The 56,143-nt window shown below is 61.9% G+C and carries 56 protein-coding genes and 1 tRNA gene (1 of these 57 cut by a window edge); 38 read left to right on the forward strand and 19 right to left on the reverse strand.

Annotated elements, in window-relative coordinates; translation table 11 throughout:
- The first annotated feature begins 131 nt into the window (after positions 1–131).
- Together BT179_RS21510 and BT179_RS21515 are read left to right on the forward strand one after the other, a co-directional pair.
- On the forward strand, positions 132–803 hold the full coding sequence (locus BT179_RS21510; protein WP_072398683.1) for a response regulator: 672 nt from the start codon (positions 132–134) through the stop codon (positions 801–803).
- Entirely contained in the window at positions 796–2,187 is a 1,392-nt protein-coding gene (locus BT179_RS21515; RefSeq protein ID WP_072398684.1) for a sensor histidine kinase, read from the forward strand. The genes BT179_RS21510 and BT179_RS21515 overlap by 8 nt, the downstream gene beginning before the upstream one ends.
- Before the next feature lie 85 nt (positions 2,188–2,272).
- Here the strand turns inward: BT179_RS21515 and BT179_RS21520 are convergent, their stop codons facing one another.
- Both BT179_RS21520 and BT179_RS21525 read right to left on the reverse strand, forming a co-directional pair.
- Positions 2,273–3,094 (reverse strand): HDOD domain-containing protein, encoded by an 822-nt coding sequence (locus BT179_RS21520; RefSeq protein WP_072398685.1) that lies wholly within the window; start codon positions 3,092–3,094, stop codon positions 2,273–2,275.
- 35 nt (positions 3,095–3,129) lie between these two features.
- Positions 3,130–4,071: a CAF17-like 4Fe-4S cluster assembly/insertion protein YgfZ gene (locus tag BT179_RS21525; RefSeq protein WP_072398686.1), complete on the reverse strand. Its 942-nt coding sequence runs from the start codon at positions 4,069–4,071 to the stop codon at positions 3,130–3,132.
- A gap of 150 nt (positions 4,072–4,221) precedes the next feature.
- Between BT179_RS21525 and BT179_RS21530 the strand changes: the two genes are divergently transcribed.
- Together BT179_RS21530 and BT179_RS21535 are read left to right on the forward strand one after the other, a co-directional pair.
- A complete protein-coding gene (locus tag BT179_RS21530) occupies positions 4,222–4,476 on the forward strand; it encodes an FAD assembly factor SdhE (protein ID WP_072398687.1) in 255 nt (84 codons plus the stop codon).
- Positions 4,460–4,912: a protein YgfX gene (locus BT179_RS21535; RefSeq protein ID WP_072431920.1), complete on the forward strand. Its 453-nt coding sequence runs from the start codon at positions 4,460–4,462 to the stop codon at positions 4,910–4,912. Before BT179_RS21530 ends, BT179_RS21535 begins: the two co-directional genes overlap by 17 nt.
- Here BT179_RS21535 and nadB read toward each other — a convergent pair.
- Positions 4,881–6,497 (reverse strand): L-aspartate oxidase, encoded by a 1,617-nt coding sequence (gene nadB, locus BT179_RS21540; RefSeq protein ID WP_072431921.1) that lies wholly within the window; start codon positions 6,495–6,497, stop codon positions 4,881–4,883. The two genes, BT179_RS21535 and nadB, sit on opposite strands and share 32 nt — an antisense overlap.
- Positions 6,498–7,059: 562 nt before the next feature.
- Between nadB and rpoE the strand changes: the two genes are divergently transcribed.
- The 4 genes from rpoE (at position 7,060) to BT179_RS21560 (ending at position 10,877) form a co-directional block, all read left to right on the forward strand.
- A complete protein-coding gene (rpoE, locus tag BT179_RS21545; RefSeq protein ID WP_003172477.1) occupies positions 7,060–7,641 on the forward strand; it encodes an RNA polymerase sigma factor RpoE/AlgU in 582 nt (193 codons plus the stop codon).
- Between the two features lie 30 nt (positions 7,642–7,671).
- Positions 7,672–8,259, forward strand: a complete 588-nt coding sequence (locus BT179_RS21550) for a sigma-E factor negative regulatory protein (RefSeq protein ID WP_072398690.1) — start codon at positions 7,672–7,674, stop codon at positions 8,257–8,259.
- 10 nt (positions 8,260–8,269) lie between these two features.
- Positions 8,270–9,214, forward strand: coding sequence for a MucB/RseB C-terminal domain-containing protein (locus BT179_RS21555; RefSeq protein WP_072398691.1), 945 nt, complete (start codon positions 8,270–8,272; stop codon positions 9,212–9,214).
- A 235-nt stretch (positions 9,215–9,449) separates the two neighbouring features.
- Positions 9,450–10,877: a DegQ family serine endoprotease gene (locus BT179_RS21560; protein WP_072398692.1), complete on the forward strand. Its 1,428-nt coding sequence runs from the start codon at positions 9,450–9,452 to the stop codon at positions 10,875–10,877.
- Between the two features lie 62 nt (positions 10,878–10,939).
- On the opposite strand, the gene BT179_RS21565 is transcribed toward BT179_RS21560, so the two are convergent.
- Entirely contained in the window at positions 10,940–12,373 is a 1,434-nt protein-coding gene (locus tag BT179_RS21565) for a M48 family metalloprotease (RefSeq protein WP_072398693.1), read from the reverse strand.
- A gap of 237 nt (positions 12,374–12,610) precedes the next feature.
- Here BT179_RS21565 and BT179_RS21570 point away from each other — a divergent pair, with 237 nt between their 5' ends.
- Together BT179_RS21570 and BT179_RS21575 are read left to right on the forward strand one after the other, a co-directional pair.
- Complete coding sequence (locus BT179_RS21570; protein ID WP_072398694.1) at positions 12,611–12,850, forward strand: sulfurtransferase TusA family protein; 240 nt, start codon at positions 12,611–12,613, stop codon at positions 12,848–12,850.
- A gap of 32 nt (positions 12,851–12,882) precedes the next feature.
- Positions 12,883–13,953, forward strand: a complete 1,071-nt coding sequence (locus BT179_RS21575) for an AI-2E family transporter (RefSeq protein WP_072398695.1) — start codon at positions 12,883–12,885, stop codon at positions 13,951–13,953.
- Positions 13,954–14,076: 123 nt separating this feature from the next.
- Here the strand turns inward: BT179_RS21575 and BT179_RS21580 are convergent, their stop codons facing one another.
- Complete coding sequence (locus BT179_RS21580) at positions 14,077–14,550, reverse strand: peroxiredoxin (RefSeq protein ID WP_072398696.1); 474 nt, start codon at positions 14,548–14,550, stop codon at positions 14,077–14,079.
- Positions 14,551–14,560: 10 nt separating this feature from the next.
- The gene (locus tag BT179_RS21585; RefSeq protein ID WP_003184325.1) at positions 14,561–15,121 is read right to left on the reverse strand and encodes a glycine cleavage system transcriptional repressor; all 561 of its coding nucleotides are present in this window, start codon (positions 15,119–15,121) and stop codon (positions 14,561–14,563) included.
- A 317-nt stretch (positions 15,122–15,438) separates the two neighbouring features.
- Here BT179_RS21585 and dapA point away from each other — a divergent pair, with 317 nt between their 5' ends.
- From dapA to BT179_RS21620, 7 genes are all read left to right on the forward strand, one after another.
- On the forward strand, positions 15,439–16,317 hold the full coding sequence (gene dapA, locus BT179_RS21590) for a 4-hydroxy-tetrahydrodipicolinate synthase (protein WP_072398697.1): 879 nt from the start codon (positions 15,439–15,441) through the stop codon (positions 16,315–16,317).
- A gap of 17 nt (positions 16,318–16,334) precedes the next feature.
- Positions 16,335–17,450: an outer membrane protein assembly factor BamC gene (gene bamC / locus BT179_RS21595; RefSeq protein ID WP_072398698.1), complete on the forward strand. Its 1,116-nt coding sequence runs from the start codon at positions 16,335–16,337 to the stop codon at positions 17,448–17,450.
- A gap of 4 nt (positions 17,451–17,454) precedes the next feature.
- On the forward strand, positions 17,455–18,213 hold the full coding sequence (locus BT179_RS21600) for an MBL fold metallo-hydrolase (RefSeq protein ID WP_072398699.1): 759 nt from the start codon (positions 17,455–17,457) through the stop codon (positions 18,211–18,213).
- A gap of 26 nt (positions 18,214–18,239) precedes the next feature.
- Positions 18,240–18,953 carry a phosphoribosylaminoimidazolesuccinocarboxamide synthase gene (gene purC / locus BT179_RS21605; protein ID WP_016963914.1) on the forward strand — a complete coding sequence of 238 codons (714 nt, stop codon included), beginning with the start codon at positions 18,240–18,242 and terminating at the stop codon, positions 18,951–18,953.
- 83 nt (positions 18,954–19,036) lie between these two features.
- Positions 19,037–19,126, forward strand: a tRNA-Ser gene (locus BT179_RS21610).
- Positions 19,127–19,356: 230 nt separating this feature from the next.
- Positions 19,357–20,991 (forward strand): methyl-accepting chemotaxis protein, encoded by a 1,635-nt coding sequence (locus tag BT179_RS21615; protein WP_072398700.1) that lies wholly within the window; start codon positions 19,357–19,359, stop codon positions 20,989–20,991.
- A gap of 13 nt (positions 20,992–21,004) precedes the next feature.
- Positions 21,005–21,775 (forward strand): phytanoyl-CoA dioxygenase family protein, encoded by a 771-nt coding sequence (locus BT179_RS21620; protein WP_072398701.1) that lies wholly within the window; start codon positions 21,005–21,007, stop codon positions 21,773–21,775.
- A gap of 18 nt (positions 21,776–21,793) precedes the next feature.
- On the opposite strand, the gene BT179_RS21625 is transcribed toward BT179_RS21620, so the two are convergent.
- Entirely contained in the window at positions 21,794–22,162 is a 369-nt protein-coding gene (locus BT179_RS21625; protein ID WP_072431922.1) for a cupin domain-containing protein, read from the reverse strand.
- A 100-nt stretch (positions 22,163–22,262) separates the two neighbouring features.
- Entirely contained in the window at positions 22,263–22,454 is a 192-nt protein-coding gene (locus BT179_RS21630) for a YegP family protein (protein WP_041023896.1), read from the reverse strand.
- Positions 22,455–22,601: 147 nt separating this feature from the next.
- On the opposite strand from BT179_RS21630, the gene BT179_RS21635 reads away from it, so the two are divergent.
- Both BT179_RS21635 and BT179_RS21640 read left to right on the forward strand, forming a co-directional pair.
- Positions 22,602–23,534 carry a LysR family transcriptional regulator gene (locus BT179_RS21635; RefSeq protein WP_072398703.1) on the forward strand — a complete coding sequence of 311 codons (933 nt, stop codon included), beginning with the start codon at positions 22,602–22,604 and terminating at the stop codon, positions 23,532–23,534.
- 98 nt (positions 23,535–23,632) lie between these two features.
- On the forward strand, positions 23,633–23,998 hold the full coding sequence (locus BT179_RS21640; protein ID WP_072398704.1) for a 5-carboxymethyl-2-hydroxymuconate Delta-isomerase: 366 nt from the start codon (positions 23,633–23,635) through the stop codon (positions 23,996–23,998).
- A gap of 3 nt (positions 23,999–24,001) precedes the next feature.
- Here BT179_RS21640 and BT179_RS21645 read toward each other — a convergent pair whose 3' ends face one another.
- Positions 24,002–24,934 carry a LysR family transcriptional regulator gene (locus BT179_RS21645; RefSeq protein ID WP_072398705.1) on the reverse strand — a complete coding sequence of 311 codons (933 nt, stop codon included), beginning with the start codon at positions 24,932–24,934 and terminating at the stop codon, positions 24,002–24,004.
- 341 nt (positions 24,935–25,275) lie between these two features.
- Between BT179_RS21645 and BT179_RS21650 the strand changes: the two genes are divergently transcribed.
- The 4 genes from BT179_RS21650 to BT179_RS21665 all read left to right on the forward strand — a co-directional run bounded on the left by BT179_RS21650 (position 25,276) and on the right by BT179_RS21665 (position 29,620).
- Positions 25,276–26,925: a phosphoethanolamine transferase gene (locus BT179_RS21650; protein WP_072398706.1), complete on the forward strand. Its 1,650-nt coding sequence runs from the start codon at positions 25,276–25,278 to the stop codon at positions 26,923–26,925.
- Between the two features lie 216 nt (positions 26,926–27,141).
- Positions 27,142–28,275 carry a ribonuclease D gene (rnd, locus tag BT179_RS21655; protein WP_072398707.1) on the forward strand — a complete coding sequence of 378 codons (1,134 nt, stop codon included), beginning with the start codon at positions 27,142–27,144 and terminating at the stop codon, positions 28,273–28,275.
- Positions 28,272–28,565, forward strand: a complete 294-nt coding sequence (locus tag BT179_RS21660) for a YcgL domain-containing protein (protein ID WP_053155846.1) — start codon at positions 28,272–28,274, stop codon at positions 28,563–28,565. Before rnd ends, BT179_RS21660 begins: the two co-directional genes overlap by 4 nt.
- Positions 28,566–28,687: 122 nt before the next feature.
- Positions 28,688–29,620: a D-2-hydroxyacid dehydrogenase gene (locus BT179_RS21665; protein ID WP_072431923.1), complete on the forward strand. Its 933-nt coding sequence runs from the start codon at positions 28,688–28,690 to the stop codon at positions 29,618–29,620.
- Positions 29,621–29,670: 50 nt separating this feature from the next.
- Here the strand turns inward: BT179_RS21665 and BT179_RS21670 are convergent, their stop codons facing one another.
- Entirely contained in the window at positions 29,671–30,264 is a 594-nt protein-coding gene (locus BT179_RS21670) for a nitroreductase family protein (RefSeq protein WP_072398710.1), read from the reverse strand.
- A 159-nt stretch (positions 30,265–30,423) separates the two neighbouring features.
- Between BT179_RS21670 and BT179_RS21675 the strand changes: the two genes are divergently transcribed.
- On the forward strand, positions 30,424–30,873 hold the full coding sequence (locus BT179_RS21675) for a YcgN family cysteine cluster protein (RefSeq protein WP_072398711.1): 450 nt from the start codon (positions 30,424–30,426) through the stop codon (positions 30,871–30,873).
- A 32-nt stretch (positions 30,874–30,905) separates the two neighbouring features.
- Positions 30,906–32,135, forward strand: a complete 1,230-nt coding sequence (locus BT179_RS21680) for a hypothetical protein (protein WP_072431924.1) — start codon at positions 30,906–30,908, stop codon at positions 32,133–32,135.
- A gap of 127 nt (positions 32,136–32,262) precedes the next feature.
- On the opposite strand, the gene BT179_RS21685 is transcribed toward BT179_RS21680, so the two are convergent.
- The 3 genes from BT179_RS21685 to BT179_RS21695 all read right to left on the reverse strand — a co-directional run bounded on the left by BT179_RS21685 (position 32,263) and on the right by BT179_RS21695 (position 33,777).
- A complete protein-coding gene (locus tag BT179_RS21685) occupies positions 32,263–32,640 on the reverse strand; it encodes a YgaP family membrane protein (protein ID WP_072398713.1) in 378 nt (125 codons plus the stop codon).
- A 77-nt stretch (positions 32,641–32,717) separates the two neighbouring features.
- Positions 32,718–33,188 (reverse strand): RNA methyltransferase, encoded by a 471-nt coding sequence (locus BT179_RS21690; protein WP_072398714.1) that lies wholly within the window; start codon positions 33,186–33,188, stop codon positions 32,718–32,720.
- A 214-nt stretch (positions 33,189–33,402) separates the two neighbouring features.
- Positions 33,403–33,777, reverse strand: a complete 375-nt coding sequence (locus BT179_RS21695; RefSeq protein WP_003184246.1) for a YajD family HNH nuclease — start codon at positions 33,775–33,777, stop codon at positions 33,403–33,405.
- A gap of 145 nt (positions 33,778–33,922) precedes the next feature.
- On the opposite strand from BT179_RS21695, the gene BT179_RS27030 reads away from it, so the two are divergent.
- Positions 33,923–34,210, forward strand: coding sequence for a hypothetical protein (locus tag BT179_RS27030; RefSeq protein WP_072431925.1), 288 nt, complete (start codon positions 33,923–33,925; stop codon positions 34,208–34,210).
- 110 nt (positions 34,211–34,320) lie between these two features.
- On the opposite strand, the gene BT179_RS21705 is transcribed toward BT179_RS27030, so the two are convergent.
- Together BT179_RS21705 and BT179_RS21710 are read right to left on the reverse strand one after the other, a co-directional pair.
- Entirely contained in the window at positions 34,321–34,794 is a 474-nt protein-coding gene (locus tag BT179_RS21705) for a cyclic nucleotide-binding domain-containing protein (RefSeq protein ID WP_072398716.1), read from the reverse strand.
- A 286-nt stretch (positions 34,795–35,080) separates the two neighbouring features.
- Positions 35,081–37,135: a S9 family peptidase gene (locus tag BT179_RS21710; protein ID WP_072431926.1), complete on the reverse strand. Its 2,055-nt coding sequence runs from the start codon at positions 37,133–37,135 to the stop codon at positions 35,081–35,083.
- Between the two features lie 155 nt (positions 37,136–37,290).
- Between BT179_RS21710 and BT179_RS21715 the strand changes: the two genes are divergently transcribed.
- The 7 genes from BT179_RS21715 to BT179_RS21745 all read left to right on the forward strand — a co-directional run bounded on the left by BT179_RS21715 (position 37,291) and on the right by BT179_RS21745 (position 43,201).
- The gene (locus tag BT179_RS21715; protein WP_072431927.1) at positions 37,291–37,788 is read left to right on the forward strand and encodes an MFS transporter; all 498 of its coding nucleotides are present in this window, start codon (positions 37,291–37,293) and stop codon (positions 37,786–37,788) included.
- A 33-nt stretch (positions 37,789–37,821) separates the two neighbouring features.
- A complete protein-coding gene (locus tag BT179_RS21720) occupies positions 37,822–38,598 on the forward strand; it encodes a class II glutamine amidotransferase (protein ID WP_072431928.1) in 777 nt (258 codons plus the stop codon).
- Positions 38,599–38,610: 12 nt separating this feature from the next.
- Positions 38,611–39,153 (forward strand): DUF2937 family protein, encoded by a 543-nt coding sequence (locus tag BT179_RS21725; RefSeq protein ID WP_072431929.1) that lies wholly within the window; start codon positions 38,611–38,613, stop codon positions 39,151–39,153.
- Between the two features lie 336 nt (positions 39,154–39,489).
- Positions 39,490–40,776, forward strand: a complete 1,287-nt coding sequence (locus BT179_RS21730) for an MFS transporter (protein ID WP_072398721.1) — start codon at positions 39,490–39,492, stop codon at positions 40,774–40,776.
- 54 nt (positions 40,777–40,830) lie between these two features.
- Positions 40,831–41,583, forward strand: a complete 753-nt coding sequence (locus BT179_RS21735; protein ID WP_072398722.1) for a 5-oxoprolinase subunit PxpA — start codon at positions 40,831–40,833, stop codon at positions 41,581–41,583.
- The gene (pxpB, locus tag BT179_RS21740; protein WP_072398723.1) at positions 41,580–42,284 is read left to right on the forward strand and encodes a 5-oxoprolinase subunit PxpB; all 705 of its coding nucleotides are present in this window, start codon (positions 41,580–41,582) and stop codon (positions 42,282–42,284) included. The genes BT179_RS21735 and pxpB overlap by 4 nt, the downstream gene beginning before the upstream one ends.
- The gene (locus BT179_RS21745; RefSeq protein WP_072431930.1) at positions 42,281–43,201 is read left to right on the forward strand and encodes a 5-oxoprolinase subunit C family protein; all 921 of its coding nucleotides are present in this window, start codon (positions 42,281–42,283) and stop codon (positions 43,199–43,201) included. Before pxpB ends, BT179_RS21745 begins: the two co-directional genes overlap by 4 nt.
- Before the next feature lie 105 nt (positions 43,202–43,306).
- Here BT179_RS21745 and BT179_RS21750 read toward each other — a convergent pair whose 3' ends face one another.
- The 3 genes from BT179_RS21750 to BT179_RS21760 form a co-directional block, all read right to left on the reverse strand.
- Complete coding sequence (locus BT179_RS21750; RefSeq protein WP_072398725.1) at positions 43,307–44,485, reverse strand: vWA domain-containing protein; 1,179 nt, start codon at positions 44,483–44,485, stop codon at positions 43,307–43,309.
- Positions 44,486–44,519: 34 nt separating this feature from the next.
- Positions 44,520–45,365 (reverse strand): AAA family ATPase, encoded by an 846-nt coding sequence (locus BT179_RS21755; protein ID WP_053155966.1) that lies wholly within the window; start codon positions 45,363–45,365, stop codon positions 44,520–44,522.
- A 193-nt stretch (positions 45,366–45,558) separates the two neighbouring features.
- Entirely contained in the window at positions 45,559–46,635 is a 1,077-nt protein-coding gene (locus BT179_RS21760) for a DUF748 domain-containing protein (RefSeq protein WP_072398726.1), read from the reverse strand.
- 144 nt (positions 46,636–46,779) lie between these two features.
- Between BT179_RS21760 and cysK the strand changes: the two genes are divergently transcribed.
- The 3 genes from cysK to BT179_RS21775 all read left to right on the forward strand — a co-directional run bounded on the left by cysK (position 46,780) and on the right by BT179_RS21775 (position 50,134).
- The gene (gene cysK, locus BT179_RS21765; RefSeq protein ID WP_072398727.1) at positions 46,780–47,754 is read left to right on the forward strand and encodes a cysteine synthase A; all 975 of its coding nucleotides are present in this window, start codon (positions 46,780–46,782) and stop codon (positions 47,752–47,754) included.
- Between the two features lie 240 nt (positions 47,755–47,994).
- Positions 47,995–48,933, forward strand: coding sequence for an aspartyl/asparaginyl beta-hydroxylase domain-containing protein (locus BT179_RS21770; RefSeq protein WP_072398728.1), 939 nt, complete (start codon positions 47,995–47,997; stop codon positions 48,931–48,933).
- Positions 48,934–49,270: 337 nt separating this feature from the next.
- Entirely contained in the window at positions 49,271–50,134 is an 864-nt protein-coding gene (locus tag BT179_RS21775) for a DMT family transporter (RefSeq protein ID WP_072431931.1), read from the forward strand.
- 95 nt (positions 50,135–50,229) lie between these two features.
- Here the strand turns inward: BT179_RS21775 and BT179_RS21780 are convergent, their stop codons facing one another.
- The gene (locus tag BT179_RS21780; RefSeq protein WP_072398730.1) at positions 50,230–51,141 is read right to left on the reverse strand and encodes a DMT family transporter; all 912 of its coding nucleotides are present in this window, start codon (positions 51,139–51,141) and stop codon (positions 50,230–50,232) included.
- 131 nt (positions 51,142–51,272) lie between these two features.
- Between BT179_RS21780 and aceK the strand changes: the two genes are divergently transcribed.
- On the forward strand, positions 51,273–52,994 hold the full coding sequence (gene aceK / locus BT179_RS21785; protein WP_072398731.1) for a bifunctional isocitrate dehydrogenase kinase/phosphatase: 1,722 nt from the start codon (positions 51,273–51,275) through the stop codon (positions 52,992–52,994).
- 231 nt (positions 52,995–53,225) lie between these two features.
- A protein-coding gene (gene hrpA / locus BT179_RS21790; RefSeq protein ID WP_072431933.1) for an ATP-dependent RNA helicase HrpA crosses the window boundary here: on the forward strand, positions 53,226–56,143 show its 5' portion. 994 nt of this gene lie beyond the right edge of the window; the window shows 2,918 of its 3,912 coding nt (coding positions 1–2,918); it begins with the start codon at positions 53,226–53,228; the stop codon falls past the right edge of the window.

Below are 56,143 nucleotides of genomic sequence, written 5' to 3' on the forward strand. Positions count from 1 at the left end.
CTCTATCGGCCCAACCTTTCGCTAACCTTTCAAAAGCTTTCAAGATGTTTTTTGGCTTCACAGCACCGGATGCGGCTGTAAACTCCGCGCCAGTGAATGGCGCCGACTGTCCCTGAATCGAGGAAATACCCATGCGTGTTCTGCTCGTCGAAGACCATCTGCAGCTCGCCGAAAGCGTGGCCCAGGCGCTCAAGAGCACCGGTCTGACCGTGGATGTGCTGCACGACGGGGTAGCCGCCGACCTGGCGTTGAGCAGCGAGGAATACGCCGTGGCCATCCTGGACGTAGGGCTGCCGCGCATGGACGGCTTTGAAGTGCTGGCGCGCCTGCGGGCCAGGGGCAAGACCCTGCCGGTATTGATGCTGACCGCTCGCAGCGATGTGAAGGACCGGGTCCATGGCCTGAACCTGGGCGCCGACGATTACCTGGCCAAGCCGTTCGAACTCACCGAACTCGAAGCACGGGTCAAGGCCCTGTTGCGCCGTAGCGTATTGGGTGGCGAACGCCAGCAGCGTTGCGGGGCATTGGTCTATGACCTGGATACCCGCCGCTTCACCCTCGACGAGGAACTGCTGACCCTCACCTCCCGCGAGCAAGCGGTGCTGGAGGCCTTGATCGCTCGGCCGGGGCGGGTGATGAGCAAGGAGCAACTGGCGGCCCAGGTGTTCGGCCTGGATGAAGAAGCCAGCCCCGATGCCATCGAAATCTACATCCATCGCCTGCGCAAGAAGCTCGATGGGCATGCCGTGGCAATCGTGACCTTCAGAGGCCTGGGCTACCTGCTGGAAACCCGCGATGCATAAGCCTGACAGCCTGCGCTGGCGGCTACTGCGTAACCTGGCGTTGCTGTTGGTGGTGCTGATGCTGGCCAGCGGCCTGAGCGCCTACTGGAACGGCCGCGAAGCGGCGGATACCGCCTATGACCGGACCCTCTTGGCCTCGGCCCGGACCATCGCTGCCGGCCTGTCCCAGCGTGACGGCAGTCTAAGCGCCGATGTGCCTTATGTGGCCCTGGACACCTTCGCCTACGACAGCGCGGGACGCATCTACTATCAGGTCAACGACATCAACCAGAAGCTGATTTCCGGCTACGAAAATCTTCCAGGCCCGCCACCCGGTACGCCCCGCACGGACGATTACCCGGCCCTGGCACGCTTTTACAACGCCAACTATCAGGGTCAGACCGTGCGAGTGGTGAGCCTGCTCAAGGCCGTGAGTGAGCCGAACATGAACGGCATGGCGGAGATCCGCGTGGCGGAGACCGAAGAAGCTCGGGTCAGGATGGCTCGCAGCCTGATGGCCGATACGCTGTTGCGCCTGGGCATGCTGGCCGTGGGCGCGTTGTTGCTGGTGTGGTTTGCGGTCAGCGCCGCGTTGCGCCCGCTGGAGCGCTTGCGCACGGCGGTGGAGGAGCGTCAGTCGGACGACCTGCGCCCGTTGCCCCTGGTGGAGGTGCAGCACGAATTATGGCCATTGGTGAGGGCTCTGAACCATTTCACCGAGCGCCTGCGCGGGCAATTCGAGCGGCAGGCGCAGTTCATCGCCGATGCCGCTCATGAGCTGCGAACGCCCCTGGCTGCGCTCAAGGCACGGCTTGAGCTGGGCTTGCGTGCCAATGAGCCGGCGACCTGGAGGGAAACCCTGGAAACCGCGGCCCAGGGCACCGACCGCCTGACTCACCTGGCCAACCAGTTGCTGTCCCTGGCCCGGGTGGAGAACGGTGCCCGGGCCATTGCCGAAGGTGGCGCGCAGCTGTTGGATCTCAGTCAGTTGGCCCGGGAACTGGGCATGGCCATGGCGCCGTTGGCTCATGCCCGTGGCGTGGCCTTGGCCCTGGAGGCGGACGAGCCGGTGTGGCTGCGGGGTGAACCGACGTTGTTGAACGAGCTGTTGAGCAATCTTGTGGATAACGCCCTGGCCCATACACCGTCGGGCGGCAATGTGATCCTGCGGGTCACTGCGCCAGCGGTGCTGGAGGTCGAGGATGACGGTCCCGGTATTCCGCTGCACGAGCGCGATCGTGTCTTCGAGCGCTTCTATCGACGCAACCAGCAAGTCGCCGGTTCCGGCCTGGGGTTGGCGATCGTCGGGGAAATCTGCCGTGCCCACCTGGCCCAGATCAGCCTGCACGACGGACAGGAAGGCGGGTTGAAGGTGCGGGTGAGCTTTATCCCGGGCTCGGATTGACGAAAGGCAGATACTGTGGCGGCGAAGGAATATATGCCCTCGCCACAGGCGGCTTGAAGTCAGTTGGAGGGGGGCATGGGCTCGATCAGTAGAACATCGATCGCGCTTCTTCGATGTCCGCGCAACGGTCCTTGTTGTCCGGGTCGATGCCCAGCTTCTTGAAGGCCGGGACCCTGAACACATCGATCCTGCCGAGGGGATGGTCGGTGTCCTTGTAGCAGTACAGCGCCGCGACCTGTACCAGGTCGACATAATCGAGCTGCTTCGACTCTCGGCTGAAATCCAGGTACAGGCCTGGCAGCTTCACCAATCGCTCCGGGAACTCCCAGACGCTGAGCAGCTTGTCACCCAGCACCGGGTGGATCGTGTCGATCACATGACTGAGGCTGATGGGGTCCGACAGCAATTCGTTATGGTCTTCGGCATAGGTCAGGATCGGCAGTACGCCGATCTGGTGCACCAGGCCACCCAGCGCGGCCTGGTCGGGCTTGAGTTGCGTGTAGCCACGGCACAGCGCATAGCTGATGCCGGCGATCTCCAGGCTTTTGCGCCAGACCTCGCGCATCTTCTGTTCCACCACCTCGGAGCGGGCGTGGAAGATCTGCTCCATGACCAGGCCTATGGCCAGGTTGCTGCTGTAGTTGACGCCCAGGCGGGTGATGGCAGTGTGCAGGTCGGTGACTTCCTGGGTGGCGCGCAGCAGCGGGCTGTTGACCACTTTTATCAGGCGCGCCGAAAGCGCCGTATCGCGGCCGATGACCTTGCTCAGGTTGCTGACGCTGATCTCCGGGTCTTCCGCGGCCCGGCGAATCTGCAGGGCCACTTCCGGTAATGTCGGCAGAACCAGGTCATCGTTATCGATGGCCTCCACCAAATCCCGCAGGACCTTATCCGCCAAATCGCTCATTTCGGTTCTCTAGGGTGTTGCGACAAATGCTGCGATCAGCGCTGGATCTCGCGGTCGCGGTCCAGTTCGTAAGGCAGGTCCAGCAACTGCAGCGACGGGCCTTCCAGCGTCCCGAGGTGCACGTTGCCCTCTTCTGCTGCTTCGGCCTGCAACACCGCCAGCAGTTCAATATTTTGCTCGGCGCGTGCTGCGATCACCACTTCACCGATGGAACTGCCATGGGAGGGAGAAAACAACGCCGTACCCGGTTCCGGCAATTCGTTGGCGTCCAGTTGCAGGCGATAGAGGCGCCGCTTGAGCTTGCCCAGGTACTGCATGCGGGCAACGATTTCCTGGCCGGTGTAGCAGCCTTTCTTGAAACTCACGCCACCGATGGCCTGCAGGTTGAGCATCTGGGGTATGAACAGTTCACGGGTAGCCGGCATGACCTGGCCGATGCCTGCGCGTATCTGGCCCAGCAGCCACGGGTTCAGGTCGGCTTCGGCCACTACTTCGCGCAGGCGGATCTTGAGCGCGTCGGCCTGTTCGGCGGGCGCCCACAGTTCGACGCGGCCGGGGGAGACGCGGATGGCAATCAGGGATTCATGACGCGCTACGCAGTCAACGTCAGCCGGTAGCTCGAGGCCCAGGCCGGAGAGCGCCGTGTCGGCATTTTCCAGGCCGAAGCGGACCCAGGCCGCGCTTTCGTCGGTGAGCCTGGCCTTGGAAAATACCGCGTATTTCTTCAGGTCCGCCAACTGCGGCTCGAGCAGTTCGGTGGCCATTGCCATCAGCACCCCGTCGCCCTGGAGCACGATGCGAAAGCTGGACTGCATGCGGCCTTTCTGGGTGCAGCGGGCGCCGAGGCTGGCCCGCTCGTCGCTCAGGTAGTTGAGGTTGCAGGTCAATTGGCCCTGCAGGAATTTACTGGCATCCACGCCGCGAACCGCGAGGACGCCTTCGTGGGACAGGGTGCAGAAAAAAGCGGAATCAGCCATGGGTCATCGCAGGATAAAAAAGTCTGATGGACATCATAAGGGGGCGCCCTTGAAATGGGTAGTTCACAAAGGATCGGTCGTGCCCGACCAAAGCTGTCTGTTCCGCCGTGGCCGTGCCTGTATACTTGCGCTCTATTTGAGGAGCCCTCCATGGTCGAAGATGTAGAACTGAATCGCCTCTACTGGCATAGCCGTCGCGGCATGCTCGAACTTGATGTATTGCTGGTGCCATTCGTCAAAGAGGTCTATCCCCACCTTAACGAAGTGGATCGTGCCTGCTATGTCCGCCTGCTCGAGTGCGAGGATCAGGACATGTTCGGCTGGTTCATGGAGCGCAGTGAATCCGACGACCCGGAATTGCAACGCATGGTTCGGATGATTCTGGACCGTGTCCAGCCCAAATAACCACTTCGAATGCCGCTGGCGGGCCTCCGGGCAGTTGCTGGCGGCCTATCTCCTGGCCCAGGCGTTCGCCCTGGGCTCGTTACTGCTGATGTCTGTACCGAGCGGATTCGCAGCGCTTGGCGTTGCGGTGTGCCTGGCCCATGGTGCCTGGACGGTGCCGCGTCATCTGCTGTTGAGCCATCGCCAGGCCTTTGGCGGGTTGCGCCGTGACCTCGATGGCTGGCAACTCTGGAACCGCGCCGATGGCTGGCAGGCGGTGCAGTTGCGTCCCGACAGCCTGGCATTGCCACTGATCGTCGTGTTGCGCTTTCGCTTGAAGGGTGAGCGGCGAGTCCGCTCGATTTGCGTGCCCCGAGACGCGCTGGCACCGGATCTGCACCGGCGCCTGCGCGTACGGCTCAGGTTCAGTCGGCGTAGGTGGGCGGCACCAGGATAGTGTCCAGCGCTTCAGGCAACAGGTTCGGGTAGTCGAGGGTGTAATGCAGGCCCCGGCTTTCCTTGCGCTCCATGGCCGAGCGGATCATCAGCTCCGCCACCTGGGCCAGGTTGCGCAGCTCGATCAGGTCGCGGCTGACTTTGTAGTTACTGTAGAACTCATCGATTTCATCCAGCAGCAGGCGCACCCGGTGCTGGGCCCGCTGCAGGCGCTTGTTGGTACGCACGATGCCGACGTAGTCCCACATGAAGCGCCTCAGTTCGTCCCAGTTGTGGGCGATGATCACGTCTTCGTCCGAGTCGGTGACCTGGCTGGCGTCCCAGGAGGGCAGTGCGGTGGGAGCGGCGATCCGGGGCAACTGTTCCAGAATGTCCGCCGCGGCCGAGCGGGCGTAGACGAAGCATTCCAGCAATGAGTTGCTGGCCATGCGGTTGGCGCCGTGCAGGCCAGTGAAGCTGGTTTCGCCGATGGCGTACAGGCCCGGCACGTCGGTGCGGCCGTGCTGGTCGACCATCACACCGCCGCAGGTGTAGTGCGCGGCAGGCACCACCGGGATCGGTTGCCTGGTGATGTCGATGGAGAATTCCAGGCAGCGCTCGTACACCGTCGGGAAATGGCTCTTGATGAAGGCTTCGGATTTGTGGCTGATGTCCAAGTAGACGCAGTCGATACCCAGGCGCTTCATTTCATGGTCGATGGCCCGGGCGACGATATCCCTTGGCGCCAGTTCGGCGCGCGGGTCGAAGCGTGGCATGAAACGTTCGCCATTGGGCAGCTTCAGGTGCGCGCCTTCGCCACGCAGGGCTTCGGTGATCAGGAAGCTCTTGGCCAGCGGATGGTACAGGCAGGTGGGGTGGAACTGATTGAACTCCAGGTTCGCCACCCGGCAGCCCGAGCGCCAGGCCATGGCGATGCCGTCGCCGCAGGCACCGTCGGGGTTGCTGGTATAAAGGTAGACTTTCGCCGCGCCACCGGACGCCAGGATCACGAAGCGGGCTCCGTAGGTATCGACTTCGCCGGTGCCACGGTTGAGCACATAGGCACCCAGGCAACGGTCGCCGTCCAGGCCCAGGCGTTTCTCGGTGATCAGGTCGATCGCGACCCGCTGTTCCAGCAGTTCGATATTGGGCCGTTGACGTGCCTGGGCCAGCAGGGTCTTGAAAATCGCCGCGCCGGTGGCATCGGCTGCATGGATGATGCGCCGATGACTGTGGCCGCCTTCACGGGTTAGGTGGAACTCAAAACCGCCGTCTTCGGTGCCGGAGTGCTCGTCCCGGGTAAACGGCACGCCCTGGTCGATCAGCCACTGGATGGCTTCCCGGCTGTGCTCGACGGTGAAACGTACCGCTTCCGGGTTGCACAGGCCGCCGCCGGCGTTGAGGGTGTCCTCGACGTGGGATTCAATGGTATCGGTGTCGTCCAGTACGGCTGCGACGCCGCCCTGGGCCCAGAATGTCGAGCCGTTGGCCAGGTCGCCTTTGCTCAGCACTGCGATGCGCAAATGCTGGGGCAATGTCAGGGCAAGGCTCAGTCCGGCGGCACCGCTGCCGATTACCAGAACATCGTGTTGATACTGTTGGCTCATTCGAAAGGTTTCCGCTCAAAGCGACCCGGGTCGGGGTTGGCGCAAGACATCCGCTTCAACGGGTCAGGCAGCCACGCAGCCCACTAGTATATAGAGGGGGGGATCGGCACAATAGCCGGGCATTCATGGCAATGTGAAACCAGCGTGACAGAAAAAGCGACACGCTTCGTCGGGTCACGGTTTTCGCCGAAGGGCGACAAGCCTGCCTTTTCGAGGATATAAGGCGGTTTATCTACACATGGTTGCTCGATGTCCGTTTTGAATGGCTATAAATAGCGGGAACTTTTGTCAGCCGGCCAGGTTCAATAGACGGTTGTCTGCAGAAGGGAGCAGCGTCGGGTTGGTGCAAGATTTCGATTCGAGTCTTTGCCGGCAGACCCGGCGACAGATTATTCGCGCAGCCGAGGGAAATCTCGCGCTGCGTTTTTCGTGCGTGCCGGGATCAGAGCGCGTCGGAAACTTGCTTTGAAGGGGGAGAACTTTTGCGAAAAGCCCGAGTCTATGTTTGCAAGCCCGGACAATTAGCCATGCAAGCCTCCTTCGAGCTTATCGAGGAGTGTTCATGCTAACCCAGGAAGAGGATCAGCAGCTGGTCGAGCGCGTTCAGCGTGGCGACAAGCGAGCTTTCGATCTGCTAGTGCTGAAATACCAGCACAAAATTCTCGGGTTGATCGTGCGGTTCGTGCACGACACCCATGAAGCCCAGGATGTCGCTCAGGAAGCCTTCATCAAGGCCTACCGCGCACTTGGTAATTTTCGCGGCGATAGCGCGTTTTACACGTGGCTTTACCGCATCGCCATCAACACGGCGAAAAACTATCTGGTTTCACGCGGCCGACGGCCGCCGGATAGCGATGTGAGTTCTGAAGACGCGGAGTTCTACGATGGCGATCACGGCCTCAAGGACCTCGAATCACCGGAACGAGCGTTGCTGCGGGATGAGATCGAGGGCACCGTCCATCGCACCATCCAGCAATTGCCTGAAGATTTGCGTACGGCGTTAACTTTACGTGAATTCGACGGTCTGAGTTACGAGGACATTGCCAGCGTCATGCAGTGTCCGGTGGGTACCGTGCGCTCCCGGATTTTCCGCGCTCGGGAGGCCATCGATAAAGCCCTGCAGCCTTTGTTGCAGGAAAACTGAGACAGCGGCGACAGCCAAGAGAGGAACGCCATGAGTCGTGAAGCCCTGCAGGAATCGCTGTCCGCAGTGATGGATAACGAAGCGGACGAACTGGAATTGCGTCGGGTATTGAATGCCTTCGACGATGTTGAAACCCGTGAGACCTGGGCTCGTTACCAGATCGCCCGGGCTGTGATGCACAAGGACCTGCTGCTTCCGCGTCTGGATATCGCTGCGGCCGTTTCTGCTGCATTGGCTGACGAAGCCGTACCGGCTAAAGCTTCCCGCGGTCCATGGCGCAGCCTGGGTCGCCTGGCCGTTGCCGCGTCGGTTACCGTCGCCGTCCTGGCCGGTGTTCGCCTGTACAACCAGGATGAAATCGCCGGTGTCCAGATGGCGCAACAGTCCAGCCAGCCAGGCTTGGCCGCTCCACAGGTCAAGGGACCTGCGGTACTGGCCGGCTACAGCGAAGGTTCGGAAACCGCCGGCCCGATGGTCAACGGTGTTCTGCAAGGCCAGCCAGGCTGGCATGACCAGCGTCTGCCCAGCTACCTGCGTCAGCATGCCCAGCAGGCTGCGCTGAAAGGTACCGAAAGCGCGCTGCCTTACGCTCGTGCCGCTAGCCTGGAAAATCGTTAAGGAAGGACTCTTGCGCGCCATACCTCTATTCACGCTTCTGCTGGGTGGCTGGTGCGCTGTTCCAGCCCATGCCGATGAAGCCCAGGACTGGTTGAATCGTTTGGGCCAGGCCGAGCAACAGCAAAGTTTCCAGGGTACTTTCGTTTACGAGCGCAACGGCAGCTTTTCCACTCATAACATCTGGCACCGTGTCCAGGACGGTAAAGTCCGCGAACGGTTGCTCCAGCAGGATGGTTCCGCACAGGAGGTCCTGCGTGTTGACGGACGCACACAATGCGTCAGCGGTGCTCTGGCGCCGGGGTTGGGAAATGCTGAAGGCACTGCACGTGCGCTCGATCCGCAAAAACTCAAGAATTGGTACGACCTTGCCGTAGTCGGCAGGTCGCGCGTGGCCGGGCGACCGGCTGTGATCATCTCCCTGACACCCAAAGACCAGCATCGGTACGCTTTCGAACTGCATCTGGATAAAGAAACCGGCTTGCCGCTCAAGTCCCTGTTGCTCAATGACAAGGGGCAGTTGCTGGAGCGTTTCCAGTTCACGCGCTTGAATACCGGCGTGCCATCGGAAAACGACCTGCAGGCCAGCGCCGACTGCAAGGCGGTGGTGCAAAGTGCCGACAAGTCCACTGCGGTGAAGGCTGCCTGGCATTCGGACTGGCTACCACCGGGCTTCGAATTGACCAGCAGTAACGTGCGCAAGGATCCGGATACCAATGTGCAGGTCAACAGCCTGATGTATGACGACGGCCTGGCACGTTTCTCGGTATTCCTCGAGCCCCTGAACGGTGCTACCGTCACCGATACCCGTACCCAGCTCGGGCCAACGGCGGCCGTTTCTCGTCGCCTCACCACGCCCCAGGGCGAAATGATGGTGACGGTGGTCGGCGAGATCCCTATCGGTACGGCCGAACGGATCGCGCTGTCCATGCGTTCAGACGCCACGGCGACTCAATAATGGGCCGCTTCGGTGGCTCGATCATGCCAGAGGCCAGCCAAGCCGGGGGCTGATCGAAATGCCGAAACTTCATGTCAGCATTTTAATTTGCAAAACTTCTGTTTTTTTTCTATTAGGTCAGAGCCGCTCGGCTCTGGCCTTGCCTGTTTTTCCGGAACAAAAATACCGGCGCCTTTTTCCAACTGGTATTCCTTGCTCCATATCGCTTAACCCTGCTCGTCGTAACGGGAGCCGTATGTCGATACCACGCTTGAAAACCTATCTATCCATTTTCGCCACTGTGCTGGTGCTCGGTCAGGGCGTTCCCGCCATGGCGGCCGATTTGCCTGACTTCACCCACCTGGTCGAGGAGGCTTCTCCTGCGGTGGTGAACATCAGTACGACCCAGAAACTGCCGGATCGCCGTGTATCGGATCCGCAGATGCCGGATCTGGAAGGTTTGCCGCCCATGTTGCGCGAATTCTTCGAGCGCGGGATGCCCCAGCCACGCTCCCCCGGCGGTGGTCGTCAGCGTGAGGCACAGTCCCTGGGCTCGGGCTTCATCATTTCTCCGGACGGTTACATCCTGACCAATAACCATGTGATCGCCGACGCCGACGAAATCCTGGTGCGCCTGGCCGATCGCAGCGAATTGAAGGCCAAGCTGGTCGGCACCGATCCACGTTCCGACGTGGCGCTGCTGAAAATCGAAGGCAAGGACCTGCCGGTGCTCAAGCTCGGCAAGTCCCAGAACCTGAAGGCTGGCCAGTGGGTGGTGGCCATCGGTTCACCGTTCGGCTTCGACCACACCGTGACCCAGGGCATCGTCAGTGCCATCGGTCGCAGCCTGCCGAACGAAAACTACGTTCCGTTCATCCAGACCGACGTGCCGATCAACCCGGGCAACTCCGGTGGCCCGCTGTTCAACCTCGACGGTGAAGTGGTGGGCATCAACTCCCAGATCTACACTCGTTCAGGCGGATTCATGGGGGTGTCCTTCGCGATTCCGATCGACGTTGCCATGGACGTATCGAACCAGCTCAAAAGCGAGGGCAAGGTCAGCCGTGGCTGGTTGGGCGTAGTCATTCAGGAAGTGAACAAGGACCTGGCGGAGTCCTTCGGGCTGGAGAAGCCTGCCGGTGCGCTGGTAGCGCAGATCCAGGAGGGCGGTCCGGCCGCCAAGGGCGGTCTGCAGGTGGGCGACGTCATCCTGAAGCTCAATGACCAGCCGATCATCATGTCCGCTGACCTGCCACACCTGGTCGGTGCGTTGAAGGCCGGTGCCAAGGCCAACCTGGAAGTGATCCGCGAAGGTAAGCGCAAGAACGTCGAACTGACCGTCGGCGCCATCCCGGAAGAAGGCGCGGAGCTGGAGTCGCAGCCAAAATCCGGCATCGAGCGCAGCAGCAATCGCCTGGGGGTGGCAGTGGTCGAGCTTACGGCCGAGCAGAAGCGAACCCTGGAGCTCCAGGGTGGTGTGGTGATCAAGGAAGTACAGGACGGTCCTGCCGCCCTGATCGGCCTGCAGCCAGGCGACATCATCACTCACCTGAACAACCAGGCCATCAGTTCCGCCAAGCAATTCACCGATATCGCCAATGCGCTGCCGAAGAATCGCTCGGTCTCGATGCGTGTCCTGCGTCAGGGACGTGCGAGCTTCATCACCTTCAAGCTGGCCGAATGACCGGTTAGCGGCGCAACGAAAAACCGCCTCGAAAGAGGCGGTTTTTTTGTCTGCGGGAAAACTCAGCCCATCATGTCCTTGACCATGCGCTCCTGCTCCATGAGCTCGCGTTGCCGGGCGTCGATACGTGACGACAACGGGAAGTTGGTGCCGGCACGCCGCTTGGCGAAATCCAGTTGCTGGATGGCCTGGCGATAGTCGCCCACCAGGGCGAAGTACTCGGCGCGGGCCTGGTGCAAGCCGATGATGTTGCCGGACAGGCCGCGGGTCTCGGCCACCATGTACCAGACGTCGGGATCGTCCGGGCGGGTCTTGAGCAGTGTTTCCAAGGCCTTCTCGGCATCGGCGGGACGGTTCTGCTTGAGCAGCAGGTCGACGCGCACCTGGTTGAGCGGATAGTTGGCGGGGTATTGCCGCAGCAACCGGTCGACGCGTGACTGGGCATCCGCCAGTCGGTTGCTGGTAATGTCCAGGTCCGTCTGGGCCAGGTTGTAGATGATCTCGTCGGGGGACTTGGCCAGCAGCGGCTTGAGATTCTCCCGGGCTTCATTCAACTGGCCACCCTTGATCTGGGCGATCGCCAGGCCATAGCGGGCCACGTCGTTCTTCGGGTTTTCATCCAGTTGCGCCCGGAAGCGCTTGGCGCCCAGGCCCGGGGTTTCCTCGTAGATCAATTGGACCCGCGCGCGAATCAATTGGTAGCGCATGCTGTCTTCTATGCCGCCTGGCCTGGCCTGCTCGGCGCGGTTGCGCGTGTCGGCGATCCGGGACTCGGTCACCGGGTGGGTCAGCAGGAATTCCGGTGGCCTGGCATCGAAGCGGTATTGACGCATCAGACGTTCGAACATGGTCGGCATGGCGCGTGGGTCATAGCCAGCCTTTTCCAGGTTCAGGATGCCGATGCGGTCGGCTTCCTGTTCGTTCTGGCGGGAAAAGCGCCGTTGTTCCTGGATGGCCGCCGCCTGGGTCCCGGCGATGGCTGCGATTCCCGCATCTCCACCGCCGGCAGCGGCAATCACGATGCCGGTCAGCAGCGCTGCCATCATGGGCACCTGCATGCGCTGCTGGGCTTCGACGCCGCGGGCAAAGTGGCGTTGCGACAAGTGCGCCAGTTCGTGGGCCATGACCGAGGCATATTCGCCTTCGGTCTGGGCATTGAGGAACAGGCCGCCGTTGACCCCGACGATTCCCCCTGGTGCGGCGAAAGCGTTGAGCTGGGGGCTGTTGATCAGGATGAACTCCAGGCGCCGGTCGTTGACCTGGCTGGTTTCCACCAGCTTGTAGACGCTGGTCTCGACATAGTCCTTGAGTTGCGGATCGTTGAGTTGCGCGACCTGGCTGCGCAGCAAAGCCAGCCAGGCGCGACCCAGCTGGTGTTCCTGTTCCGGCGAGACGATGGCAGAACTGGCGTCGCCAAGTGACGGCAGGTCGTCGGCGAAGCCTGGTGAGGCAAGCAGGCAAGCGAGCGTCAGCAGGGTGGGGCGCAGAAATGTCATGCACGAAGCCTTAGTTGACAAAGACCCTACTGTAGCCGGACACCGGGCGCTGGACCAGATATTCTGATTCTGTCGAAAAGTGTCTGCGCCACGATCATGTTGCGTTGAAAACGGGCTCGGAATGCTCATTTACAACCAGTAGACTGCGCTTCCTCGCCTGTTGTCGCCTCGTTGATCGTCACCTGGCGGCTTTTCAAGAAAAACGGGCGGCCAAACGACCTGTTGCGGAGTGAACCGATGACCGATGCTGTAGCCCACGATGCCGAGCTGGACGCCAGCGGCCTGAATTGCCCGTTGCCGTTGCTCAAGGCCAAGCTGGAACTCAATCGCCTGGCCAGCGGTGCCGTGCTCAAGGTTACTGCCACGGACGCGGGCTCCCAGCGTGATTTCCGCACCTTCGCCCGACTGGCCGGTCATACGCTGCTGCACGAGGAAGACGATAACGGCGTCTTCCGTTACTGGCTCAAGAAAGCCTGAAAAAAACAGCCGGCGGCTCATAAGGATTGTTGATGTTCAAAGTGTTACGTGACTGGATTCAGCGCTATTTCTCTGACGAAGAGGCCGTGGTGCTGGCCGTGCTGCTATTCCTGGCCTTTACGGCGGTGCTCACCCTGGGCGGCATGCTGGCGCCGGTGCTGGCGGGGATGGTGCTGGCCTACCTGATGCAGGGGCTGGTCACGACACTCGAACGCTTGCGGTTGCCTGGCAGCGTGGCAGTGGGTCTGGTATTCGCCCTGTTCATGGGGTTGCTGGTGGTATTCGTCGTGGTGGTCGTGCCGCTGCTCTGGCATCAGTTGGTGACGCTGTTCAACGAGCTGCCCGGCATGCTCGCCAAATGGCAGTCCCTGCTGTTGCTGCTTCCTGAGCGCTATCCGCACCTGGTGTCCGATGAGCAGGTCCTGCAGGCCATCGAAGTGCTGCGCGGCGAGATCGGCAAGTTCGGTCAGTGGGCGCTGACATTTTCGTTGTCCAGCCTGCCGCTGTTGGTGAACGTCATGATTTACCTGGTGCTGGTGCCGATCCTGGTGTTTTTCTTCCTCAAGGACCGGGAAACGATCGGGCGCTGGGTGCTCGGCTACCTGCCCCGTGAGCGGACGCTGATTACTCGGGTCGCCCAGGAAATGAATCGCCAGATTGCCAATTACATCCGTGGGAAGGTCATCGAGATCTTCATCTGCGGTGGGGTGACCTATATCGGCTTCGTGGCGCTGGGGCTCAATTACGCCGCATTGCTGGCGTTGCTGGTGGGCATTTCGGTGGTGGTGCCCTATGTCGGCACCGTGGTGGTGACTGTGCCGGTGGCATTGATCGCTCTGTTCCAATGGGGGTGGAGCGATCAGTTCATCTACCTGATGGCGGTCTACGGGATCATCCAGACACTGGACGGCAATGTGCTGGTGCCGCTGCTGTTCTCCGAAGCGGTCAACCTGCATCCGGTGGCGATCATCTGCGCGGTGCTGCTGTTTGGTGGGCTGTGGGGGTTCTGGGGAGTGTTCTTCGCGATTCCCCTGGCGACCCTGATCAAAGCAGTGCTGGATGCCTGGCCGAGCAAGGAGCCGGTTGTCGCGCCGTTGTTGTAGCTACTGATGTGAGGCGGATGGCTTCATCGCGAGCAGGCTCGCTCCCACACGGATTCATGTTGTTGAACAATCCTCTGTGGGGGAGCCTGCTCACCAAGGCGTCGGCGCTGGCGCCAAAAAACTTCAGGCCTTGTTCAGTGCCTGAGCCGCCGCCAGTACCGCATCCACATGCCCTGGCACCTTAACGCCGCGCCACTCCTGGCGCAGCACGCCATCCTTGTCGATCAGGAACGTGCTGCGATCGACGCCCAGGTACTCCTTGCCGTACAGCTTTTTCAGCTTGATTACATCGAACAACTGGCAGACGGCTTCGTCCTTGTCGCTGATGAGCTCGAACGGAAACTCCTGTTTGCACTTGAAGTTCTCGTGGGACTTGAGGCTGTCCCGGGACACGCCGAATACTTCGGTGTTGGCCGCCTGGAACTGTGCGTATTGATCGCGAAAGCCCTGGCCTTCGGTGGTGCAGCCCGGCGTGCTGTCCTTCGGATAGAAATAGATCACCACCTGCTTGCCTTTCAGGGCGGCGAGGCTGACGGTCTGCCCGCTGGTGGCGGGCGCCTGGAAATCGGTAACCGGCTGGTCGACGGCAACGGCCATGAACGCTTCCTTACATTGGGTTTTGTGGGCGCCACGGTTCGATCAGCGCATCCAGGTTCATCGCATCGGCGAAGTCCAGGAACTGATCGCGCAGCCAACTGATCTGGGTGCCGGCCGGCAGCGTCACGGTGAACGTGGCGTTGAGCATGGTGCCGCCGGTCTGCGGAGCCTGGTAGGTGTCACAGGTCAGGTTTTCCAGCTCGACGTGATGGTCCATGAAGAACTGGCACAGCTCATTGATGATGTCCGGGCGATAGGCCGAACTCACATAAGCCACGTAGGGCAGGGCCTGGGGACGGTTTTCCAGGGCTGCGCTGCGCACCACGTTGACGGTGAAGGCATGCTTCTTGGCCAGCACCGGCAGGCTGCCTTCCAGGCGGGCCAGGGCGTCCCAGCTGCCGGAGATCTCAAGCACGAGCGCACTGCATTCGCCGTGACGGGTCAGGCGTGAGGTCACGACGGCGCAGCGGTTTTCATGGCTGGCGCGGCACAGGACGTTAGTCAGCTCCATGGGGTTGGCGCCAAGGGCACTGATAACAAGGAATTGTTCGCGGACTGTGGGGGTGGACATGCAGCATTCCTAAAGCGATGAGCGGTCGGGACCTTTGTCACTCGACACGATGCCCTGCCCACGAAAACCGAACGGCTCAAGCCCTGTGCCTGGGATTGCCGTGCGTTCCGCAACAACGGGAAATGCACCAGGGCAAACGCAGGATCGGGGCTTGTGGCGACGAAAACGGAGGCTGGGAACCGGCATATGAGCTTATCGGTACCGATCAAAGTCTGAAGGGTAGCGAAAACCATCGCCAAGGGGAATGGGAGTTCGCTTGTACAAGCATCTTGGCGCCAGTACCATTACGGCTCTCTTTTTCCGGCAGGAGCGGTTTCATGATTGCGGGCAGTATGGTGGCACTGGTCACACCCATGGATGCACAAGGGCGTCTTGACTGGGTCAGCCTCAGCAAACTCGTGGACTTCCACCTTGAAAACGGTACCCATGCCATCGTCGCCGTCGGCACCACCGGCGAGTCGGCGACCCTCGACGTCAATGAACATATCGAAGTCATCCGGGCCGTGGTCAAGCAGGTCGACGGGCGCATTCCGGTGATCGCCGGCACCGGCGCCAACTCGACCCGCGAAGCCGTCGAGCTGACCCGCAACGCCAAGGAAGCCGGCGCCGATGCCTGCCTGCTGGTGGTCCCGTACTACAACAAGCCGACCCAGGAAGGCCTGTACCAGCACTTCAAGCACATTGCCGAAGCGGTCGACATCCCGCAGATCCTCTATAACGTTCCCGGCCGCACCTCCTGCGACATGCAGGCCGAGACCGTGATTCGTCTCTCCACCATCCCGAACATCATCGGCATCAAGGAAGCCACCGGCGACCTCAAGCGCGCCAAGGCCATCCTCGATGGCGTGGACAAGGATTTCATCCTGCTGTCCGGCGATGATCCGACGGCGGTCGAACTGATCCTGATGGGTGGCAAGGGCAACATCTCCGTTACCGCCAACGTCGCTCCCCGGGAAATGGCCGACATGTGCGAGGCGGCACTCAAGGGCGACGCCACCACCGCTCGGGCAATCAACGAAAAACTGATGCCGTTGCACAGGGACCTGTTCATCGAAGCCAACCCGATCCCGGTGAAATGGGCGCTGGTGGAAATGGGCCTGATGCAGGAGGGCATTCGCCTGCCGCTCACCTGGCTCAGCAATACCTGTCAAGAACCGCTGCGGCAGGCCATGCGCCAGTCCGGCGTCCTGGTTTAATTGAGGAAGTACAACGCATGAAGCGAATGGCCGGACTTTCCGCACTTGCCTTGATTATCTCCAGCACCAGTGGCTGCGGGTGGATCTGGGGGCCGGAAGGTTATTTCCGCGACCGTGGTAGCGATTACCTCAGCGCACAACAGACTGCACCGATGCAACTGCCGCCGGATGTCCACGTCGCCAAGCGCCTGGATCCGCTGTTGCCGATCCCGCGCAACGTGGCTGACGACAGCGTCAAGGGCGAGTACGTCGTCCCGCGTCCACAACCCCTGTCGGCCGTGGCCGATGCCAGCGACTACACCCTGCAGAAGAGCGGCGATACTCGCTGGGTCATGGCCCAGCACCCGCCGGCCGAAGTCTGGCCCGTGGCGATCCAGTTCTTCCAGGACAACGGTTTCCGCCTGGACGAACAGCGTCCGCAGACCGGCGAATTCACCACATCCTGGCAACGTGCCGATGAGCTGTCCGCCGCCATGGGCAAGCGCCTGGGCGCCGCCGGCGTCGGCTCCGACAGCGAAACCCGCGTTCGCGTGCGCATCGAGCCTGGCGTCCAGCGCAACACCAGTGAAGTCTACGTGGTCAGCGCCGAGCGTCCCGCCGGCAGCACCGCCGACGTGGCATTCACCAACCGTTCGGTCAATACCGGCCTCGACGCTGCGCTGGTGGACGACATGCTCGCCAGCATGAGCCGCTCCGCCGAACAGGGCGGTTCGGTCTCGATGCTGGCCTCCCGTGATTTCGACACGCCGAGCCGAGTCAGCCTGAGTGAAGACGGCAGCGGCAACCCGGTGCTCAACGTCGGTTCCGACCTGGACCGTGCCTGGTCCAGTGTGGGGCGTGCGCTGGAGCAGGGCGAATGGCGGGTCGAAGACATCAACCGCAGCCTGGGCCTGTACTACATCAACCTCGCCGAAAAAGCCGACAAGCCAGACGAGAAGCCCGGCTTCTTCAGTGGCCTGTTCGGTAGCAAGCCGGACAAGGAAGAAATCGAAGCCCGTGCTGAGCGCTATCAGGTTCGCCTGAGCAAGGTGGGCGACAACGTCCAGGTGACGGTCGAGAAGAACATCAACACCGTGGCGCCGGCCGATGTGGCCCGCAAGGTGTTGAGCGTGATTCAGGACAACCTGGGCTGATCCGATGCGTTTCGCCGTTCTCGGCAGCGGTAGCCAAGGGAACGGCACGCTGGTAGCCAGCGCTGGGACCTATGTGCTGGTCGATTGTGGTTTCTCCTTGCGGGAAACCGAGAAGCGCCTGTTGCGCCTTGGGGTGCATCCGGCGCAACTGAGCGCGATACTCGTGACCCACGAACATGCCGACCACGTGCATGGCGTGGGTTTGCTGTCTCGGCGCTACAATCTTCCGGTCTACCTCAGCCGCGGTACGCTGGGTGGTCTGCGCAAGCCCATCGAGCCGGCCGGTTTCGTGACCGGTGGCGAGCAGCTGCGCATAGGTGCTCTGGATATCAGCGTGGTCAGTGTGGCCCACGATGCCCTGGAGCCGACGCAGTATGTATTCAGCGACGGTGAACGGCGCTTCGGTTTGCTGACCGACCTGGGCTCGTATTGCGACAGGGTCATGGATAGCTACCGGGATCTCGATGCGTTGATGATCGAGTCCAATCACTGTCGCGACATGCTGGCCCGTGGTTATTACCCTTACTTTCTCAAGCAGCGGGTAGGCGGGGAGCGAGGACATTTGAACAACCACCAGGCGGCGTACCTGGTGGCCGAGTTGGGCTGGCAGGGCTTGCAACACCTGGTCCTGGCCCATCTGAGCAGCAAGAACAACCTGCCGCAGCTGGCCCGGCAATGTTTTGTCGACACCCTCGGGTGCGACCCGGACTGGCTGCAACTGGCCGATCAAGATTCAGGGCTCGACTGGCGACATATCGCCTAGCCCATACTTAGCAAGCGGAGCCCATCATGGAAAAACGTGAAGAACTCTACCGCGGCAAAGCCAAGTCGGTTTACAAGACCGATGACGCCGACCGCTTGATCCTGCTGTTTCGCAACGACACCTCGGCGTTCGACGGCAAGCGCATCGAGCAGCTCGACCGCAAGGGCATGGTGAACAACAAGTTCAACGCCTTCATCATGCAGAAGCTCGAAGCAGCCGGCGTGCCGACCCAGTTCGACAAGCTGCTGGGCGACAACGAATGCCTGGTCAAGAAGCTGGACATGATCCCGGTGGAATGCGTCGTGCGTAACTACGCCGCCGGCAGCCTGGTCAAGCGCCTGGGTGTGGAAGAGGGCATGAAGCTTAACCCCTACACCTTCGAACTGTTCCTGAAGGACGACGCCAAGGGCGACCCGTTCATCAACGAATCCCACGTCGTGGCGTTCGGCTGGGGCACCGCCGAGCAACTGGCCCGGATGAAGGAGCTGTCCCTCAAGGTCAACGAAGTTCTGAGCAAATTGTTCGACGACGCCGGCCTGCTGCTGGTGGACTTCAAGCTCGAGTTCGGCGTGTTCAGCGACGGCTCCATCGTCCTGGGCGACGAATTCAGCCCGGATGGCTGCCGCCTCTGGGACAAGGCCACCAAGAAAAAAATGGACAAGGACCGCTTCCGCCAGGGCCTCGGCGACGTGATCGAAGCCTACGAAGAAGTCGCCCAGCGTCTGGGTGTGCCGCTGTAATCGACGCAAGCATCTGATAGCACGGAAAAAAATTCGCACGGGGGTTCGCTTCCGGCGAATGTGCTGGTATGATGCGCGCCACTGGAGAGATGCCGGAGTGGCCGAACGGGACGGATTCGAAATCCGTTGTACTGGCAACAGTACCTAGGGTTCAAATCCCTATCTCTCCGCCATTATTCGAAAACCCCACAGATTTGTGTCTGTGGGGTTTTTTCGTTTCCGGGATGCAAATGCTGCTTCGAAGGGCAGCAAGCGCTAGGCAAATCCGCACCGAGGCAGGCCTCCGAGCCTTGTTGTTGAGCGATCGGCAGTGTCACTTGTTTTGTGACAATTGGATAAATGGTCTATAGCTCAAGACATGTCTGCCGATAGGCAAGTCAATCCTCATGAAAGGAGCGACACCATGTTGCGGTTCTTTGCCGACCTTGGCTTCCGCTGGAAAATTACCCTGCCCATCGCTTTTCTCGTGGTGTTGCTGGTGCTCATGGGCTGGTCTGGCATGCGGGGCATCGGTGAGGTCACCGAATCCAGCACGCAGTTGACCAAGCGTTATCTGCCTGCCATCAGCCTGCTGCTCAACGCTGACCGTGATCTCTACCAGGCTTTCGTGGCCGAGCGCAGTCTGCTGGACGGCCATGCGGACGAGCACTTGAAAGCCTTGAGCGCCAGCCATGGGGAAAATACGAAGCAAGCCTATGACCGTGTCCAGAAATACGCAGCGATGCAGCCTGGGGCCGATGCGTTGGCGCTGGTGAGTCAGTTCAACGAGCGCTTTGCCCAATGGACCCAGGTTTCCCGGCGCGTGATCGAGTTGTCCGTGGGGGACCCGCAAGCGGCCAGCGCCTTGAGTTTTTCTGACAGTGAGCGTCTGTTCGAGGCGATGCGCGATGATATCGACAAGCTGGGCGAACTGGAGGAAGAGGCCTCGCACCGGGAAGGGGACGCAGCGATCGAGCGCGGTGAGGCCGTAGGGATTTTTCAAGGCGGCATCCTGCTGGTCGGTCTGCTCGGGGGCATCCTGGTGATTCTTGTCCTGCCGCTTGTGGTGCTGACGCCCATGCGTCGTCTGCTTCACCGCGTCGAGCAGATTGCCGAGGGTGGTGGCGATCTGAAAGGGCGTCTTGAAGTGCGTTCGGCTGACGAGCTGGGACAGCTTGGCACCGCCTTCAACCGTTTCCTCGACAAGCTTCAGCCACTGATCGCCGAGGTGGGCCGGGTGACCGGAGAGGTGGAGGCTGCGGCTCGTGCCATGGCCAGCATGGCCGCCACCAACGATCAATTGATCAGCAGCGAACATGCGGCCCTCGATCAGGTCAGCACCGCTGCGACCCAGATGAGCGCGGCTGTACACGAAGTGGCCCATAACGCGGTGAGTGCCTCGGACGCCGCGCAGCAAGCCAGCAGCCGCTCCCGGGATGGTGCCGAAGTCGTCACCAGCACGATCGAATCGATCCGCCAGTTGGCCCAGGAAGTGGAGAGTGCCTCGGGCACCATCGAGGCCCTTGCCCAGGAAACCTCCAGCATCGGTGCCGTCCTTGAAGTGATTCGCGGCATTGCCGAACAAACCAACCTGCTTGCACTCAACGCTGCCATCGAGGCCGCACGGGCTGGCGAGCAGGGCCGTGGTTTCGCCGTGGTGGCCGATGAGGTCCGGGCCCTGGCGGCGCGTACCCAGGATTCGACCAAGGACATCCAGGTGCGTATCGAGCGCCTGCAGAGCGGGGTCGCCAAGGCTGTACAAGCCATGCAGGTCGGCAGCAGCAAGGCCCGCGACAGTGTCGAGCGCGCTGCGGGTGTGGATCAGGTGCTCAGTGGCACCAGTGGCTCCATCGAGCGCATCAACGACATGGCCGCACAGATCGCCAATGCCTGTGAAGAGCAGAGCAGCGTGACCGAGGAGATCGCCCGGAACATTTCCGATATCCGTGACCTGTCCAACGAAGCGGCAGAGAATTCCGCCCAGAGCATGCACGCCAGCCAGCAGCTCTCCAGCCTGTCGAGGAGCCTGGCGGAACTGACCGGCCGTTTCCGCACCTGAGGCAAACGCGACAGTGCCTGTTTCCAAGTCTGACGCGGCGCTCACTCATGAGCGCCTGCGCGCCCTGCACCAGGACGGTTTCGTCCTGCTGCCCGCCGTGTTGGGCCGTTCGCAGATTGTCGACCTGCGCCGGGCCATCGACGCACTGAAGCCCATGCATTGGGACTACAGCGGCGTCATCGATCACTACAAATGCGTCTTCAATCGCGACCCGTTCTGGTTGCCCTATCTCGATGTGGACGGCGTCATCGAACTGGCGGAAGCGGCCCTGGGGGATGATTGCCATATCATCGGCCAGACCGCCTGGCGCTGCCACCCCGGTTTCGTCGGTGCCCCGTTGCACCTGGACTACCTGATGATGGAGTTGCCGCCGAGCCTGCTGCTTGATCCGGCCTTCGACTTGCCGATGCAGATTTTCACCGCCCAGTTCTACCTCGACGATATCGATGCCGATCTGAGCCCGACACGCGTCATTCCTGGCAGCCACCGGGCGGGACGCGCGCCCGTGGCAGGCGAGACGCAATGGGCGGGACGTTCCGCGCAGCCAGTGTTATGCCGGGCTGGCGACGTGCTGGTGCTGCGTAGCGAGTTGTGGCATGCCGGCAGTGACAACCGGACCGTCGACCGCTCGCGTTACCTGCTGCAAGTGCACTATGGCCGACGCATGATGGCGCAGAAGTTCTCTCCATACCTGCACTGGCAGTTCAACCCTGCCGTGCTCGCGGCCGCGACCCCTCGCCAACGGCGCCTGTTGGGCGATCATCTGGAAGCCGAATACGATTGACCCTGTTTCGTGGTCCGGTCAGATCCAGACATCGTTCTGCGCGGTTCGCTCATGGGTTTCGCCCGTGTTGATGACGCCCCGAGGTTCGATCAGCAGTACTTTCGCCTCCCGGGCGGCGCTGGGCCGATGTTCGATGCCTTTCTTGACGACATACATTTCGCCCGCGCCGATGGTCACCCAGCCGTCCCGGAAGTCGATACGGAGTTCGCCCTCCAGCACGATGAAGGTTTCATCGGTGTCGGCGTGGGAATGCCAGATGAAGTCGCCTTCGAGCCGGGCAACCTTGAATTGGTAGTCGTTCATTTCAGCCACGACTTTTGGTGCCCACTGATCCTGGAACAGGGCGCATTTCTGAGCGAAGTTGACAGGTGAATGCTGTATGGCCATCGAGGAATGCTCGCTTTGGAGTGGGGGAAGCCACACAAAGCTGTTCCCCAGGCTGGGCGGCCCGGCGAAGCAGCTTATGGGCGGTGCGCGCGACGCTGCTTCAGATCTCCTTCACAGGCGTCTCGCCTTGGACATTCTTGATCAGTCCGATGACATGCAGGCAGTCAGCCTTGTTCACATAGGACTCGCCGCTGGCGATCGTCTCGTGGTTGCCGGCCCTCAAGCGCCAGCGCCATTGGCCTTTTCCGCTGCTCTGGGTGCCTCGGGTCTGTCTGTAGATCTCAAAATACATCGATTCGCTCCCTGCGATTTACTCATTCAAGACATGTTTTGAACATGTCGTCGAAAGCCTAGCCAAGCTTAAAATTTTCGCTATCGCAAATACGTTTCCAAGGGTTATGAGATATTGCTATTCATGACAGCCTCTGGGGAACCATGGATGAACCGTAGCGAATTACGCAAGGCCGATATCAACCTGATGGTGGTGTTCGAAACGCTGATGCTTGAGCGCAACGTGACCCGGGCGGCGGAAAAGCTGTTCCTCGGCCAGCCGGCCATCAGTTCGGCCCTCAATCGATTGCGTACGCGGTTCAATGATCCGCTGTTCATTCGTGTCGGTCATCGCATGGAGCCCACGGCCCGGGCCGAGGAACTTTTCCAGCACCTTTCGCCGGCGCTGGATTCGCTGTCGGCGGCGTTGAGCCTGACCCATGATTTCGATCCCGCCAGCAGTACCATGACGTTTCGCATCGGTCTGTCGGACGATGTCGAGTTCGGCCTGTTGCCGCCGCTGCTGCACAGCTTGCGACGGGAGGCGCCGCAGGTCGTGTTCGTGGTCCAGCACGTCGATTACTGGCGCATCCCCGATTTGTTGGCAGCGGGTGATATCACCGTGGGAATCAGCCAGACCCGGGGATTGCCGGCCAACGCCAAGCGCAAGCTGCTACGGCAGATTCAGCCGCGGGTATTGCGAGCCGATGCGTCGGACTCGCCGCTGACCCTGGATGAATACTGCTCGAGGCCCCACGTGCTGGTGTCTCACACGGCGAACGTCGCCGGTCTGGCTGACGAATGGCTGGCCGAGATCGGGCGCAAGCGCCAGGTCGTGCTTTCGGTGCCACAGTACAGCGCGTTGCCGGCGTTGCTGGCGGGTACCGACCTGATCGCCAGCCTGCCGGACTATACCGCCACCGCCATGGCGGCTTCGGGCCAGTTATTCAACGAGCCCTTTCCATTCAAGACCCCGACCCTGGACCTGTCGATGGTCTGGCTGAGCCATGTCGACAACGACCCGGCCGAACGCTGGTTGCGCTCACGGCTGGAGGCGTTCATGGGCAATCGTGGGCCATCGGGACAACCCGAGCATTCCTGATCGCCTCTTGTCACGCAAGGCTGTGCCCGGGAAGCCAGGCGGGGTATGGTTGCGTCGGCTGGAATCCACATCGCCTTATTTCGAACCGGAGTCGAAACATGCCCCACCTGCACCTCGAGTACACCCCCAATCTGCCCCAGTTGAATGCCGATGTGGCTTTGCTGCGCCTGAATAATGCGCTGGTGGCGTCCGGTCAGTTCGCGGCCGAGTCGGATATCAAGAGCCGCGCCAGGAAAGTCGAGCATTTTCGGGTGGGCACCGGTCTGGGCGAGCGAGGTTTCGTGCATGTGAAACTCTCCTTGCTCAGTGGCCGTTCGCCGGAGATCAAGAAACAACTGGCCGACAGCCTGCTGGCGGTGCTCCAGGAGCTGGGCCCATGGCCGGCAGGGCTCAGCGTGCAGTGCAGCGTGGAAATGGCGGACATGGACCGGGGCTCCTACGCCAAGGCTGTCATCGAAAACTGAAACTCAGGCATCAAGCCCGGCGCAAGCCTTGACGATCTGTTCTCGCAGCCAGGCATTGGCGCTGTCCTGGTCGGCTGCCTGGCTCCATTGCATGTTCAAGGTAAACCCTGGCAGCCCCTTGGGAGCTTCGCAGTGACTGAACACCGCCTCGTCGGCCAGCAGCCTCTGGATGCGGCGAGGCAGGGTCAGGATGAAGTGGGTGCCGGTGATCATCTTCAAGGCCGCGCTGTAGCTATTGGCGCGCGCTGCAATCTGTCGCTGGTGTGCCTGCCGTGACAGCCAGCCGTCCACCATGTTGGTGGATGAGATCCAGGGCGACGGAAAAACGTGCCGGCGCTGTACGAAAGATCGAAGGTTCAATTGCGGCTCCAGTGGCGCCGCCTGCCTATCCAGCACACAGACCAGGTCATCTTCCAGCAATTGCCGGGATCTGAAGTCGGCATGGTCGCTGTGGAAGTGCGGGCCGAAGCAGATCACCAGGTCCAGGCTGCCGTCGCGCAGGCCCTGGGCGGGGATGTCCGTCTCGAGCTTGTGCATGTTTATCGCCACCGGCAGGTCCGCATAGTCGAAGTCCTGGAGCAGCTTCGGCAGGATCAGTTGTTCGAAGTATTCCGGCGCGCAGATGTTGAACGTGACGGCGTGCCGGGTGGGATCGAAGGTGGGGGCACCGTCATGGCACCGGTTGATGCTTTGCAGGATGCTGCGCACATGGTCGTACATGCCTACGGCTTTATAGGTGGGGCGCATGCCGGTGCGGGTGTTGACGAACAATTCGTCCTTGAAACAGGTGCGCAATTTCTTCAGGCAGTAGCTGACCGTTGACTGGCTGACACACAATGCCTCGGACACGCCGCTGACGCTGCTTTGCTCGTACACGGCGCTAAACACCATGAGGTCCTGCATATCCAGCTTTCTGAGGGAGTTACTGTTCAGCATCCGTTGCTTCTCGCTGTGCTCCTTGCGCGGATCTTGCGCAAACCAGACCGATGATCCTAGCGGAACGATGGTTCCAAGTGAATGCCGCGCAGGCTGTTTCACGGTCGGGAACGGGACAGATAGTGTAGGGAACACGACAGGCACGAAGACGAGTCCGGCCCGCTTCGGCTGCCGCCCCGACACTTGATGTGTGCCTCTTAAAAAATAATTTAGTAGCAACTTTTTCACGAAAAATTGATGGTGGCCTACCTAAAGTTTGTGTTGCCGTGAAAAACGAATTTTCACACTTAGTTTCGGCAGTTCTTTTTCAAAGAGCAACTTTCAGGAAGCCATCAATCATTATGCTGCCTATTAAAGCCGTGCGCCCCGAGTGGGTGACGCTGGTCGCCAGTGCCTTTTTACTCGTTGCCTTCAACACTGTTCTATGGGAGCACTTGCTGAGCATCACGGCGACCGATGGCCGGGGCATGCTGATGGGCCTGGCATTTGTCGTGATGATCTTCTGTGCCTTCAACCTGGTGCTCACCCTCGTGGCGTTCCGTCCAGTGCTCAAGCCCGTGTTGATACTGCTGTTCTTGATCAGCGCCGGCGTTGCCTATTTCATGGCCCAGTACGGTGTGCTGATCGATGCCGGCATGTTTCGCAACTTCGCCGAAACCAACGCCACGGAAGTACGTGATCTATTGTCATTGAAGTTGTTTGCCTACTTGGGATTGCTCGGCGTCTTGCCGTCCTGGTTGTTGTGGAAGATGCCAATCAATTATCGCCGGTGGCCCAGGGAGTTATTAAGCAAGTTATTGGTTGGTATGGTTTCTGCGGCCGTCATCGGTGGGGTCGCGTTGATCAATTACCAAGGATTGTCGTCATTGTTTCGCAACCACCACGAGTTGCGCCTGATGGTCGTGCCGAGCAACTACATCGGCGCCTCATTCGGCTACCTGCGTGAGCAGGTCGCGTCCGCCGAACAACCGTTCATCAGGCTGGGGGAGGATGCGAGTCGCGATCCGGCCTGGCAGACCCATGCCCGCAAGTCCCTCACCGTACTGGTGGTAGGGGAGAGCGCCCGCGCCGAGAACTTCGGCATCCTCGGCTATAACCGCGACACCACGCCGAACCTGGACCACGAGGCCGGCCTGATCGCCTTCACCGACGTGCATTCCTGCGGCACCGAAACCGCTGTGTCGGTGCCGTGCATGTTTTCCAACATGGGGCGCAAGAATTATGACGCCAGCAAGGCCAGGAACGAAGAAGGCCTGTTGGACGTGCTCAAGCGCGCCGGCCTGGAGGTGATCTGGCGGGACAACCAGTCCGGCTGCAAGGGCACCTGCGACCGGGTCACCGTTCAGGACGTGAGCAATCTCAAGGACCCGGACCTGTGCGCCAATAGCGAATGTCGCGACGAGATCCTGTTGCAGGGGCTGCAGCATTTCATCGACACCCTGGACAAGGATACGGTGCTGGTCTTGCACCAGATGGGCAGCCACGGGCCGGAATACTTCAAGCGTTATCCCAAGCAGTACGAACATTTCACCCCAGTGTGCGAAAGCAACGCGTTGAACAATTGCAGTCGCGAAAGCATCGTCAACGGCTACGACAACACTTTGGTGTACACCGATCACGTGCTATCGACCTTGATCGACCTGTTGCGGGCCAATCAGGACAAGGTCGACACGGCCATGCTGTATCTGTCGGACCATGGCGAGTCCCTGGGCGAATACAACCTGTTCCTGCATGGCACGCCCTATATGCTGGCCCCTGAGCAGCAGAAGCACGTGGCAATGCTCGCCTGGTTTTCCGACAGCTATCAGAAGTCCTTTTCGGTCGACACCCATTGCCTTCAACTGAGTCGGGAAAAGCCCCTGTCCCAGGACAACCTGTTCCATTCGATGCTTGGGTTGCTGGAGGTCAACAGCAAGGTCTACAACCCGGATCTGGACATGTTCGCCAACTGTCGCGGCGCCGTGATCGATGGAGTGCTGGCTCGCCAATGATGTTTGCTTTCATCCGGGGCGTTCAATCTTTCATCGGACCGCCCCTTTAGCGGCGGGCATGTCCGAGTGACGCCCTGACTGCTGTCGAGCAATAAATCAAAATGTAGGACTATTCTTGCCGTTGCGCAGGCGATTTCTCTCAGGCTCTTGCTCTATGGATGCTCGCAATCGCTGACGGCGATATATACTGCGCGCCATTCTTCAAGGGAGAGCCGTGTGGCCATCGATATTCACTGGATTCGCGACAACGATAGCCTCGGTCGGTTTTGCGCCGAATGGCAACAGTTGCCATTCGTCGCCCTCGACACCGAATTCATGCGGGTCGACACCTTTTACCCCATTGCCGGCCTGCTGCAGATCGGCGATGGCACGCGTGCCTATCTGATCGACCCCTTGACCATCGATAACTGGCAGCCCCTGGCGGCATTGTTGGAAAACCCGGCGGTGCTCAAGGTGCTGCACGCCTGCAGCGAAGACCTTGAAGTGCTGTTGCGCCTGACGGGCAGCCTGCCCGCTCCATTGTTCGACACCCAGTTGGCCGCCGCCTACCTGAACCTGGGTTTCTCCATGGGCTATTCGCGGTTGGTGCAGGACGTGCTGGGTATCGAGCTGCCCAAGGGCGAGACCCGTTCCGACTGGTTGCAGCGGCCCTTGTCCGAGACGCAGATCAGCTACGCCGCCGAAGATGCAGTGCACCTGGCGGAAGTTTTCGTACAACTGCGCCCGAAGCTTTCCGATGAGAAGTACGCCTGGGTTCTGGAAGACGGCGCCGAGCTGGTCGCCAACCTGCGCCGCGAAGTCGATCCTTACGAGGTCTACCGCGAAGCCAAGCTGGCCTGGAAACTCTCCCGCGCCCAACTGGCCGTGCTGCGGGAACTATGCGCCTGGCGTGAGCGGGAGGCGCGGGCCCGTGACCTGCCACGCAACCGGATCATACGCGAGCATTCCCTATGGCCCCTGGCCCGTACCCAACCGGATAACCTCGGTGCCCTGGCGAAAATCGAGGACATGCACCCACGTACCGTGCGCCAGGATGGCGAGTTTTTGCTGGACCTGATTAAACGCGCCGCCAACGTGCCGCCCGAGCAATGGCCCCCGGCCGTGCCAGAGCCGTTGCCCATCGAGGCTTCGGCGCTGGTCAAGCGACTGCGGGCACTGGGGCAGGCCGAGGCCGAACGCCTGGGCATCGCCCCGGAACTGATGCTGCGCAAGAAAACCCTCGAAGCGCTGATCAAGAGCGGCTTCCCCGAGGGTCCTTACCAATTGCCCGATTCGCTGCGTGGCTGGCGCCGCGAATTGATGGGCCAGGCACTGCTCGATAGCCTGGCCACTGCCGGAGAACAGCCTTGAAACGTATCTGCTCCATTTACCGCAGCTCGAAGAAAAACGAGATGTACCTCTATGTGCTCAAGAGCGATGCACTGGCGCGGGTACCCGAGCCATTGTTGGCTGCCTTCGGCAAGGCGACCCATGTGTTCGACCTGGTGCTGAGCCCCGAGCGACAGCTGTCCCGCGAGGACATCAACAAGGTGCTGGAGAACCTCGACACCCAGGGGTATCACTTGCAGATGCCACCGGCCGAAGACGAATACATCGAGCATCTGCCCGAAGAGTTGCTGCGCCGCAACGACCCGGTCTGACGCACCCCAGGGGCGCCTGTCCTGGCGCCTCTTGAACGATACTGGATTTCCTGGCGATTGCCGCATGGATGGAGCGACACTCTGTCGGCAGTCGTCTGCACTGTTTTTGAAAGGTTTGATTCATGCGCGTTCTGATTGCCGAACACGACCACGCGGTGTATGCCCAGTTGCTGCGCCAGGCTGCACCCGATCTCGAAGTCCTGACCAGCGGCGACTCCGCCGAACTGTCGCGCCTGGCCAGCGACTGTCCAGTCTGGCTTGGCCAGCCCGATCTGCTGGCGACGCTGTTGCGTCAGGGCCATCGACCCCGCTGGCTGCAATCGACCTGGGCAGGCATTACGCCGTTGTTGGCCGAGGGCCTGACGCGGGACTATCGTCTGACCCGCGCCGTGGGCATTTTCGGCCAGCTGATGGCCGAATACGTGCTCACCTACATGCTTGGCCATGAACGCGAAGTGCTGGCGCGGTTGGTCAGCCAGGTGGAGCGCAAGTGGGACAACCGCCAGGGGCAAGGCCTGGCGGGGCGCAAGGCGTTGATTGTAGGGACCGGCGATATCGGCCAGTGTGTGGCGAAGTTCCTCGTGCCCTTTGGCGTGCAGCTCTATGGCATCGCCAGCGAGGCACGGGAGCTGGCGCCTTTCCTCGAGGTTGGGACGATGAAGGACCTGCCGCGCCTGGTCGGTGAGGTGGACTACGTCATCAACCTGCTGCCCAACACGCCCCAGACCCACGACGTGTATGACACGGCGCTGTTCAGGCAATTCAAGCCTACCGGGCTGTTCATCAATGCCGGTCGCGGCGTGGCCGTGGTGGACGCGGACCTGGTGCAGGCCTTGAAGGACGGGCACCTGGCCGGCGCGGTGATCGACGTCTGCCGCCAGGAGCCGCTGCCGCAGCGTCACCCGTTCTGGACGGCATGGGGCCTGTTGCTGACCGGTCACAGCTCGGCACCGACATCGCCTCCGATGCTGGTGCAATTGTTCCTGGAAAACCTGCGGGCCTATCAGGCGGGCGAAGCCCTGCGCGGGGAAGTGGACTTCGCCCGGGGTTATTGAGACGGCCGGACCGGTCGTGGGAGCGCATTCGCCCCCACGCTGGCGCAGGACTACAGGGTGAAATCGCCTTCGGCCACCAGCTCGCTCAACGGCCGGCGCGGGCTTGGGGTTTCCCGGGCCTGGAGGTATTCGGCCAGGGTGGACTTGTCCCCCAGCTTGCCGATCGCCACGGCCGCGTGCAGGGCGTAGCCCTGGGGAATCTTCAGTTCCTGGCGGGTCAGTTCGTGGTCGAAACCGGCCATGCCGTGGGTATGCCAGCCACTGAGGCTGGCTTGCAGCGCCAGGTGACCCCAGGCCGCTCCCGTATCGAAAGTGTGGCTCTGAGCCGGGGTTTCCTCGGTGGCACCGGGTACTGCGAAGGTGGTTTTCGAGACGACGATCACCAATGCCGAGGCGTGCTGGGCCCAACTGCGATTGAACTCGTTGAGCAGGCCCAGGAAGCGCTCCCAGTTCGGCGTGTCGCGGCGTGCGTAGAGGAAACGCCAGGGTTGCGAGTTGTAGGCCGACGGCGCCCAGCGCGCGGCTTCGAAAAAGCCCATCAGGGTTTCTTCGGCAATCGGCTCGCCGGTGAACGCGCGCGGAGACCAGCGTTCGATGAATTGCGGGTGGATGGCGTAATCGGCGATGCGGGGATTGGCGCTCATGAAGATGACCTGCTCGGGTTCGGGACGGGAATGACGCAACCTACTGCCCGTTGCCCGGCCTGACAAGCCCCGCCTACCGACAGTCGCCAATGCTTGGCCTGGCGAGGCCCCGGCACTAGACTGTCGGCCTTTTCACCACCTGATGTTGATGCCCGAGCCATGGCCGCCAAAGTCGAACCCTTCTGGATACGCAAGACCCTCGATCAGCTCGATGCTCAGGAATGGGAGTCGCTGTGTGACGGTTGCGGTCTTTGCTGCCTGCAAAAGCTCGAGGATGAAGAAGACAACAGCGTCTATTACACGCGCATCGCCTGCAAACTGCTGGACCTCAAGACCTGCCAGTGCACCAACTACCCCAACCGTCGCGATTTCGTGCCCGATTGCATCCAGCTCACGCCGGGCAAGGCCGACGAGTTCAAATGGTTGCCGCCGACCTGCGGTTACCGGTTGGTCAGCGAAGGCAAGGACCTGCCGCTGTGGCATCACCTGGTCTGCGGCGACCGCGACGCCGTGCACCATGAGCGCATTTCCCAGTCCGGGCGCATGCTGGCCGAAGGCAGCGTGGCCGAAGATGACTGGGAAGACCATCTGATATTCCGCGCCGGTTGAGCCACCGGACGTCGCGACACCAGGGGAAGTGCATGGCTGAAGGATTGAGACGCACGCTGGTCCTTGGGTGGCTGGCGTTGAGCGGACCGCTGTGGGCGGCGCAGAAAGTCGACCTGGACTATCACGTCCATCTGTTGCCAAAAAGCGACCAGGCCGAGGTGCGCTTGACCCTGGCACGGGGTTCGGCAGTGCGTAGCCTGGATTTCGACCTGGGCGACGGTAGCCGCTACAGCGACTTCAAGGCAGACGGGAAGTGGCAGCTCACCTCCGGCCAGGAGGCCCGAGGCGTCTGGCAACCGGGCCCCGACAAGGCGAGCCTGAGCTATCGCGTGCGCATCAGCCATGAGCGCAAGAGCGGCGCTTTCGAAACCCGCATGACCCCGGGCTGGGCGTTGTTGCGCGGCGACGACCTGGTGCCGGCGGCCCGGCTCGACCAGCAGGACGGTGTGGAACTGGTAGCCCGCCTGGAAGTGGCATTGCCCGATGGCTGGAAAAGCGTCGAAACGCCTTGGCCGCGCATTGGTAAGCAACGCTTTCGCATCGATAACCCGTCACGCCTGTTCGACCGTCCCACGGGCTGGATACTTGCCGGCAAGCTCGGCAGTCGCCGCGCGCGCCTGGGCGAAACCGAAGTGACAGTCGCATCGCCCCAGGGCCAGGGCATGCGCCGGATGGACGTCCTGACCCTGCTGACGTTCGTCTGGCCGCAGGTGCAGGCGCTGATCCCGCGGCACCCGCCGAAGCTGTTGATCGTTGGCGCGGCCGATCCTTTCTGGCGGGGAGCCCAGGCCGGTCATGAGTCGATCTATCTGCACAGCCGGCCGCCGCTGGTCAGCGAACGGGGCAACAGCCCGTTGCTGCGCGAGTTGGTGCAGGCGCTCGTGCGCATCAACGACAGCGAGCGCAGCGACTGGATCAGCGAAGGCCTGGCCGAGTATTACGGCGTGGAATTGCTGCGCCGCGCCGGCGGCATGAGTGATGACCGCTATCAGGCCCTGAATGAACGCCTAGCCCGGGACAGCAAGGGCGTGACGACGTTGCGCGGCGAGCAGGTCAACCCGGCGACGGTGGCCAGGGCGGTGTTGTTGCTGCAGGAGCTGGATCGGGAGATTCGCTTGAAGACCCGTAACAAACGCTCCCTGGACGATGTCCTGCAAGCGGCGATGCGCCTGGAAACGATCGATACCGAGGAATTTGTCCAGCTCAGCGAAAATATCCTGGGGGCGGGCTCTACGGTGCTGGATACACGCTTGCTCCAGTGACACTGCCATCGCGAGCAGGCTCGTCCCCACGTTGGTTCTTCAGGGGCACATCATCTGTGTCCGATCCGATCAATGTGTGAGCGAGCCTGTTGGCGCCAAGGCCATCAGCGCAGTTGCATCTGCCCGATCAAAGCCCCGCCTTGGGCGAACTCAACGAATCATTCCCCGTCACCGTGGCCGTGTGGGTCGCCGCTTCGGCGTTGGCCTTCATGCGGGTCAGTTCATCGCCGGCCTGCTCGATCCGCGCGCGTGCGTTGCGCAGGTTCTGACGATTCTTTTCCAGCAGCGTCTTGGCCGAGCAATGCCCGGTGATGCCCCGGGCCAGCGCCATGCCGCCGATGGCCAACTGAGCCAGACCGATGATGCCGCCACGACGCAGGCCCTTGCCCATCATCAGCACACCGCCGGCCAGGGAGCCCGCGCGCTCCCAGCCATGTACGTTTTGCACGGGACGGGACTGAAAAGGGGTGGACTCAATCGGCTCGAACGGATTGTTATCGCTCATGATCTGTCTCCGGTATGGGAATTTGTATAAAACTGACTGTCGGAGCAGATCCGTCGTTCAATGGAATTTCGCACCGGTCAGCGGAATTGCGGCCCCGAGCGTGTGTTGTTGCCCTTGGCCATGCGGTCGTAGAGCACGACGTTGACGGTGGCGGCCAGGTTCATGCAGCCGTTGGTGGGGATGTACACCACATCCTCGCACCAGTCGCGGATGTCCTTGTCCAGCGAGCCGTCTTCGGGGCCGAAGATGTACAGGGCCCGGTCCGGATGCGTGTATTCGGGCAGGGGGCGGGCGCCTTCCACCAGCTCAACGGCCACCGGTACGCAGCCCAGGGGCAGGATTTTTTTCAGGTCGTCGATGCCGATCAAGGGAATGTCGTAATGCACTTTCTTGGTGTCGGTGACGAAGTCGGCGGCGCGTTCATAGCGCTTGCCGGTGTAGAACACCGACGCCACGCCGTAGCAGCCGGCGGCACGCATGACCGAACCGACGTTTTCCGGCGACTTGGGGTTGAACAGACCGATGCAGCTGTAGCGTTTGTTGGCCACGGGCAGGATGCCTTTGGTAAAAGGCGCGATTATACGGGGAATGCGGAAGTGGGGTGAGTTCGCGATGGGGCAAGCTCTTGCATCGCTATCGCGAGCAGGTTCGTTTCCACATTGGCGCTGCTATGGCCCGCTCACCTGTGAGAGCGGGCCTGCCCCCTGAAAAACGCTCGACGGACTTTGGAACACTGGGGTGAGATCTCTCGGGTGGCAGCGTTCACTCGTCCTTTTTCATCAACCCGGCCAGCGCGGCGAAAGGGTTGTGGGTCGCCTTCGCGATCTTCGGCGTGCTCAGGGAACCGTCCCCGAAATACTGCTGGTCGGTGTAGCGCGAATGCTCGTTGTCGTGGCAATACAGGCACAGCAGCTCCCAGTTGGAGCCGTCCTGCGGGTTGTTGTCGTGGTTGTGGTCGCGGTGATGAACGGTCAGTTCGCTCAAGCGCTTGCCAGAGAATTCACGCGCGCAGCGGCCGCAGACATGGGGATACATTTTCAGGGCTTTGTCGCGATAACCCATTTCCCGGTCGCGCTGGGCGTCGGCGAGGATGCGGTCCAGCTTGGCGGTATTGGACGGCGGTGTGGACGAACTCATGGGTTCACCTTTTGGAGAAGACTGATGACGGTTGAACAGAGTTTAGCTCAGCACTGCCGGCCTTCGCGATGCCGGTTGATGCACCGGCAAGGCAAACCCCCGAGCAGCAGCTAGCCTTACATGGACAATAGCCACGGAGCCATTGATGAAGCGCACCCTGCTAACGGCGGTCGTCCTGGCGATACTTTCGATCGGTTGGGCACACGGCCAGCAGCCGACGATCCCGGTGAGTCCGCCGAGCATCCCCGGTTCGCCCGGTACCGCTACACCCATGCCATACCCGCCTGTGGTTCCTCGCAGCGCGCCCCAGGCGGGGCCCGGCAGCGGTGGGCCGCCGTTGCTGCCGCCCATCGAGATGCCCAGGCCGCCCAAGGACCAGCCTCTACCGGGGATGGAGTCGAAACCGCCAAAGGCTAAGTCGCCGGGGGGTTAGCCCTGAGTCGCCTGGCTTGCGCAATGGCAATAACCCTGTTCGCGATGGCATCGGATCAGCCAGGCCCATATTGGTCCTGCCAGCGATTTTCAAGGGCCTGATAAAGGGTGCTAGACCTGCTGCGACAACAGTTGTCCATCGGCCATGCGCAGGCGCTTGGACAGGGAGACGGCGAGGGCGCGGATGATCTTGGCGGCGACCTTCGGGGCGTCGTTGAGCATTTTTTCCAGGGAGTCCTTGCCCAGGTTCAGCAGCTGGCAATCACTGGCCGCGATGCAACTGGCCGAACGCCGTTCACCGTCCAGCACGGCCATTTCGCCGAATGCCCGGCCGCTGCGCAGGGTGGCGATGGTCACGGGCTGACCGTCGGGGCCGGCTTTTTGCACGGCCACCTGGCCGGTGTGGATGATGCACATGAAACTGCCGGCATCGCCTTCGCGGAAAATGGCTTCGCCCTGGGCAATGGCGCTGATGCTGAAATAGCCTGAGGCTGCGGCGAAATCCACGGGCAACAGTTGGTCGAACAGGCCGCAGTCCATCAGCCAGTCGCGGATTTCATTGTTCAGTAAGGTCGGTTCTGGCATGTCTTCACGGTCTTTTTCTTGTGTCTGTTGCGGTTTCGGATTGAAGAAGACCCCGTGTGGGAACGAGTTGCTCGCGATGGCGCCGAATCAGTCGGCATCGATATTGACTGACACATCGCTATCGCGGGCAAACCCTATATCGCCTTGGGGGGAGTGGTACAGGGAGCCAGGCTCTGTACGAAAAGCCTTGATACTCGTTCATGCTGCGTTGAATAACTGCCTCGCCTGACCTGTGTTTCGAGACTTTTCGTACAGAGCCTAAGACCCGACCACGCCACAGAGTTCCTCAGACCAGCCCCAAAACCTTCAACACAAACGCATATTCGAGCGCTACGTCACGCAATCCCTGATAGCGACCGCTCATGCCACCGTGGCCAGCGCCCAGTTCAGTCTTGAGCAGCAACGGATTGTCGTCGGTCTTGGTGGCACGCAATTTCGCCACCCACTTGGCCGCTTCCCAATACTGCACGCGGCTGTCGTTGTACCCGGCGATCACCAGCAGCGCCGGATAGGCCTGGGCGCTGACGTTCTCGTACGGGGCGTAGGCCTTGATCCGATCATAGACCGCCGGCTCCTCGGGATTGCCCCATTCGTCGTATTCGGTGACGGTCAATGGCAGGTCCGGGTCGAGCATCGTGTTGAGCACATCGACGAACGGCACTTCGGCAATGGCGACCTTGAACAGCTCCGGACGCTGGTTGAGCACCGCGCCGATCAGCAGGCCTCCGGCGCTGCCGCCGCTGATTGCCAGCTGCTCGGCCGTGGTGAAACCCTGGGCGATGAGGTGCTCGGCACAGGCGATGAAGTCGCTGAACGTGTTGTGCTTGTGCTCCTGTTTGCCCGCGCGATACCAGGCCTCTCCCAGTTCGCCGCCGCCGCGTACATGGGCGATGGCAAACGCCACACCGCGATCGAGCAGGCTCAGCCGGGCATGGGAAAACCACGGATCGAGACTCTCGCCGTAGGCGCCATAGCCATAGAGGTACAAAGGCACCGGCCGGCCAGGGGCTTCGCGCTTGATCACCAGGCTGATGGGTACTTGCGTGCCGTCCGGCGCGCTCGCCCAAAGCCGCTGGCTGACATAGGCGTCCGCATCGAACGGGCCCAGCACCGGGGTTTGCTTGAGCACCACCTGTTCGCCGCTGGCCAACTGCAACTGACGGATCTGCGCCGGACGGTTCAGGGCCTCATAGCGCAGGCGGATACGCTCGCTGACGAATTCCAGGCTGTTTTGCACATGCAGGCTGTAGGCTGCGTCCGGTAATTGCACCCGATATGCCGGCAAACCCTGTGGGTGAACTTCTATGATGGGCAGCCCGCCCTCGCGCAAGCTCAAGGTCATGGCGCCGGCGTTCAGGCTCAGGCCGTCGATCATCACCGTGTCGCTGTGGGGGATCAGGTTCTGCCAATCGGCCTCGACCGGCGCCACGCCGGTGTCGGGTGCCTGGTACAGGGCAAAGTTGATGCCGTCGCGGTTGCTGCGGATAAACCACGTCCATTGACCTTCGAGCAGGCCGTGGTCCACGTCATATTCGTGGTCTTCCACCCGGGGCGCCAGGCATGTGAAGGGCTGTTGGGGCTGCGCCGCGTCCAGTACCCACACTTCGCTGGTGGTCTTGCTGCCCAGGGACAGGATCAGTTGCCGCTCGGAACTTGAACGGTAGCAATGCAGGAAGAAACGCCCGTCCGGCTCATGGAACACTTCCTCGGCGGCGGTACCGTCCAACCGATAACGCCAGAGCTTGTGAGGCCGATGGGTATCGTCCAGCTCGCCGAAAAACAGCGTGAGGCTGTCGTTGGCCCAGGTCATGCTGCCGTCGCAGTTTTCGAAGGACAGTTCACTGACCTTGCCGTTGGACAACTCCTTCACGAACAGGGTGTAGATCTCATCGCCCGAGGTGTCCTGGCTGTAGGCCAGGCGCTGATGATCGGGGCTGATACTGAACGCACCCAGGGAAAAGAACCCGCCGCCGGCCAGTTCGTTCGGGTCCAGCAGCAGTTGCTCGCGGCTCTCGTCCACGGTCAGGCTGTCGTCGGCCGGACGCGGGCAGCGGTAATGGCGCGGGTACTCATCGCCGGCGGTGGTGCGGGTGTAGTACAGGTATGGCCCCCAAGGGGAGGGCAGGGACAGGTCGGTCTCGAGGATCCGCCCCTTGATCTCCTGGAACAGGGTTTCGCGCAGTTCGGCCTGGTCGGCCAGTTGCGCCTCCTGGTAGCTGTTTTCGGCCTTGAGATAGTCGAGCACCGCCTCGGTGTCGCGCTCCTGCAGCCAGGCATACGGGTCGACGCCGATGTCCCTGCGGGCAATCGGGGCGTTGGAAACGTGGGCAGATAGGGGCATGAAAGACTCTCGAACGTTGTACGAAAAAGGACAGGTGACCTGTGCGATTAGTTCTGTTGGCCGGTCGGACTGTCCACACAGCTCACCGGGCAGACGCCGGGGCAGCCTCAAGCGCGAAAAGCCGTTACTATAAGCGCCTATTTGCCTGCCTTGCCATGGACACCATGACCGAGAACGACTATCTGATCGCCTGGGGCCTATACGCCTTCGCCGCGCTGGGCTGCCTGCTGGTATGGATGCGCATGACGCGTTTCATGTGGCGCTGGTTGCGCGAGCCGTTGCGGCTGCTGATGGCCGTGTTGCTGTTCAGCCCCACCATCGTCGACCCGGTAAAGGAAAAGATCGCCCCGGCCCTGGCCATCGTGGCCCTGGACGTGCTGTTCAAGGTCGGCAACAACGCCTGGCGGGCGGTGTCCGATCTGTTCATGTACGGCATGATTGCCTTCGGCCTCTACCTGATCGTGGTACTGATCCGTTTCCCCATCGAGCGTGCCGCCAACGCTCGCAAGGAGCGGGCCGCTGCCGCGAAAGCCGCTGCCGCCGCCGATGACGTGGAGGATGCACCCCCGTTCGGCGTGGCCGGGGATGACCGTTACGGTCGCCCGCCGGTGCCGGGAAACCCTCAGCGTTCGCGTATCGAACCGCGTCTGTAGCCAGGCCTGCCCCCTTCAAGCGAGAGTCCGAGCATGTGTGAGTTATTGGGCATGAGCGCCAATGTGCCGACCGACATCGTGTTCAGCTTCACGGGGCTGATGCAGCGCGGCGGCAAGACCGGCCCGCATCGGGATGGCTGGGGCATCGCCTTTTATGAGGGGCGTGGCCTGCGTCTGTTCCAGGACCCGGCCGCCAGCAGCGAATCGGAAGTGGCGAACCTGGTGCAACGTTATCCCATCAAGAGCGAAGTGGTGATCGGGCATATCCGCCAGGCCAATGTGGGCAAGGTCTGCCTGTCCAACACGCACCCGTTCGTGCGTGAGTTGTGGGGGCGCAACTGGTGTTTCGCCCACAATGGCCAGCTCGCCGATTTCCAGCCCCAGGCCAGTTTCTATCGGCCGGTGGGCGATACCGACAGCGAAGCGGCGTTCTGCGATCTGCTCAACCGCGTGCGCCAGGCCTTTCCGGAGCCGGTCGAGGTGGAGTCGTTGCTGCCGTCCTTGATCCAGGCCTGCAGCGAATACCGCAGCAAGGGTGTGTTCAACTGCCTGCTCAGCGATGGCGACTGGCTGTTCTGCTATTGCTCGACCAAACTGGCCCAGATCACCCGTCGTGCACCGTTTGGCCCGGCGCGCCTCAAGGATGTGGACGTGATCGTGGATTTCCAGGCCGAAACCACGCCCAACGACGTGGTCACGGTGATCGCCACCGAACCCCTGACCGAAAACGAAACCTGGACCCGCTACGAACCGGGCCAATGGAGCCTGTGGCGGCGCGGCGAATGTGTCAGCCATGGCCATACCGAATAAGGACGTCACGTTATGTTGCTCAGTTATCTACGGCTTGTGTTGTTTGCGGTGGGCCTGCTGGTGGGGGTGCAGGTGCCGGGGTTCGTCAACGATTACGCCAAGCGGGTCGAGGCGCACCTGATCGAAGCCCAGACGGGCCTGCGCGGCTTCCAGGACACCGCCAACCAGTTTTTCAAAGGCGACATGCAGGCATTGGTGGCCCATTATCGCGCCAGCGAAGACCCGATCTTTCGCAGCGATGCCGACAGTCTGAACACCCTGTTGGTGCGCCAGCAGGCATTGGACAAACAGTTCCAGGCGATGCAGGGGCCGTGGTACATCCGAGTGCTGCAGGTGGCGCTGGCCGCCGATCCGGACATTCGCAAGGAAACCTGGAACGGCTACAACTACCAGATCCTGCTGACCCCCGAAGCCATGCTCTGGGGCATCGGCGGGGCCATGCTGCTGTCTTTCGGCCTCGAATGCCTGTTCCGTCTGATCGACTGGGTGGTGCTGGGCGGCAAGCGCCTGCGCCAGAGCCGGCCGATCGAAGAGCGGGACCTGCGCGGGCTCTGACATCGCGTTCGTAGTACTCCTGTGGCGAGGGGATTTATCCCCGCTGGGCAGCGAAGCGGCCCCCCCCCGATGCAGCAATGGAAATGATCCTGCCTGACACACTGTGGTGGCCTTACAGGGGGCGCTTGGCGCCCCAGCGGGGATAAATCCCCTCGCCACAAGGGTGCCCGGGCAGACTTGCCAGCCAGGCCCACATCCTGACCAATCAAATTTTTCTTATGACCCGGCCAAGGTTTTATTCGTTGGACGCGATGGCGTGCGCGCTCAAGAATCGAGGGCAACCGGTCTCTGCGTGCATCGTCGAGGCTTAGAACAATAAAACCGTGGAGAACCACCATGAGTGCACCCGACACCCTCGGCGTCCCCCAGCCCCAGGCCCGGTCCGGCCCGTTCGACTGGTATCGCAACATCAACCAGCAGGAGCGCCGCACGTTCTGGAGCTGCAAGATCGGCTACGCCCTGGATGGCATGGACACTCAGATGCTCAGTTTCGTGGTGCCGACCCTGATCGCGATGTGGGGCATCACCACCGGCCAGGCCGGGCTGATCCACACCAGTACCCTGATCGCTTCAGCGATCGGCGGCTGGGTGGCGGGGATTCTCTCGGACCGTATCGGCCGGGTGCGTACCCTGCAACTGACGGTGCTGTGGTTCGCGTTCTTTACCTTCCTGTGTGGCTTCGCCCAGAACTATGAGCAACTGTTGATCGCCCGCACGCTGATGGGCTTCGGCTTCGGTGGCGAATGGACCGCCGGCGCAGTATTGATGGGCGAGGTGATCCGCGCCAAGGACCGCGGCAAGGCCGTCGGCATGGTGCAGTCGGGCTGGGCCCTGGGCTGGGGCATGACGGCGATCCTGTATGCTCTGCTGTTCTCGGTGCTGCCACCGGAAGATGCCTGGCGGGCACTGTTCATCCTCGGCATTGTCCCGGCGGTGTTCGTGATTTTCGTCCGTCGGCTGGTCAAGGACCCGGAAGTCTATAACCAGACCAAGGCCCGGCTGACGCCGCAGAACCCGGCGAAGTTCTACGAGATCTTCGCTCCCGGCATCCTGTTCACCACGATCCGCGCCTCCCTGCTGACCACCGGTGCCTTGGGTGGCTACTACGCCATCACTTCCTGGCTGCCGACATTCCTCAAGAATGAGCGTGGCTTGAGCGTGCTCAGCACCGGCGGATACCTGGCGATGGTGATCGTCGGTTCCTACATCGGCTATGTCATCAGTGCCTACCTGTCGGACATCCTGGGGCGCAAGAAGAACTTCGTGCTCTACGCCATCGGCTCGTTCACCATCGTGTTGCTGTACACCCAGGTGCCAGTGAGCAACGACGTGATGCTCTGGCTGGGCTTTCCCCTGGGGTTCTTCGCTTCCGGCATGTTCAGTGGCATGGGCTCGTTCCTGACCGAGCTGTTTCCCACGCGAATCCGGGGTTCGGGCCAGGGCTTCTGCTACAACATCGGGCGTGCGGTAGCGGCCTTGTTTCCCCTGTTGATCGGCCTGCTCAGCCAGAAAGTACCGCTGAGCGTGGGCATCGGTGCGTTCGCGGCGGTGTCCTACGGCGTGGTGATCCTGGCAGCCCTGAGCCTGCCGGAAACCCAAGGCAAGCAGCTGGAAGCCGAGTAACTGTTAATCTGTGGGGCACAGGCCCCAGTGCTCAAAATCTACAGGAGCGTTCACGTGAACCGCCTGCTATTGAACTGCGACATCGGCGAGAGCTTCGGCAGCTGGACCATGGGTCTGGACGCGGAGGTGATGCCCTTCATCGACTGCGCCAACATCGCCTGCGGGTTCCACGCCGGTGACCCGAGCATTATGCGCAAGACCGTCGGCCTGGCCCTGAGCCACGGCGTCAGGATCGGTGCGCATCCGGCCTATCAGGACCTGGTGGGCTTCGGCCGGCGTTCCATGGCCTACACCGCCCAGGAATTGCAGGATCTGCTGCATTATCAGGTCGGCGCCCTCGATGGTATCTGCCGGGCCCAGGGCGGGCGGGTCAGCTACGTCAAGCCCCACGGGGCGATGTACAACGACATGATGGCCAACCCGGCGCAACTGCGCGCCGTGATCCAGGCGGTGGCCGCTTATGACCGGGAACTGCCGTTGATGCTGATGGCCACCCGGGACAACAGCGCCGCGCAGGCCCTGGGGGATGAATATGGCGTGACCCTGTGGTTCGAGGCCTTCGCCGACCGCGCCTATGACAGCGCCGGTCGCCTGGTCTCGCGGCAACTGCCTGGGGCTGTGCACCACGATGCCCAGGTCATCATCGCCCAGGCCCTGACCATCGCCCGTGGCGATGCGCTGACCGCCAGCGACGGCAGCGCCTTGCACCTGCGGGCCAACACCTTGTGCGTGCACGGTGACAACGCCAGTTCGGTGGCGGCCGTGCAACGCATCCGCGAGGCTCTGGACCGGCAGAGCACGCCATGAAGCCACGCGTGGAAGTGGTGGCGGTGGACTGCCTGATGGTGCGCCTGTTCGATGCCATCGCCGAAGACAACATGCCCTGGATGCTCGCCGCCAGCGAGCGTCTGCGCGAGGGGTTCGGCGGGCACCTGATCGATCTGGTGCCGTCCTACACCACCTTGATGGTGCATTACGACCTGCTGGCCCTCAGCCCGGCCCAGGCACGGGAACTGATCGTCCAGGCGCTGGACAACCTGTCGCCGGACGCCCGCTCCGTCGGCCAGCGCCATGTATTGCCGGTCTGGTACGACCCCAGTGTCGGTCCGGAGCTGGGACTGCTGGCCCGTCGCAGCGGGTTGAGCGTGGAGCAGGTGATCCGTCGTCACAGCGAACGCGAATACCAGGTCTTCGCCCTCGGATTCGCCCCGGGATTCGCCTTCATGGGCCTGGTGGACGAGGTATTGGCCGCGCCGCGCCTGGATACGCCCCGCAAACGGGTGGCGGCGGGTAGCGTGGGGATCGCCGAACGGCAGACCGCGGCCTACCCGGTGGTGTCGCCGGGAGGGTGGAACCTGATCGGCCGCACGCCGGCCAGGCTGTTCGACCGCGAACGTGACGGCTACAGCCTGATGCGGCCCGGTGACACGGTGCGTTTCGAGGCCGTGGGCCATGCCGAATTCATCGCCCTGGGTGGCGACGACACACCGTTGGAGGCGCAGGCATGAGTCGCCTATCGATCGAGGCCAGCACTGCGCTGTGCCTGTTGCAGGACGCCGGCCGTTTCGGTGTCCGCCATCTGGGTGTGACCCAGGGCGGGGCGGCGGACTGGTTGTCGATGACCTGGGCCAACTGGATGCTGGGCAATGCGCTGGACGCAGCGGTGGTGGAGATCACCCTGGGTGGTTTCACCGTGGTGGCCGAAGGTGATTGCGTGCTGGCGATCGCCGGGGCGGACCTGGGGGCGCGGATCGACGGTCAGGCCGTGGCGTCATGGCGCTATTTCGGCCTGCGCAGGGGCCAGACGCTGAGCTTCACTCAGCCGGTGCTCGGTGCCCGCGCCTACCTGGCGGCCCCCGGCGGATTCGATGCGCCGGCGGTGCTGGGTAGCCGAGCGACGGTAGTGCGCGAAGAGCTTGGCGGCCTGGATGGACGCGGGCGGGCGCTGGAGCGCGGGGCTCGGTTGGCTTACTCCGGCGTGGCGGCGCCGCGGCCCATGCCGCACTCGCTGATCCCGGACTTCCAGCAAGCGCAGCCGCTGGACTTGATCCTGGGGGCGCAGAATGGCGCATTCAGTGGGCGCAGCCTGTTCGACGCGTTCAATACCCCGTGGACGCTGGACAGTCGCGCCGACCGCATGGGCATCCGGTTGCTGGGCGCGGCGCTGGAATATCAGGGGCCCTCGATGATCTCCGAAGGCATCCCCCTGGGCGCCGTGCAGGTGCCACCGGACGGCCAGCCGATTGTGCTGCTCAACGATCGGCAGACCATCGGCGGCTACCCGCGCCTGGGTGCCTTGACGCCATTGGCCCTGGCTCGCCTGGCGCAGTGCCTGCCCGGTACGCAGGTACGGCTGCGGCCGATGGTGCAGGAGGTCGCGCATCGCCAGCAGGTGGAGTGTTTGCAGGTGTTTGCCAAGCGCTAAAAGCTTCGCGAGTAGGCTCGCTCCCACAGGGGATCTTTTGTGTGATGAAGATCCCGTGTGGGAGCGAGCTTGCTCGCGATGAGGCCCTGAAAGGCACCAAAGCGTCTACTTGGACAGAAACCGCATCCCTTCTTCCAACCCCCGCAAGGTCAGCGGATACATCCGATCCTCCACCAGTTCCCGCACGATATTGGTCGAGGCGGTATAACCCCAGGTGTCCTTGGGATAAGGGTTGATCCAGATGAGCTTCTTGTAGGTTTCCATGAAGCGCTGCATCCACACGTAGCCGGCTTCTTCGTTCCAGTGTTCGACGCTGCCACCAGCCTGGGTGATTTCATAGGGCGCCATGGCGGCGTCGCCGATGAAGATCACCTTGTAGTCGGGACCGTACTTGTGCAGCAGGTCCAGGGTCGACGTGCGTTCCGAGGTGCGGCGCAGGTTGTTTTTCCACACCGATTCGTACACGAAGTTGTGGAAGTAGAAATACTCCAGGTGCTTGAACTCGGTCTTGCAGGCCGAGAACAGTTCCTCGCAGATCTTCACATGGGCATCCATGGAACCGCCGATGTCGAACAGCAGCAACAGCTTGACGGTGTTGCGCCGTTCCGGACGCATCTGGATATTCAGCAGACCGGCATCCCGGGCGGTGTGGTCGATGGTGCCATCGATGTCCAGCTCTTCGGCCGCGCCCTGGCGGGCGAACTTGCGCAGCCGGCGCAGGGCGATCTTGATATTGCGGGTGCCCAGCTCGACCTGGTCGTCGAGGTTCTTGTATTCGCGCTGGTCCCAGACCTTCACGGCCTTGCCCTGGCGCTTGCCCGCGTCGCCGACGCGGATACCTTCGGGGTTGAAGCCGCCGGAGCCGAATGGGCTGGTGCCGCCGGTGCCGATCCACTTGTTGCCGCCGGCATGGCGTTCCTTCTGTTCTTCCAGGCGTTTCTTGAATTCTTCGATCAGCTTGTCCAGGCCACCCAGGGACTGGATCTGCGCGCGCTCTTCGTCGGTCAGCGAACGCTCGAACTCTTTGCGCAACCAATCTTCGGGAATCAGGGCCTGGAGATGGTCGTCGAGTTTTTCCAGGCCATTGAAGTACGCGGCGAACGCCCGGTCGAATTTGTCGAAGTGCCGTTCATCCTTCACCAGGATCGCCCGGGACAGGTAATAGAACTCGTCCATGTCGGCGAAGATCACCCGCTGCTTCAGCGCGTTGATCAAGTCCAGCAGTTCACGCACGGACACGGGCACCTTGGCGGCGCGCATCTCATTGAACAGGTTCAGCAGCATGGCAATCGCCCTCGCTCTTGTTAACCGAAGCGGATCAGCGAGTACCGCGACGGCTCATGAACGCCAGGCGCTCCAGCAGTTGCACGTCCTGCTCGTTCTTGACCAGTGCGCCGGCCAGCGGCGGGATGGCCTTGGTCGGATCGCGTTCGCGCAGCACCGCTTCGCCGATGTTGTCGGCCATCAGCAGCTTGAGCCAGTCCACCAGTTCGGAGGTGGAAGGTTTCTTCTTCAGGCCCGGCACCTTGCGCACGTCGAAGAACACGTCCAGCGCTTCGCTGACCAGGTCCTTCTTGATGTCCGGGTAGTGCACGTCGACGATTTTCTGCAGCGTGGCGCGATCGGGGAAGGCGATGTAATGGAAGAAGCAGCGGCGCAGGAAGGCGTCCGGCAGCTCCTTTTCATTGTTGGAGGTAATGATGATGATCGGGCGCTGCTTGGCCTTGATGGTTTCGTCGGTCTCGTAGACGTAGAACTCCATCTTGTCGAGTTCCTGCAGCAGGTCGTTGGGGAACTCGATGTCGGCCTTGTCGATCTCGTCGATCAGCAGGATCACCCGTTCTTCGGACTCGAAGGCTTCCCACAGCTTGCCTTTCTTCAGGTAGTTGCGCACGTCGTGGACCTTGTCCACGCCCAACTGCGAATCCCGCAGCCGGCTGACCGCGTCATACTCGTACAGGCCCTGGTGGGCCTTGGTGGTGGACTTGATGTGCCAGGTGATCAACCGCGCCCCGAAGGACTGCGCCAGTTGTTCGGCCAGCATGGTTTTGCCGGTGCCCGGTTCGCCCTTGACCAGCAGTGGCCGCTCCAGGGTGATGGCGGCGTTGACGGCCAGTTTCAGGTCATCGGTAGCCACATAGGCGCTGGTGCCTTCGAACTTCATCTGCGATTCCTCGAACGGGAGCGCCGGCCTGGACGAGGCGGGGCGCGAAATAAATGCCATGCCCGACTATAACGCGACGTCCCGCCGACTGTGAACGCAGACGCTGTATTCAGTCTCTGAATGGAGCGTCACATGCTGACTCGGTCTCGGCGTATCTGCATGGGGCTACCCTCGCCACAGAAAGACGCAGACCTTACTCGGTCGAGGGTGCCGGTTGTTCATAGCGGGCGTTGAACGCCTGGACGAAACCGTTGCGCAAGATCTGCAGGAAGGCCTCGAAAGCGCTGATGTCCTGCTGGTGGACGTTGCCGCTGAGTTCCACCCGGGTGGCGAACTGGTTCTTGCGCTGGTTCTTGAGCGCCGTCTCGCCCGTGCCCACCAAGGCTTCCCAGACCGAGCGAAAGATGTTCTTTTTTTCGTTCTCCACATCCTGCTGCCAGTCGAACACATCCACGTCCCGCAGCAAGGGCTTGATGTAGCCGCTGAGCCTGGCGTTCTCGGCTTGCGCCTCGATCACCAGGTCGCCATGGCCGGCATTGAAATCGAATTTGCCGTAGGCCGCAGCGAAGTCGTTCAGGCGCTTGAGTTCGATGTTCCTGGCCCGCAGGCGGAACTCGAATTCCTCGAAATTGCTCAGCGGGTCGAACGTGGCCTGGACTTCCAGCGGGGCGTGCTCGGCCACCAGCGCCTTGCCCTCGAAGCGGGCGTCGCGCTTGCCCTCGGTGTCCACCACGTTGGTCAGGTTATAGAAACTGGCGTTGACGTTGGTGGCCCGCAGGTTGACCGGTGGCTTTGAATTGAAATTGCGGAAGGTGACCTTGCCGTCGTTTAGCCTTACCTCGTTGAGGGTAATGGGCAGCAGCTTGCCCAATTGTTCGCGCCAGTCGGTGCCCCGGCCGGTCTGGGAATTCTGGCGGTTGGCCCCGCCGTCGACGAAGTTCACCTCGGGGTGGGTGAACTCCACCTGTGCCACCACCGCATGGTCGTACCACAGCGAATGCCAGCTCACCGACAAGTCGATCAACGGTGCATCGACGAACGGCACCGGGACCTTGCCGTCGACCTTGACGATCTGCAGGCCGTTGATGCGGTAGGCCCCGCGCCAGAGCGCCAGGTCCACATCGGCGATCCGGCCACGGTAGTCGCCCATGTCGGCCAGCCGATCGTTGAGGTAGTCGCGCACCAGGTAAGGCAGGGCCAGGTGCAGGGTCACCAGCAGCGCAACGATGGCGGCGACGGCCCACAGTGGCCAGCTGTATCGACGTTTCATGTCATTGAGTCTCCAGCCTGTTCTTGAGAACACCCCCAAAGCCATTGACTGTCGTGACAGGCGGACGTTCGGTGCAACTGGACGCCCAGGGGCAACAGGCATACCTTTAGTCGCTTGAATTCACGCCGCATTAAGGACCCAGCCATGAGCCGTATATACGCTGATAACGCCCATTCCATAGGCAATACGCCATTGGTGCAGATCAACCGCATCGCCCCGCGGGGCGTGACCATCCTGGCCAAGATCGAAGGGCGTAACCCGGGCTATTCGGTCAAGTGCCGGATCGGTGCGAACATGATCTGGGACGCGGAAAGCACGGGCCGGCTCAAGCCGGGCATGACCATTGTCGAGCCCACCTCGGGCAACACCGGCATCGGCCTGGCGTTCGTGGCTGCGGCCCGTGGTTACAAGCTGATGCTGACCATGCCGGCGTCCATGAGCATCGAACGACGCAAGGTGCTCAAGGCCCTTGGCGCCGAGCTGGTGCTGACCGAGCCGGCCAAGGGGATGAAAGGGGCCATCGAGAAGGCCACGCAAATCGTCGCCAGCGACCCCGACACCTATTTCATGCCCCAACAGTTCGATAACCCGGCGAACCCGGCCATCCACGAAAAAACCACCGGCCCGGAAATCTGGAACGACACCGATGGCGCAGTGGATGTGTTGGTCGCGGGCGTGGGCACCGGCGGAACCATTACCGGGGTTTCACGGTATATCAAGAACACTTGTGGCAAGCCGATCCTGTCGGTGGCGGTGGAGCCCGAGAGTTCGCCAGTGATCACCCAGGCGATGGCAGGCCAGGAAATCAAGCCAAGCCCCCACAAGATCCAGGGAATCGGGGCGGGATTCGTGCCGAAGAATCTCGACCTGACGATGGTCGACCAGGTCGAGCGGGTCACCGACGACGAATCCAAGGCTATGGCTTTGCGACTGATGCAGGAGGAGGGAATTCTCTGCGGCATCTCCTGTGGCGCGGCGATGGCCGTGGCTGTGCGCCTGGCGGAAAAACCGGAGATGCAGGGCAAGACCCTGGTGGTGATCCTGCCGGATTCCGGCGAGCGGTACCTGTCGAGCATGCTGTTCAGCGACCTGTTCACCGAACAGGAGACCCAGCAGTGACGTCGGGTTGAAAGCAAGCCTGAGGCGACGAGGGGATATCCCCTCGCCGCGAGAACCAGAGGACAATGTTTGCTGGCGTCAGCCTTGGTTCAGCTGACGCATGCTAGAAGGGTTTATTGCGTTTTACTCAACAGAGAATGTTGCGTCGGACGGTTTTTACCCGGGCCATGAATCTTTACTATGGCCTTCGGCTACGTCGGGCAATTGGCGTCGCTTAAGTTTTTGACAAGGAGTTTGAAAATGACCGTTTCGTTCGTCGCCAAGGCGTCGGTCTTGCTGGTGTTCATAGGCAGTACCCTCTATGTGCACCTGCGCGGCAGGGCACGCCTGCCGGTGTTGCGCCAGTTCGTCAACCACTCGGCGTTGTTCGCCCCTTACAATGCCTTGATGTACCTGTTCTCCGGAGTGCCTTCCAAACCCTATCTGGACCGCAGCAAGTTCCCGGAACTGGATGTGCTCAAGGACAACTGGCAGGTCATTCGCGACGAGGCCATGCGCCTGTTCGACGAGGGATACATCCGGGCTGCCGAAAAGAACAACGACGCCGGCTTCGGCTCGTTCTTCAAGAAGGGCTGGAAGCGGTTCTACCTCAAGTGGTACGACAAGCCGTTACCGTCGGCCGAGCAGCTGTGCCCCAGGACCGTGGAATTGGTCAACCGCATTCCCAACGTCCGGGGCGCCATGTTCGCCCTGCTTCCGGGTGACAGCCACTTGAATCCCCATCGCGACCCGTTTGCCGGCTCGCTGCGCTACCACCTGGGGCTTTCCACACCCAACTCCGAACATTGCCGGATCTTTGTCGACGGCCAGATCTACGCCTGGCGCGATGGCGAAGACGTGATGTTCGACGAAACCTATGTGCATTGGGTCAAGAATGAAACACCCCAGACCCGCGTGATCCTGTTCTGTGATGTCGAGCGGCCGCTGAAAAGCCAACTGATGACGCGCCTCAACCGCACCATCAGCGCCTTCCTGGGACGTGCCACCGCGCCGCAGAACCTGGACGACGAACATGTCGGCGGTATCAACCGGGCCTATGCCTGGAGCAAGTCGTTCAGCGACGGTATCAGTGGCCGGGTCAAGCAGTGGAAGCGCCAGCATCCCAAGGCCTACCGCGTGATGCGACCCGTCCTGGCGGTAGCGGTGCTGACGGCATTGGGCTACTGGTTGTTCGTCTGAGCATTGCATTGCACCTCGAGCGCTGGTTATAGTCGGCGCTCTCGGGTTATCAAGCCCATCCTTCCAGAGATCGACTCATGTCTGTATCCCCTGTCATCGCGGTTGTGGTTCCAGCGTTGAACGCTGGCGTCGTGCCGTGCGGGGACCAGCAGCGTGGGCAGATCGGTCAATACCCTCCACCTGTCAGTAGCCCTGCGGTGTACGCCGTCGTATCACCGCCAGGTGTTGGCGTTCAGGGCTGATCGGCCGTCGTTGCCGTTCCCTGTGCCCGCCTGAAAAAACTACTGGACTTCAGCTTCGGCTGAGTTGGCTCTTTGCCTGATAACAGGTGGTATTCATGTTTTTCCTTTCCAGAAACGCCTTATTGGCGGCGGTTTCCACGAGCCTGTTCGTCCTGCTGTGGAGCAGCGGGGCGATCTTTTCCAAACTGGGCCTGGCCCATGCTTCGCCCTTCGCGTTCCTGCTGATCCGCTTTGCCATCGCCCTGTGCGCCTTGGTGGTCTTGATCCCGGTGTTAAAGTTCAAGTTGCCCAAGGCGGGCCAACCGATGTTGTACGCAACGGCCACCGGGCTCGTGCTGTTGGGCGCCTATCAGATTTTCTATCTGTTGGCGCTGCAGATGAACGTCACGCCCGGGGTGATGGCGACGCTGATGGGTGTGCAGCCGATCCTTACCGTGGTGCTCATGGAGCGCCAGCGCTCCTGGCAGCGGATGTTCGGCCTGATGCTGGGGTTGGCCGGGCTGGTCATGGTGGTGTACCAGGGCATCGGCCTGGCCGGTATGTCCCTGGCCGGGATGCTGTGCGGGCTGCTGGCGCTGTTGAGCATGACGGCCGGCTCGATCATGCAGAAACGCATCACCGACAATCCCTTGGGCACGCTGCCTGTCCAGTACCTGGCCGGGCTTGTCCTGTGTGCGGTGTTCGTGCCGTTCCAGCCGTTTCACTTCGAGCACAACGCGGGTTTCATCGTGCCGGTGTTGTGGATGGCGCTGGTGGTCTCGGTACTGGCGACGTTGTTGCTGTACCGCTTGATCGCACGGGGCAACCTGGTGAATGTCACCAGCCTGTTCTACCTGGTGCCGGCGGTGACGGCCATCATGGATTACCTGGTATTCGGCAACCGGCTGGCGTTGTTGAGCGTGCTGGGGATGGTGCTGATTATCATCGGGCTGGCGTTCGTGTTTCGTAAAAGCCGCTGACCACTAGCGCGAGAGTGACTGTACGACCGCCATCGCAGCGGCCTCGCTCCCACAGGGTGATCCTTGTGGGAGTGGGTCTGCTGGCGATGGCATTTTCAGCGACGCTGAGGCACCTGAACGGACGTCTGGGCCGCCGGTTTCAACACCAGCCACAACGCCGCCGCAATCAACACCCCGCCATACAGGTGTGCCATGCCCAACGGCTCATCCAGCAGCAGCGCCCCCCACAGCACGCCGAACGGCGGGATCAGGAACGTGACGGTCATGGATTTGACCGGACCGATGGCGCTGAGCAAGCGGAAGTAGAGGATGTACGCCAGGGCGGTACACACCAGGCCCAGTCCCAGCAGCGACAGCCAGACGCTCCAGCCGCCCCAGCTGGCCGGTGGCTGGCTGATGACGCTGTAGCCGAACAGCGGCAGCAGGAACACCGTGGCGCCGAACATGCTGCCCAGCGCCGAGAGTCGGCTGTCCAGCCCGCCTTGATGATCGAGCCAGCGCCGGGTGAGGAAACCGGCGAAGCCATAGCAGGTGGTCGCCATCAGGCAGGCGAGGGCGCCCATCAGCAATTGCAGGTCGAAGGCCACCGGACCGGCGCCGGTCAGGATGCCGACGCCCAACAGGCCGAGGAACACGCCACTGACTTTCGCCACGGTGAGTTGCTCGCTGAAGAACAGTCCGCCGATCAGCACCCCCATCAGCGGTGTCGTGGCGTTGAAGATCGCCGAATAACCGGCCGGCAGCACCTGGGCCGCCAGGGAATAGAAGGTGGCCGGGATGCCGGAGTTGATCAGGCCCAGGCCCATCACGACTTTCAGCTTGCCACGAAAATTCCAGTCGATACGCATCAGCGCCAGGATCACCAGCAACCCGACGAAGGCGATGGACACACGAAAGAATGCGGTGGGGATCGTACCGATGACAGGGGCGATGATGCGCATGAACAGAAAGCTCGCCCCCCAGATGGCGGCCAGTGACAGCAGACGCAGGAGATCGACGAGGTTCAAGAGGGGGTTCCTTCCGTGGTTGGCTGGCAAGTGTCGCCCCCGCGAAGACCGATGGCAATGGTTGCGTTGCCGCGCGATTGGCCTCTAAGCTCAGTCGCCAACAATAAATATGACCCGCCGAGGTTCACCCTATGCCGCAACCATGGCCCGCCATCGATATCGCCCGTTCGATCCTCGAAGGCTTCGACGATTATCGGGAGCATTTCCGGCAGATCACCGACGGCGCCCGTGCCCGGTTCGAGCAGGCCCGGTGGCAGGAGGCACAGGCGGCGTCAGCGGCACGAATCAACCTGTACGAAGAAAAAGTCTTCGAAACCGTGACCCGCCTGCGCCAGGCGTTCGATGCCGAAGCGCTGATGGACGTCAGTTGCTGGCCGCTGGTGAAAAGCGCCTACATCAGCCTGATCGACCTGCGCTTCGACGACGAGCTGTCGGAGACCTGGTACAACTCGATCTTCTGCGGCCTGTTCAGCCACGACCTGATCAGCGACGGCACCATGTTCATCCACACCACCCGGCCCAGCCTGCGCCGGGCCCGCGCTGCCCAGACCCGCACCTACAAGCCCCAGGGCCAACTGGACCGGATGCTGGCGAGCATCTTCGCCGATTACCGTTTCAGCGAGGACTACGCCGATCTGCCGGGTGACTTGCAGCGCCTGGAGGCCCAGCTACGAGAGAACCTGCCGGACTGGGTCTGCAAGGACCCGGAACTGACAGTGGAACTGTTTTCCTCGGTGCTCTATCGCAACAAGGGCGCCTACCTGGTGGGCCGGATCTTCACCCGCGATGACCAATGGCCCCTGGTGATTCCGTTGCTGCACCGCGAGGGCCGGGGCATCCAGATCGACGCCTTGATCACCGACGAGGCACAGGTGTCGATCATCTTTTCGTTCACCCGGTCGTACTTCATGGTGGATGTGCCGGTGCCGGCGGAATTCATCGGCTTCCTCAAGCGCATCCTGCCGGGCAAGCATATTGCCGAGCTGTACACGTCCATTGGTTTCTACAAGCACGGCAAGTCGGAGTTCTATCGCGCGTTGATCAATCACCTGGCGAACACCGACGACCGCTTCATCATGGCCCCCGGGGTGCGGGGCATGGTCATGAGCGTATTCACCTTGCCGGGCTTCAACACGGTCTTCAAGATCATCAAGGACCGTTTCTCGCCGTCGAAAAACGTCGACCGCGCCACGGTGATCGAGAAGTACCGGTTGGTGAAGAGCGTCGACCGGGTGGGGCGCATGGCCGATACCCAGGAGTTCGCCGATTTCCGCTTTCCGTTGAGCAAGTTCGAGCCGGCCTGCCTGGAGGAGCTGCTGGATGTGGCGCCATCCACGGTGTCGGTCGAGGGCGACACCGTGTTGATCCGCCATTGCTGGACCGAACGGCGCATGACACCGCTCAATCTCTATCTGGAAAATGCCAGCGAAGCCCAGGTGCGCGAAGCCCTGGAGGACTATGGCCTGGCCATCAAGCAACTGGCGGCCGCCAATATCTTTCCCGGCGACATGCTGCTCAAGAATTTCGGCGTGACCCGCCACGGTCGCGTGGTGTTCTATGACTACGATGAAATCTGTTTCCTGACCGAAGCCAACTTCCGCCACATCCCCCAGCCTCGCACGCCGGAAGACGAAATGGCTTCCGAGCCCTGGTATTCCATCGGGCCGCTGGATGTCTTCCCCGAGGAATTCCCGCCCTTCCTGTTCGCCGACGCCGGGCAACGCAAACTGTTCGACCAGATGCATGGCGAGCTGTACAACGCCGACTATTGGAAAGGCCTGCAAGAGGCGATCCGGGCAGGGAAGGTGATCGATGTGTTTCCGTATCGGCGCAAGGACCTGGATAACGAATAACCCGGCAGGCTCCCTCGCCACAAAAGCAGCCTTGACGAAAATCTCCTGTGGGAGCGAGCTTGCTCGCGATGGCGGCATATCAGTCAACATCAATTGAGGCTGAACCACCGCTATCGCGAGCAAGCTCGCTCCCACAAGGGTGTGGCGGTGGGCTGCTTTGCGTGTTCGGCGCAATGGCCGCAAATCTGCGACAATCGCCCCTTGCTCAAACCGATGACCCTTGCGTACCTGATGACTGACCAAGCCCCCGCTATCGACAAACTGCTGAAGAACCTCGACCACGCCATGCTCGCCGACCGTCACCGGTTGCGGCGTCAGTTGCTCGAGCTGCGCAAGAAACCCGACGAGGCGAAACTGGCCCAGTGGGTGACGCGGATGCAGGCGTCGTGCGACCAGGTGCTGGCGCGCAAGGCCAGCCTGCCGGTGATCCGTTATGACGACAGTCTCCCGATCGCCGCCAAGCGCGATGAAATCAAGGACGCGTTGCGAAAACACCAGGTGCTGATCATCGCCGGCGAAACCGGCTCGGGCAAAACCACGCAGTTGCCCAAGATCTGCCTGGAAATCGGTCGCGGCCAGCATGGCCTGATCGGCCACACCCAGCCACGGCGGATCGCCGCCCGCAGCGTGGCCAGCCGCGTGGCCGAGGAACTGGGGACGCCGCTGGGAGCGTTGGTGGGGTATCAGGTGCGGTTCGAAGACCAGAGCGATGCCAACACACTGGTCAAACTGATGACCGACGGCATCCTGCTGGCCGAAACCCAGAACGACCGTTACCTCGAGCGCTACGACACGATCATCGTCGACGAAGCCCACGAGCGCAGCCTGAACATCGATTTCCTGCTCGGCTACCTGAAGACCCTCTTGCCCCGTCGTCCCGACCTCAAGGTCATCATCACTTCGGCCACCATCGACCTGGAGCGCTTCTCCAGGCATTTCGACAACGCTCCGATCGTGGAAGTCTCGGGCCGTACCTTCCCGGTGGAAACCTGGTATCGGCCCCTGACCCTGGAGCAGGACGAGGAAGGCAACCGGGTCGAGGACGACCTGACCGTCGACCAGGCCATCCTGGCCACGCTGGATGAAATCGCCGCCCATGAGCGCAGCGAACGCCGCAGCCCTGGGGATGTGCTGGTTTTCCTGCCGGGCGAGCGGGAAATTCGCGACGCGGCCGAGATGCTGCGCAAGGCCCAGCTCAAGCACACCGAGATCCTGCCGCTCTATGCCCGCTTGTCGCCGGCCGAACAGCAGCGGATCTTCCAGTCTCACCCGGGCCGGCGCGTGGTGCTGGCGACCAACGTCGCCGAGACCTCGCTGACCGTGCCGGGCATCCGCTATGTGGTCGACAGCGGCACCGCGCGCATCAGCCGCTACAGCTATCGGGCCAAGGTCCAGCGCCTGCCCATCGAGGCCATTTCCCAGGCCAGCGCCAACCAGCGCAAGGGGCGCTGCGGGCGGGTCGAGCCGGGGATCTGCGTGCGGTTGTACAGCGAGGAGGATTTTCTCGGGCGGCCGGAATTCACCGACCCGGAGATCCTGCGCACCAACCTGGCGGCGGTGATCCTGCAGATGCTGCACCTGCGCCTGGGTGAAATCACCGATTTTCCGTTCATCGAGCCGCCGGACGGCAAGGCCATCAGCGACGGTTTCAACCTGCTGCAAGAGTTGTCGGCGGTGGACCGCAACGGCCAATTGACCGCACTGGGTCGTCAGCTGGCGCGCCTGCCAGTAGACCCGCGTATGGGCCGCATGTTGCTGGAGGCGGCGAAGCTGGGCAGCCTGCAGGAAGTGCTGATCGTCGCCAGCGCCATGTCGATCCAGGATCCGCGGGAGCGTCCGCCCGAGCGCCAGCAGGCGGCCGATCAGGCCCACGCCCAGTGGAAGGATCCGGATTCGGATTTCGCCGGGCTGGTCAATCTGTGGCGTGGTTTCGAAGAACAGCGCCAGGCCCTGACCGCCAGCCCGTTGCGCAACTGGTGCCGGAAGAACTTCCTCAATTACCTGCGTCTGCGAGAGTGGCGCGATTCCCACCGCCAGTTGAGCCTGATCTGCCGCGACATGCAGCTGAGCCTCAACAAGGACCCGGCGGATTACCCGAAACTGCACAAGGCGGTGCTCTCGGGCCTGCTCAGCCAGATCGGCCAGAAAACCGAGGACGGTGACTGCCTCGGCGCCCGTCAGCGAAGGTTCTGGGTGCATCCGTCATCGGGCCTGGGCAAGAAGCGTCCGCAGTGGCTGATGACCGCCGAACTGGTGGAAACCACCAAGCTGTACGCGCGCATGGTGGCCAGGATCGAGCCGGACTGGATCGAACCCCTGGCCGGACACCTGATCAAGAAGAACCACTTCGAGCCCCATTGGGAGAAGAAACGTGGGCAGGTGGTGGCCTATGAGCAGATCACTCTGTTCGGGTTGATCGTGGTCGGGCGTCGGCCAGTGCACTACGGCCCGGTGGACCCGGTGGTGTCCCGGGAACTGTTCATTCGCGAGGCCCTGGTGCGCGGCGAGATCCAGTCCAGGGCCAAATGCCTGGGGGCCAATACCCGCTTGCTGGAGCAGCTCGACGAACTGGAGGCCAAGGCCCGCCGGCGGGACATCCTGGCGGATGAGGAAACCCTGTTCGCGTTCTACGACGCGCGGCTGCCCGCCGAGATCCACCAGACGGCGACCTTCGACAGCTGGTACCGGATCAACAGCCAGAAAGACCCGCAGTTGCTGATCATGCGTGAAGAGGACGTGCTGGCGCGCGAGGCCAGTGAGGTCACTGCCGCGCATTTCCCCGACACATTGCGTGTCGGCGACCTGACCTTGCCGTTGAGCTATCACTTCGAGCCCAATCATCCGCGCGACGGCGTGACGCTGCGCGTACCGGCGCCGCTGCTGCCCATGTTGCCGCCGGAGCGCCTGGAATGGCTGGTGCCCGGCATGCTCGAGGCCAAGTGCATCGCCCTGGTGCGCAACCTGCCCAAGGCCTTGCGCAAGAACTTCGTACCGGTGCCGGACTTCGTCAAGGCCGCGCTGCAACGCATCACGTTCGCCGAAGGTTCGCTGCCTCAAGCGCTGGGCCGTGAACTGCTGCGCATGACCGGTGCGCGGGTCAGCGACGAAGCCTGGACGGAAGCCGCGCAGCAGGTGGAAAGCCACCTGCG

Source organism: Pseudomonas sp. NFACC43, from assembly GCF_900119645.1.
In the GTDB taxonomy this organism is placed as follows: Bacteria; Pseudomonadota; Gammaproteobacteria; order Pseudomonadales; family Pseudomonadaceae; genus Aquipseudomonas.

Coding starts and splice junctions, on each gene's coding strand:
- BT179_RS21510 (WP_072398683.1), top strand. CDS start 132: ATGCGTGTTCTGCTCGTCGAAGACCATCTGCAGCTCGCCGAAAGCGTG.
- BT179_RS21515 (WP_072398684.1), top strand. CDS start 796: ATGCATAAGCCTGACAGCCTGCGCTGGCGGCTACTGCGTAACCTGGCG.
- BT179_RS21520 (WP_072398685.1), bottom strand. CDS start 3,094: ATGAGCGATTTGGCGGATAAGGTCCTGCGGGATTTGGTGGAGGCCATC.
- BT179_RS21525 (WP_072398686.1), bottom strand. CDS start 4,071: ATGGCTGATTCCGCTTTTTTCTGCACCCTGTCCCACGAAGGCGTCCTC.
- BT179_RS21530 (WP_072398687.1), top strand. CDS start 4,222: ATGGTCGAAGATGTAGAACTGAATCGCCTCTACTGGCATAGCCGTCGC.
- nadB (WP_072431921.1), bottom strand. CDS start 6,497: ATGAGCCAACAGTATCAACACGATGTTCTGGTAATCGGCAGCGGTGCC.
- rpoE (WP_003172477.1), top strand. CDS start 7,060: ATGCTAACCCAGGAAGAGGATCAGCAGCTGGTCGAGCGCGTTCAGCGT.
- BT179_RS21550 (WP_072398690.1), top strand. CDS start 7,672: ATGAGTCGTGAAGCCCTGCAGGAATCGCTGTCCGCAGTGATGGATAAC.
- BT179_RS21560 (WP_072398692.1), top strand. CDS start 9,450: ATGTCGATACCACGCTTGAAAACCTATCTATCCATTTTCGCCACTGTG.
- BT179_RS21565 (WP_072398693.1), bottom strand. CDS start 12,373: ATGACATTTCTGCGCCCCACCCTGCTGACGCTCGCTTGCCTGCTTGCC.
- BT179_RS21570 (WP_072398694.1), top strand. CDS start 12,611: ATGACCGATGCTGTAGCCCACGATGCCGAGCTGGACGCCAGCGGCCTG.
- BT179_RS21575 (WP_072398695.1), top strand. CDS start 12,883: ATGTTCAAAGTGTTACGTGACTGGATTCAGCGCTATTTCTCTGACGAA.
- BT179_RS21580 (WP_072398696.1), bottom strand. CDS start 14,550: ATGGCCGTTGCCGTCGACCAGCCGGTTACCGATTTCCAGGCGCCCGCC.
- BT179_RS21585 (WP_003184325.1), bottom strand. CDS start 15,121: ATGTCCACCCCCACAGTCCGCGAACAATTCCTTGTTATCAGTGCCCTT.
- dapA (WP_072398697.1), top strand. CDS start 15,439: ATGATTGCGGGCAGTATGGTGGCACTGGTCACACCCATGGATGCACAA.
- bamC (WP_072398698.1), top strand. CDS start 16,335: ATGAAGCGAATGGCCGGACTTTCCGCACTTGCCTTGATTATCTCCAGC.
- BT179_RS21600 (WP_072398699.1), top strand. CDS start 17,455: ATGCGTTTCGCCGTTCTCGGCAGCGGTAGCCAAGGGAACGGCACGCTG.
- purC (WP_016963914.1), top strand. CDS start 18,240: ATGGAAAAACGTGAAGAACTCTACCGCGGCAAAGCCAAGTCGGTTTAC.
- BT179_RS21615 (WP_072398700.1), top strand. CDS start 19,357: ATGTTGCGGTTCTTTGCCGACCTTGGCTTCCGCTGGAAAATTACCCTG.
- BT179_RS21625 (WP_072431922.1), bottom strand. CDS start 22,162: ATGGCCATACAGCATTCACCTGTCAACTTCGCTCAGAAATGCGCCCTG.
- BT179_RS21630 (WP_041023896.1), bottom strand. CDS start 22,454: ATGTATTTTGAGATCTACAGACAGACCCGAGGCACCCAGAGCAGCGGA.
- BT179_RS21635 (WP_072398703.1), top strand. CDS start 22,602: ATGAACCGTAGCGAATTACGCAAGGCCGATATCAACCTGATGGTGGTG.
- BT179_RS21640 (WP_072398704.1), top strand. CDS start 23,633: ATGCCCCACCTGCACCTCGAGTACACCCCCAATCTGCCCCAGTTGAAT.
- BT179_RS21645 (WP_072398705.1), bottom strand. CDS start 24,934: ATGCTGAACAGTAACTCCCTCAGAAAGCTGGATATGCAGGACCTCATG.
- BT179_RS21650 (WP_072398706.1), top strand. CDS start 25,276: ATGCTGCCTATTAAAGCCGTGCGCCCCGAGTGGGTGACGCTGGTCGCC.
- BT179_RS21665 (WP_072431923.1), top strand. CDS start 28,688: ATGCGCGTTCTGATTGCCGAACACGACCACGCGGTGTATGCCCAGTTG.
- BT179_RS21670 (WP_072398710.1), bottom strand. CDS start 30,264: ATGAGCGCCAATCCCCGCATCGCCGATTACGCCATCCACCCGCAATTC.
- BT179_RS21675 (WP_072398711.1), top strand. CDS start 30,424: ATGGCCGCCAAAGTCGAACCCTTCTGGATACGCAAGACCCTCGATCAG.
- BT179_RS21680 (WP_072431924.1), top strand. CDS start 30,906: ATGGCTGAAGGATTGAGACGCACGCTGGTCCTTGGGTGGCTGGCGTTG.
- BT179_RS21685 (WP_072398713.1), bottom strand. CDS start 32,640: ATGAGCGATAACAATCCGTTCGAGCCGATTGAGTCCACCCCTTTTCAG.
- BT179_RS21695 (WP_003184246.1), bottom strand. CDS start 33,777: ATGAGTTCGTCCACACCGCCGTCCAATACCGCCAAGCTGGACCGCATC.
- BT179_RS27030 (WP_072431925.1), top strand. CDS start 33,923: ATGAAGCGCACCCTGCTAACGGCGGTCGTCCTGGCGATACTTTCGATC.
- BT179_RS21705 (WP_072398716.1), bottom strand. CDS start 34,794: ATGCCAGAACCGACCTTACTGAACAATGAAATCCGCGACTGGCTGATG.
- BT179_RS21710 (WP_072431926.1), bottom strand. CDS start 37,135: ATGCCCCTATCTGCCCACGTTTCCAACGCCCCGATTGCCCGCAGGGAC.
- BT179_RS21715 (WP_072431927.1), top strand. CDS start 37,291: ATGGACACCATGACCGAGAACGACTATCTGATCGCCTGGGGCCTATAC.
- BT179_RS21720 (WP_072431928.1), top strand. CDS start 37,822: ATGTGTGAGTTATTGGGCATGAGCGCCAATGTGCCGACCGACATCGTG.
- BT179_RS21725 (WP_072431929.1), top strand. CDS start 38,611: ATGTTGCTCAGTTATCTACGGCTTGTGTTGTTTGCGGTGGGCCTGCTG.
- BT179_RS21730 (WP_072398721.1), top strand. CDS start 39,490: ATGAGTGCACCCGACACCCTCGGCGTCCCCCAGCCCCAGGCCCGGTCC.
- pxpB (WP_072398723.1), top strand. CDS start 41,580: ATGAAGCCACGCGTGGAAGTGGTGGCGGTGGACTGCCTGATGGTGCGC.
- BT179_RS21745 (WP_072431930.1), top strand. CDS start 42,281: ATGAGTCGCCTATCGATCGAGGCCAGCACTGCGCTGTGCCTGTTGCAG.
- BT179_RS21750 (WP_072398725.1), bottom strand. CDS start 44,485: ATGCTGCTGAACCTGTTCAATGAGATGCGCGCCGCCAAGGTGCCCGTG.
- BT179_RS21755 (WP_053155966.1), bottom strand. CDS start 45,365: ATGAAGTTCGAAGGCACCAGCGCCTATGTGGCTACCGATGACCTGAAA.
- BT179_RS21760 (WP_072398726.1), bottom strand. CDS start 46,635: ATGAAACGTCGATACAGCTGGCCACTGTGGGCCGTCGCCGCCATCGTT.
- cysK (WP_072398727.1), top strand. CDS start 46,780: ATGAGCCGTATATACGCTGATAACGCCCATTCCATAGGCAATACGCCA.
- BT179_RS21770 (WP_072398728.1), top strand. CDS start 47,995: ATGACCGTTTCGTTCGTCGCCAAGGCGTCGGTCTTGCTGGTGTTCATA.
- BT179_RS21775 (WP_072431931.1), top strand. CDS start 49,271: ATGTTTTTCCTTTCCAGAAACGCCTTATTGGCGGCGGTTTCCACGAGC.
- aceK (WP_072398731.1), top strand. CDS start 51,273: ATGCCGCAACCATGGCCCGCCATCGATATCGCCCGTTCGATCCTCGAA.